This is a genomic window from Alphaproteobacteria bacterium (assembly GCA_039980135.1).
In the GTDB taxonomy this organism is placed as follows: Bacteria; Pseudomonadota; Alphaproteobacteria; order UBA6615; family UBA6615; genus UBA8079.
Genome location: JBDXCV010000010.1, coordinates 1 through 55657 on the forward strand (window position 1 = coordinate 1; position 55657 = coordinate 55657).

59 protein-coding genes and 2 tRNA genes (1 of these 61 cut by a window edge) are annotated in these 55657 nt (G+C 61.5%); 43 read left to right on the plus strand and 18 right to left on the minus strand.

Going from position 1 to position 55657, the window contains the following annotated elements; genetic code table 11:
• Positions 1-41: 41 nt before the first annotated feature.
• Complete coding sequence (locus ABJ363_14305; protein ID MEP4380169.1) at positions 42-935, minus strand: RNA polymerase factor sigma-32; 894 nt, start codon at positions 933-935, stop codon at positions 42-44.
• A gap of 268 nt (positions 936-1203) precedes the next feature.
• Here ABJ363_14305 and ABJ363_14310 point away from each other — a divergent pair, with 268 nt between their 5' ends.
• Positions 1204-1737 carry a MarR family transcriptional regulator gene (locus ABJ363_14310; GenBank protein ID MEP4380170.1) on the plus strand — a complete coding sequence of 178 codons (534 nt, stop codon included), beginning with the start codon at positions 1204-1206 and terminating at the stop codon, positions 1735-1737.
• A gap of 54 nt (positions 1738-1791) precedes the next feature.
• On the opposite strand, the gene ABJ363_14315 is transcribed toward ABJ363_14310, so the two are convergent.
• Together ABJ363_14315 and ABJ363_14320 are read right to left on the minus strand one after the other, a co-directional pair.
• Positions 1792-3018 (minus strand): acyl-CoA dehydrogenase, encoded by a 1227-nt coding sequence (locus ABJ363_14315; protein ID MEP4380171.1) that lies wholly within the window; start codon positions 3016-3018, stop codon positions 1792-1794.
• 95 nt (positions 3019-3113) lie between these two features.
• On the minus strand, positions 3114-3497 hold the full coding sequence (locus ABJ363_14320; protein MEP4380172.1) for a cupin domain-containing protein: 384 nt from the start codon (positions 3495-3497) through the stop codon (positions 3114-3116).
• 87 nt (positions 3498-3584) lie between these two features.
• On the opposite strand from ABJ363_14320, the gene ABJ363_14325 reads away from it, so the two are divergent.
• Positions 3585-3830, plus strand: a complete 246-nt coding sequence (locus ABJ363_14325) for a hypothetical protein (GenBank protein MEP4380173.1) — start codon at positions 3585-3587, stop codon at positions 3828-3830.
• A gap of 25 nt (positions 3831-3855) precedes the next feature.
• On the opposite strand, the gene ABJ363_14330 is transcribed toward ABJ363_14325, so the two are convergent.
• Positions 3856-4272 (minus strand): MucR family transcriptional regulator, encoded by a 417-nt coding sequence (locus ABJ363_14330; protein MEP4380174.1) that lies wholly within the window; start codon positions 4270-4272, stop codon positions 3856-3858.
• Positions 4273-4637: 365 nt separating this feature from the next.
• Here ABJ363_14330 and rpiB point away from each other — a divergent pair, with 365 nt between their 5' ends.
• From rpiB to ABJ363_14395, 13 genes are all read left to right on the plus strand, one after another.
• Positions 4638-5075, plus strand: a complete 438-nt coding sequence (rpiB, locus tag ABJ363_14335; protein MEP4380175.1) for a ribose 5-phosphate isomerase B — start codon at positions 4638-4640, stop codon at positions 5073-5075.
• An 81-nt stretch (positions 5076-5156) separates the two neighbouring features.
• Positions 5157-6464: a serine hydroxymethyltransferase gene (gene glyA / locus ABJ363_14340; protein MEP4380176.1), complete on the plus strand. Its 1308-nt coding sequence runs from the start codon at positions 5157-5159 to the stop codon at positions 6462-6464.
• 42 nt (positions 6465-6506) lie between these two features.
• Positions 6507-6986 carry a transcriptional regulator NrdR gene (gene nrdR, locus ABJ363_14345; protein ID MEP4380177.1) on the plus strand — a complete coding sequence of 160 codons (480 nt, stop codon included), beginning with the start codon at positions 6507-6509 and terminating at the stop codon, positions 6984-6986.
• 31 nt (positions 6987-7017) lie between these two features.
• Positions 7018-8142, plus strand: coding sequence for a bifunctional diaminohydroxyphosphoribosylaminopyrimidine deaminase/5-amino-6-(5-phosphoribosylamino)uracil reductase RibD (ribD, locus tag ABJ363_14350; GenBank protein ID MEP4380178.1), 1125 nt, complete (start codon positions 7018-7020; stop codon positions 8140-8142).
• Between the two features lie 9 nt (positions 8143-8151).
• The gene (locus ABJ363_14355) at positions 8152-8742 is read left to right on the plus strand and encodes a riboflavin synthase (GenBank protein ID MEP4380179.1); all 591 of its coding nucleotides are present in this window, start codon (positions 8152-8154) and stop codon (positions 8740-8742) included.
• Between the two features lie 59 nt (positions 8743-8801).
• Complete coding sequence (gene ribB / locus ABJ363_14360) at positions 8802-9932, plus strand: 3,4-dihydroxy-2-butanone-4-phosphate synthase (GenBank protein ID MEP4380180.1); 1131 nt, start codon at positions 8802-8804, stop codon at positions 9930-9932.
• 11 nt (positions 9933-9943) lie between these two features.
• Complete coding sequence (locus ABJ363_14365; protein MEP4380181.1) at positions 9944-10408, plus strand: 6,7-dimethyl-8-ribityllumazine synthase; 465 nt, start codon at positions 9944-9946, stop codon at positions 10406-10408.
• Complete coding sequence (gene nusB, locus ABJ363_14370; protein MEP4380182.1) at positions 10408-11013, plus strand: transcription antitermination factor NusB; 606 nt, start codon at positions 10408-10410, stop codon at positions 11011-11013. The genes ABJ363_14365 and nusB overlap by 1 nt, the downstream gene beginning before the upstream one ends.
• Positions 10997-12010, plus strand: coding sequence for a thiamine-phosphate kinase (gene thiL / locus ABJ363_14375; GenBank protein MEP4380183.1), 1014 nt, complete (start codon positions 10997-10999; stop codon positions 12008-12010). The genes nusB and thiL overlap by 17 nt, the downstream gene beginning before the upstream one ends.
• Positions 12011-12032: 22 nt before the next feature.
• Positions 12033-12536: a hypothetical protein gene (locus ABJ363_14380; GenBank protein MEP4380184.1), complete on the plus strand. Its 504-nt coding sequence runs from the start codon at positions 12033-12035 to the stop codon at positions 12534-12536.
• A 2-nt stretch (positions 12537-12538) separates the two neighbouring features.
• Positions 12539-12991, plus strand: coding sequence for a hypothetical protein (locus ABJ363_14385; GenBank protein MEP4380185.1), 453 nt, complete (start codon positions 12539-12541; stop codon positions 12989-12991).
• Between the two features lie 62 nt (positions 12992-13053).
• A complete protein-coding gene (locus ABJ363_14390) occupies positions 13054-14247 on the plus strand; it encodes an MFS transporter (protein MEP4380186.1) in 1194 nt (397 codons plus the stop codon).
• A 169-nt stretch (positions 14248-14416) separates the two neighbouring features.
• Entirely contained in the window at positions 14417-16540 is a 2124-nt protein-coding gene (locus ABJ363_14395; protein ID MEP4380187.1) for a sodium-translocating pyrophosphatase, read from the plus strand.
• 93 nt (positions 16541-16633) lie between these two features.
• On the opposite strand, the gene bamE is transcribed toward ABJ363_14395, so the two are convergent.
• A complete protein-coding gene (bamE, locus tag ABJ363_14400) occupies positions 16634-17080 on the minus strand; it encodes an outer membrane protein assembly factor BamE (GenBank protein MEP4380188.1) in 447 nt (148 codons plus the stop codon).
• Between the two features lie 121 nt (positions 17081-17201).
• Here bamE and ABJ363_14405 point away from each other — a divergent pair, with 121 nt between their 5' ends.
• The 11 genes from ABJ363_14405 to ABJ363_14455 all read left to right on the plus strand — a co-directional run bounded on the left by ABJ363_14405 (position 17202) and on the right by ABJ363_14455 (position 26015).
• Positions 17202-17765: a ubiquinol-cytochrome C chaperone family protein gene (locus ABJ363_14405; GenBank protein ID MEP4380189.1), complete on the plus strand. Its 564-nt coding sequence runs from the start codon at positions 17202-17204 to the stop codon at positions 17763-17765.
• Positions 17762-18277, plus strand: a complete 516-nt coding sequence (locus ABJ363_14410; GenBank protein MEP4380190.1) for a YceD family protein — start codon at positions 17762-17764, stop codon at positions 18275-18277. The genes ABJ363_14405 and ABJ363_14410 overlap by 4 nt, the downstream gene beginning before the upstream one ends.
• Positions 18278-18404: 127 nt before the next feature.
• Entirely contained in the window at positions 18405-18590 is a 186-nt protein-coding gene (gene rpmF / locus ABJ363_14415) for a 50S ribosomal protein L32 (GenBank protein ID MEP4380191.1), read from the plus strand.
• A 42-nt stretch (positions 18591-18632) separates the two neighbouring features.
• The gene (plsX, locus tag ABJ363_14420; GenBank protein ID MEP4380192.1) at positions 18633-19679 is read left to right on the plus strand and encodes a phosphate acyltransferase PlsX; all 1047 of its coding nucleotides are present in this window, start codon (positions 18633-18635) and stop codon (positions 19677-19679) included.
• Positions 19679-20656, plus strand: coding sequence for a beta-ketoacyl-ACP synthase III (locus ABJ363_14425; GenBank protein MEP4380193.1), 978 nt, complete (start codon positions 19679-19681; stop codon positions 20654-20656). The genes plsX and ABJ363_14425 overlap by 1 nt, the downstream gene beginning before the upstream one ends.
• 122 nt (positions 20657-20778) lie before the next feature.
• Positions 20779-21156: an integration host factor subunit alpha gene (locus tag ABJ363_14430; protein ID MEP4380194.1), complete on the plus strand. Its 378-nt coding sequence runs from the start codon at positions 20779-20781 to the stop codon at positions 21154-21156.
• Between the two features lie 9 nt (positions 21157-21165).
• The gene (locus ABJ363_14435; GenBank protein MEP4380195.1) at positions 21166-21615 is read left to right on the plus strand and encodes a MerR family transcriptional regulator; all 450 of its coding nucleotides are present in this window, start codon (positions 21166-21168) and stop codon (positions 21613-21615) included.
• Positions 21616-21663: 48 nt separating this feature from the next.
• Positions 21664-21740 (plus strand) — tRNA-Pro (locus tag ABJ363_14440).
• 125 nt (positions 21741-21865) lie between these two features.
• Positions 21866-24457 carry an ATP-binding protein gene (locus ABJ363_14445; protein ID MEP4380196.1) on the plus strand — a complete coding sequence of 864 codons (2592 nt, stop codon included), beginning with the start codon at positions 21866-21868 and terminating at the stop codon, positions 24455-24457.
• On the plus strand, positions 24450-24854 hold the full coding sequence (locus ABJ363_14450) for a response regulator (protein MEP4380197.1): 405 nt from the start codon (positions 24450-24452) through the stop codon (positions 24852-24854). The genes ABJ363_14445 and ABJ363_14450 overlap by 8 nt, the downstream gene beginning before the upstream one ends.
• 162 nt (positions 24855-25016) lie before the next feature.
• Entirely contained in the window at positions 25017-26015 is a 999-nt protein-coding gene (locus tag ABJ363_14455; GenBank protein ID MEP4380198.1) for a hypothetical protein, read from the plus strand.
• Positions 26016-26036: 21 nt separating this feature from the next.
• Here ABJ363_14455 and ABJ363_14460 read toward each other — a convergent pair whose 3' ends face one another.
• Both ABJ363_14460 and ABJ363_14465 read right to left on the minus strand, forming a co-directional pair.
• Positions 26037-26498: a hypothetical protein gene (locus ABJ363_14460; GenBank protein ID MEP4380199.1), complete on the minus strand. Its 462-nt coding sequence runs from the start codon at positions 26496-26498 to the stop codon at positions 26037-26039.
• Positions 26499-26605: 107 nt separating this feature from the next.
• Positions 26606-26821 (minus strand): hypothetical protein, encoded by a 216-nt coding sequence (locus tag ABJ363_14465; protein ID MEP4380200.1) that lies wholly within the window; start codon positions 26819-26821, stop codon positions 26606-26608.
• Between the two features lie 207 nt (positions 26822-27028).
• On the opposite strand from ABJ363_14465, the gene cutA reads away from it, so the two are divergent.
• A complete protein-coding gene (gene cutA, locus ABJ363_14470) occupies positions 27029-27379 on the plus strand; it encodes a divalent-cation tolerance protein CutA (GenBank protein ID MEP4380201.1) in 351 nt (116 codons plus the stop codon).
• Positions 27380-27698: 319 nt separating this feature from the next.
• Entirely contained in the window at positions 27699-28190 is a 492-nt protein-coding gene (locus ABJ363_14475; GenBank protein ID MEP4380202.1) for a YtoQ family protein, read from the plus strand.
• Positions 28191-28249: 59 nt separating this feature from the next.
• Here ABJ363_14475 and ABJ363_14480 read toward each other — a convergent pair whose 3' ends face one another.
• The 5 genes from ABJ363_14480 to ABJ363_14500 form a co-directional block, all read right to left on the minus strand.
• The gene (locus ABJ363_14480) at positions 28250-28834 is read right to left on the minus strand and encodes a hypothetical protein (GenBank protein ID MEP4380203.1); all 585 of its coding nucleotides are present in this window, start codon (positions 28832-28834) and stop codon (positions 28250-28252) included.
• 20 nt (positions 28835-28854) lie between these two features.
• Entirely contained in the window at positions 28855-30171 is a 1317-nt protein-coding gene (locus tag ABJ363_14485; protein ID MEP4380204.1) for an O-acetylhomoserine aminocarboxypropyltransferase, read from the minus strand.
• A gap of 137 nt (positions 30172-30308) precedes the next feature.
• The gene (locus ABJ363_14490) at positions 30309-30797 is read right to left on the minus strand and encodes a CoA-binding protein (GenBank protein MEP4380205.1); all 489 of its coding nucleotides are present in this window, start codon (positions 30795-30797) and stop codon (positions 30309-30311) included.
• Between the two features lie 10 nt (positions 30798-30807).
• A complete protein-coding gene (locus ABJ363_14495) occupies positions 30808-31239 on the minus strand; it encodes a CoA-binding protein (GenBank protein ID MEP4380206.1) in 432 nt (143 codons plus the stop codon).
• Positions 31240-31242: 3 nt separating this feature from the next.
• On the minus strand, positions 31243-32097 hold the full coding sequence (locus tag ABJ363_14500; GenBank protein MEP4380207.1) for an enoyl-CoA hydratase: 855 nt from the start codon (positions 32095-32097) through the stop codon (positions 31243-31245).
• Between the two features lie 291 nt (positions 32098-32388).
• On the opposite strand from ABJ363_14500, the gene rplM reads away from it, so the two are divergent.
• The gene (gene rplM, locus ABJ363_14505; protein MEP4380208.1) at positions 32389-32859 is read left to right on the plus strand and encodes a 50S ribosomal protein L13; all 471 of its coding nucleotides are present in this window, start codon (positions 32389-32391) and stop codon (positions 32857-32859) included.
• A complete protein-coding gene (gene rpsI / locus ABJ363_14510) occupies positions 32856-33362 on the plus strand; it encodes a 30S ribosomal protein S9 (GenBank protein ID MEP4380209.1) in 507 nt (168 codons plus the stop codon). Before rplM ends, rpsI begins: the two co-directional genes overlap by 4 nt.
• Before the next feature lie 78 nt (positions 33363-33440).
• On the opposite strand, the gene ABJ363_14515 is transcribed toward rpsI, so the two are convergent.
• Complete coding sequence (locus ABJ363_14515; protein ID MEP4380210.1) at positions 33441-34826, minus strand: DUF3179 domain-containing (seleno)protein; 1386 nt, start codon at positions 34824-34826, stop codon at positions 33441-33443.
• A 261-nt stretch (positions 34827-35087) separates the two neighbouring features.
• On the opposite strand from ABJ363_14515, the gene ABJ363_14520 reads away from it, so the two are divergent.
• The 3 genes from ABJ363_14520 to ABJ363_14530 all read left to right on the plus strand — a co-directional run bounded on the left by ABJ363_14520 (position 35088) and on the right by ABJ363_14530 (position 37122).
• Entirely contained in the window at positions 35088-35474 is a 387-nt protein-coding gene (locus ABJ363_14520) for an ester cyclase (protein MEP4380211.1), read from the plus strand.
• 53 nt (positions 35475-35527) lie between these two features.
• Positions 35528-36466, plus strand: a complete 939-nt coding sequence (gene argC / locus ABJ363_14525) for an N-acetyl-gamma-glutamyl-phosphate reductase (protein ID MEP4380212.1) — start codon at positions 35528-35530, stop codon at positions 36464-36466.
• A gap of 104 nt (positions 36467-36570) precedes the next feature.
• Positions 36571-37122 (plus strand): gamma carbonic anhydrase family protein, encoded by a 552-nt coding sequence (locus tag ABJ363_14530; GenBank protein ID MEP4380213.1) that lies wholly within the window; start codon positions 36571-36573, stop codon positions 37120-37122.
• Between the two features lie 205 nt (positions 37123-37327).
• On the opposite strand, the gene phaC is transcribed toward ABJ363_14530, so the two are convergent.
• The gene (gene phaC / locus ABJ363_14535; GenBank protein MEP4380214.1) at positions 37328-39142 is read right to left on the minus strand and encodes a class I poly(R)-hydroxyalkanoic acid synthase; all 1815 of its coding nucleotides are present in this window, start codon (positions 39140-39142) and stop codon (positions 37328-37330) included.
• A 216-nt stretch (positions 39143-39358) separates the two neighbouring features.
• Here phaC and ABJ363_14540 point away from each other — a divergent pair, with 216 nt between their 5' ends.
• The 5 genes from ABJ363_14540 (at position 39359) to recJ (ending at position 45898) form a co-directional block, all read left to right on the plus strand.
• Positions 39359-40381: an OmpA family protein gene (locus tag ABJ363_14540; GenBank protein MEP4380215.1), complete on the plus strand. Its 1023-nt coding sequence runs from the start codon at positions 39359-39361 to the stop codon at positions 40379-40381.
• Positions 40382-40494: 113 nt separating this feature from the next.
• The gene (locus tag ABJ363_14545) at positions 40495-41727 is read left to right on the plus strand and encodes an LL-diaminopimelate aminotransferase (GenBank protein MEP4380216.1); all 1233 of its coding nucleotides are present in this window, start codon (positions 40495-40497) and stop codon (positions 41725-41727) included.
• 21 nt (positions 41728-41748) lie between these two features.
• Positions 41749-43044 (plus strand): homoserine dehydrogenase, encoded by a 1296-nt coding sequence (locus ABJ363_14550; GenBank protein ID MEP4380217.1) that lies wholly within the window; start codon positions 41749-41751, stop codon positions 43042-43044.
• A 49-nt stretch (positions 43045-43093) separates the two neighbouring features.
• Positions 43094-44077: a class II fructose-bisphosphatase gene (glpX, locus tag ABJ363_14555; GenBank protein MEP4380218.1), complete on the plus strand. Its 984-nt coding sequence runs from the start codon at positions 43094-43096 to the stop codon at positions 44075-44077.
• A 24-nt stretch (positions 44078-44101) separates the two neighbouring features.
• Positions 44102-45898 carry a single-stranded-DNA-specific exonuclease RecJ gene (gene recJ, locus ABJ363_14560; protein MEP4380219.1) on the plus strand — a complete coding sequence of 599 codons (1797 nt, stop codon included), beginning with the start codon at positions 44102-44104 and terminating at the stop codon, positions 45896-45898.
• Between the two features lie 6 nt (positions 45899-45904).
• Here recJ and ABJ363_14565 read toward each other — a convergent pair whose 3' ends face one another.
• On the minus strand, positions 45905-46579 hold the full coding sequence (locus ABJ363_14565; GenBank protein ID MEP4380220.1) for a TenA family protein: 675 nt from the start codon (positions 46577-46579) through the stop codon (positions 45905-45907).
• Positions 46580-46728: 149 nt separating this feature from the next.
• Between ABJ363_14565 and ABJ363_14570 the strand changes: the two genes are divergently transcribed.
• Positions 46729-46804, plus strand: a tRNA-Glu gene (locus ABJ363_14570).
• Positions 46805-46852: 48 nt separating this feature from the next.
• On the opposite strand, the gene ABJ363_14575 is transcribed toward ABJ363_14570, so the two are convergent.
• Positions 46853-47233 carry a hydroxyisourate hydrolase gene (locus ABJ363_14575; GenBank protein MEP4380221.1) on the minus strand — a complete coding sequence of 127 codons (381 nt, stop codon included), beginning with the start codon at positions 47231-47233 and terminating at the stop codon, positions 46853-46855.
• 426 nt (positions 47234-47659) lie between these two features.
• On the opposite strand from ABJ363_14575, the gene ABJ363_14580 reads away from it, so the two are divergent.
• The 3 genes from ABJ363_14580 to ABJ363_14590 are packed head-to-tail and all read left to right on the plus strand — an operon-like array spanning position 47660 to position 51173.
• Complete coding sequence (locus ABJ363_14580) at positions 47660-48658, plus strand: 2-oxo-4-hydroxy-4-carboxy-5-ureidoimidazoline decarboxylase (protein MEP4380222.1); 999 nt, start codon at positions 47660-47662, stop codon at positions 48656-48658.
• A gap of 2 nt (positions 48659-48660) precedes the next feature.
• The gene (locus ABJ363_14585; protein ID MEP4380223.1) at positions 48661-50199 is read left to right on the plus strand and encodes a tripartite tricarboxylate transporter permease; all 1539 of its coding nucleotides are present in this window, start codon (positions 48661-48663) and stop codon (positions 50197-50199) included.
• Positions 50196-51173 carry a tripartite tricarboxylate transporter substrate binding protein gene (locus ABJ363_14590; GenBank protein MEP4380224.1) on the plus strand — a complete coding sequence of 326 codons (978 nt, stop codon included), beginning with the start codon at positions 50196-50198 and terminating at the stop codon, positions 51171-51173. Before ABJ363_14585 ends, ABJ363_14590 begins: the two co-directional genes overlap by 4 nt.
• A gap of 968 nt (positions 51174-52141) precedes the next feature.
• Here the strand turns inward: ABJ363_14590 and ABJ363_14595 are convergent.
• Positions 52142-52795, minus strand: coding sequence for a hypothetical protein (locus ABJ363_14595; GenBank protein ID MEP4380225.1), 654 nt, complete (start codon positions 52793-52795; stop codon positions 52142-52144).
• Between the two features lie 33 nt (positions 52796-52828).
• Positions 52829-54781, minus strand: coding sequence for a caspase family protein (locus ABJ363_14600; protein MEP4380226.1), 1953 nt, complete (start codon positions 54779-54781; stop codon positions 52829-52831).
• A 447-nt stretch (positions 54782-55228) separates the two neighbouring features.
• Here ABJ363_14600 and ABJ363_14605 point away from each other — a divergent pair, with 447 nt between their 5' ends.
• Positions 55229-55657 carry the start of an aromatic ring-hydroxylating dioxygenase subunit alpha gene (locus tag ABJ363_14605; protein ID MEP4380227.1) on the plus strand. Its footprint extends 807 nt past the window's final position, so 429 of the gene's 1236 nt are visible here — the first part of the coding sequence; its start codon is at positions 55229-55231; its stop codon lies beyond the right edge, outside the window.

Genomic DNA, 55657 nt, shown 5'->3' on the forward strand with positions numbered 1-55657 from the left:
ATTCGCAGCCGCCCTTTTTGTATTGAGATTGAGCGTCCGCGTCAGGCGTGCAGATCATTCGACAGGAGTGCTGTCGCATCCTCGCCATGCTCGCTGAGTACGTGCTTCAGCTTGCCGAGCGCCTTGGCCTCGATCTGGCGAATGCGTTCCTTGCTGACCCCGAAACTCTCTCCGATCTCGGACAGGGTGTTCTTGTTCTCCGACAGGAACCGGCGGACGATGATTTGTCGTTCGCGATCTCCAAGAGTGTCGAGGGCATCCTCCAGCCAGCCGGTACGGACCTCGCCGTCATGGTGCCAGGCCGTGATGTCCTCCGGGTTGGGGCCGTCGTCTTCCAGCATGTCCTGGAACTCAAAATCGTCCTCGTCGCCGAAGCTGGCATTCAGCGAATTGTCGGGGCCGCCCAGATGTGCCTCCATACGCACCACGTCTTTCGTCTTGACCTGGAGCCGCTCGGCCACGCGTTCACGGTCCTCGTCGGTCAGGGTGCCGTCGGGACCGGTCGCCAGTTGGGCGCGTACCTTGCGGAGGTTGAAGAACAGGCGGCGTTGCGCCGGTGTTGTCGCCACGCGGACGATCGACGTGTTGCGCAGGATGTGGTCCTGGATGGCCGCCATGATCCACCAGGACGCATAGGTGGAGAAACGCGCGTTGTGGCTCGGGTCAAAGCGCTGCGCGGCTTCCATCAGGCCAATATTGCCTTCCTGAACGAGATCTCCGACTGGCAGGCCGTAGCCGCGGAATTTCCACGCGATGCGCAGCACAAAACGTGCGTATGCCTCGATCAGTTCATGAAGCGCGGCTTCGTCCTTGTCTTCGCGCCAGCGGCGGGCCAGATCAAACTCATGCTCCCGCTCGAGGATGGGGGCCTGCATGACGGCGTTGGCGTAGCGACGGTTCCCACGTTCGATTGCCTGTGATGCAAATGCAGCCATAATATTTCAGTCCTTTGACAATTCGGGGCGGGGGGTTATATCCCGCAGGGATCGACACGATTTATGGTTTCGACTCGATACGAAAAGAATATACGCACTGACCGGGACGGTTGCAAGATGATATCGAGTCGATATTATCTTGTTGATATAAGATCACACTGGTTATGTGTGGATTAGATGTTTTTGAGAACAGATCAGAATGTGTGCGCAAATCACTGATAATATTGACAAAGAGGAACTTTCACGCCTCCTGGACCGCCTTGGCAGGATGTCACGTGGGTTGCAATATTGTCATGGCTTGAACCCGGCCCAGTGGGACTGCCTTCGATTTATCGGGCAGGCGAATCGTTTCTCGCGGACCCCCGGCGCGTTGGCGTCATTTCTTGGAACGACGAAGGGAACGGCGAGCCAGACGCTGAATGCGTTGGAGAAAAAAGGCTATCTCAGCCGCGTTCCCGACCCCGACGACCGTCGCGTCCGGCATATCGAACTCACCGATCTCGGTGCGCGGTTGCTGGACGAAGACCCGCTGAACTGCCTCGACAAGGCAATTTCCAACCTCCCGCCAGAGACGGTGGACACGATGGCCGCCGGATTGACGCGGCTGTGCGCGGACATGCAGTCGCGGTGCGGCGGACAGGATCTGGGGATATGCCAGACCTGCGGCCATCTTGAAGGCACGACGGCGACCGGCAACATGATGTGCGGGTTCAAGCAGGCGGAACTGAGCTGCGAGGATGCCACGCGGTTCTGTGTGAATTTCATGCCGGAATCCGATACGCCGGACACCGACGACTGCTAACGGACACCGACGACTGCTAATAAGAATACGGGGTAGCCTGCCGATGCGAATGGGTCAGGCGCCGGTGAACGCTTGCAGACCGGTTTGTGCCCGGCCGAGGATCAGGGCGTGAATGTCGTGTGTACCCTCATAGGTGTTCACGGATTCCAGATTCATCACATGCCGGATGACGTGATACTCGTCGGAAATGCCGTTGCCGCCATGCATGTCGCGTGCGACCCGCGCGATGTCCAGTGCCTTGCCGGCATTGTTGCGCTTCATCAGTGAAATCATCTCCGGCGTGGATTTTTCCTCGTCGATGAGCCGCCCGAGCCGCAGGCTGCCGTGCAGTCCCAGCGTGATCTCGGTCTGCATGTCCGCGAGCTTCTTCTGGATGAGTTGGTTCGCGGCGAGCGGGCGCCCGAATTGCTTGCGCTCCAGCGTGTAGTCGCGTGCCGCGTGCCAGCAGGCCTCCGCAGCACCCATCGCACCCCAGGAGATGCCGTAGCGCGCCTTGTTCAGGCAGCCGAACGGGCCGCCGAGGCCGCGGGCATCGGGCAGCTTGTTTTCTTCCGGCACGAAGACCTCGTCCATGACGACCTCGCCGGTCGCCGACGCGCGCAGGGAGAATTTGCCTTCGATCTTCGGTGTCGCGAGGCCTTTCATGCCGCGCTCCAGTATAAAGCCGCGAATCTCGCCTTCGTCATCCTTCGCCCAGACGACAAACACATCGGCGATCGGTGCATTCGAGATCCACATCTTCGCGCCCGACACCGAAAAGCCGCCATCGACAGATTTCGCCCGCGTCACCATGCCGCCCGGATCGGAGCCGTGATCGGGCTCGGTCAGGCCGAAGGCGCCCACCCATTCGCCGCTGGCGAGCTTCGGCAGGTATTTCATCCGTTGCTCTTCGGAGCCATAGGCGTAAATCGGCCACATCACCAGGGATGACTGCACCGAAAGCGCGGACCGGTATCCGGAATCCACCCGCTCGACCTCGCGCGCGATCAGCCCGTAACAGACATGGTTCACGCCTGCGCAGCCATAGGCTTCGGGCAGGGTTGAGCCGAGCATGCCCAGTTCGCCCAATTCGTTCATGATCTCGCGGTCGAAGGTTTCGTGGCGATTGGCCTCGAGTATGCGCGGGAGCAGCTTTTCCTGGCTATAGGCCCTGGCCATGTCGCGCACCATCCGCTCGTCTTCGGAGAGCATGTCGTCGAGCAGCAACGCATCGTCCCACTGGAAACGCGGCTTGTCGCCGCCGGTGCGTGTCGGTTTTGCGTTGTCGGACGCGAGGCTCATGCTTTCGACTCCTGGTGTTTCAGCAGATCATGGTCGGGAGGTACAGATTCCCATGTGCAGACGTTTCATTGTCCCGGAATATGAGACCCGGCGCGTCAGTCCCTGACGGTTTCGAATTCGCCCGGCGACGTGATTTCGAGCAGTTCACAGTCTTCCGACATCCACAGGGCGTCGTGCATGATGCCGTCGGGCTGATAGAAGCAATCACCCTTGGAGACGGAGACTTCGCCTTCGCCGTCGAACCAGAAGCGGGCCTCACCCTGCAACACGTAGATCATCTGGAAGTCGGTCATATGGGCATGCTTGCCCGTGTGATGGTCGGCCGATGGGTCGGCGATGCGAATGACATGGGCGCTGAACTGACCCTGCGTCGCGTCCCGGATGCCCAGATCGCTGTATTCGAAGTCTTCGCGCAGCCCCTTTGTCCACTCGGCATCGCGCGCGTGCTTAACGGTAAATTTTTCTTTTCCCGCTTTCATGAATTCATTCCTCCCCGGAGTTCTGTCCTGGGATCGGACTATAAGCCGGTGTGTTTGCACTGACCATCACCGCGGAGAGCAAGTGATATGGTGGGACTTCCACGCGCCAAACCCCGACGCATGGCGGGGGGCAACGTGATCTTCGAGTTCTCCGCCGTGGGGAACGCGGTCAAGGTTTGCGCGGTCGATGCCGACACCGGGTTCGAGGTCTCGATCGTCGGCCCCGTCGGCGCGGGCGAGGAAGCGCTTCGACGGACGGCCCTGTCCAAGCTTCGCTATATGCTGGAAAAGCGCCGGCCCACGCCGCTGAAACGCGGGGGCATATTCGCCTGACGTATCCTGTTTGGCGGTTGCGCGGCTAGCGTGCGCGCTTCCCGAGTCCGATCTGTTTGGCGAAGGCCGAACGTTGTTTTGCGTAGTTCGGTGCCACCATCGGATAGTCCGCCGCGAGACCCCATTTGGCCCGGTACTCTTCCGGCGTCAGATTGTATGCGGTGCGAAGATAGCGCTTGAGCATCTTCAGTTTCTTGCCGTCTTCCAGACAAATAATGTGGTCGGGGGTGATCGAGCGTTTCACGGGGACGGCAGGTTTCTGCTTTGTCTGGGTGCTTGTCGCACCGCCGCCGAGGCCCTCAAGGCTGCCGTAGACGGATTGGATGACTTCGGAAATCTGGGTTTCCGGAACCGGATTGTTGCCCACATAGGCGGACACAACTTGCGTGGTCATCCGGAGCAGTTCGTCGCGCGACAAGTTGTCTGGATTATTCTCTGTCATGTTTTTCCTGCCCCCACAGGCCGCGTTTGCTTCAGCACACGGTCGGCAATCGTGATCGCACGCAGGTGGAAGGCAGTCAATACGCCTTTCGAATAATCATCAGTACTTTTCGGCCATAGCGAAATGAATAGATGGAACTGGACTAAGGCCCGACTTTGCGGATGATCGCGAAGACCCGCCTTTTTTGTCAGAGACTATGCCTGCATTACGATAGAAATGGTGCAATGCGCAAAACCCGCCACCGGCATTGTCCACACCATTTCACCGCGACAGCTTGTGTATCGCTGGCGGCGAATGACGAGATGTGGTAATTCGGGCGCGATCTGAATATCCCGACTTCAGCGACGTTTGAACGGATTTGATGCATGAGCGAAGGCACGATCGCAATCGCGGCCGATCACGCAGGATACGCCCTCAAGGAAGACCTCAAGGCAGACCTTCTGGAGCGCGGTGTAACCATCCTTGATCTCGGCACCGATAGTGATGCCTCGGTCGACTATCCCGATTTCGGCAAAGCGGTTGGCGAGGCGATTGTGTCGGGGGCGGCGGACCAGGGCGTTATCATCTGCGGCACCGGCATCGGTATATCCATCGCGGCCAACCGCATCGCCGGTGTGCGCGCGGCTCTATGCCATGACGCCACCACCGCGCGTCTGGCGCGCGAGCATAATGATGCGAATGTCCTGGCGCTGGGGGCTCGGGTGCTCGGCCAGGAAGTCGCGCGTGACTGCCTGCGCGCATTTCTGGATGGGCAGTATCCGGGCGGTGAACGCCATGATCGTCGGGTCGGGAAACTGGGGTAGCCGTTACAGGTTCGTGCCGCCCGTCCGGGCGCGGCGCACCGAACAAACAGACAAATGAGCGACAAAGGAACGCGTATGTCGATGACGAGTGAAGCCCCGGGAACGGGCAATGTGAGCGAAGGGTTTTTCGACCGCGGACTGGCCGAGGCTGATCCCGACGTTTTCGGCGCGATGCAGCGCGAACTCGGCCGGCAGCAATCCCAGGTGGAACTGATTGCGTCGGAGAATATCGTGTCGCGCGCCGTCATCGAGGCCATGGGTTCGGTGCTGACCAACAAATACGCCGAGGGCTACCCCGGGCGGCGCTACTATGGCGGTTGCGAGTTCGTCGATGTGGCCGAGGAACTGGCGATAGAGCGCGCGACGCGGTTGTTCGGCTGTTCGTTTGCGAATGTGCAGCCCCATTCGGGTGCGCAGGCCAACCAGGCGGTCTTCCTGGCCTTGTGCAAGCCCGGCGATACCGTGATGGGGATGTCGCTCGCGGCCGGTGGTCATCTGACCCATGGTGCCGCACCCAACCTGTCGGGCAAATGGTTTAACGCCGTTCAGTATGGTGTGCGCCGCGATGATGCGTTGATCGATATGGAAGAGGTCGAAGCGCTGGCACATGAACACAAGCCGGCGCTGATCGTGGCGGGTGGTTCGGCCTATCCGCGGGTGATCGATTTCGCGAAATTCCGTGAAATCGCCGATGCGGTCGGCGCCTATCTCATGGTGGACATGGCGCATTTCGCCGGGTTGGTTGCCGGTGGCGCCCATCCGAGCCCGTTCCCCCATGCGCATATCGTCACGACCACGACCCATAAAACGCTTCGCGGCCCGCGTGGCGGGATGATCCTGGCCGATGACGCGGACCTCGGTAAGAAGATCAATTCGGCTGTCTTTCCCGGATTGCAGGGCGGACCGCTGATGCATGTGATCGCTGCCAAGGCGGTGGCGTTCGGCGAGGCCTTGCAGCCGTCGTTCAAAACCTACGCACGCCGCGTCGTCGAGAATGCGCAAGCGCTGGCGGCGACCCTGGTCGAGGGCGGGCTCGATATCGTTTCGGGCGGCACGGATACCCATCTCATGCTCGTGGACCTGCGGCCGAAATCCCTGACCGGGAATGTCACCGAAATCGCGCTCGAGCGCGCCAGCCTGACCTGCAACAAGAACGGCATCCCGTTTGACCCCGAAAAGCCGATGGTGACGTCGGGTATCCGTCTCGGCACACCCGCCGGCACCACGCGGGGCTTCGGCCCGGGCGAGTTCCGCCTCGTCGGCGAACTGATTGTCGAGGTGCTCGACAGTTTGGGCGGCAACCCGGATGGTGACGCACAGGTCGAGGAATCGGTGCGCCGGCGGGTAGAAGAGTTATGCGGTCGGTTCCCGATCTATCCCGCCCGCTGATCTGCGAGACACAACAAGAATAGCGACGCGAGAGGAAACGTAATGCGCTGCCCGTTTTGTGCACACTCCGACACACATGTGAAGGATTCGCGTCCGACCGAGGACAACACCGCGATCCGCCGCCGGCGTGCATGCCCTGATTGCGGTGCGCGCTGGACAACATTCGAGCGGGTTCATCTGCGTGATCTGACCGTGGTCAAGAAGAATGGTCAGCGGGTGCCCTTCGATCGCGACAAGCTGGAAAGTTCCATGCGCATTTCGCTGCGCAAGCGGCCGGTGGATGCCGAGCGCGTGGATCGGGTTATTAGCGGGATTGTCCGGCGGCTCGAATCCTCAGGCGAGACCGATATTCCCTCCGATGCCATCGGAGAGGCGGTGATGGATGCGCTGGCAAATCTCGATTCCATCGCCTATGTGCGGTTTGCCTCGGTATACAAGAATTTCCGTGAAGTCCGGGATTTCGAGGATTTTATCGGGAACGAACATCTGGCGGCTGACGGCGAACCGATGGAAAACGATTGATCGCGGGCGGCTTTCGCTCAACCTTGGTCTGATGCAAACCGACCCCGATTTCATGGCAACGGCGTTGCGGCTCGCGCGGCGTGGGTTGGGTAACGCCTGGCCCAATCCGGCGGTCGGGTGCGTCATCGTGTCCGGCGGTCCCGAAAAGCGCATTCTGGGGCGCGGCTGGACCCAGCCGGGTGGCCGTCCCCATTCCGAGACCGTGGCGCTCGACCAGGCGCGGGCGCGTTTCGGCGCCCAGGCGCTTGTCGGTGCATCGGCCTATGTCACGCTCGAACCCTGCAGTCATCTGGGGCGCACCCCACCCTGTGCGGACGCATTGATTTCGGCACGCGTGGCGCGGGTGGTCGTCGCATGTGGAGACCCGGACGCGCGCGTGGCCGGGCGTGGCATCGCGCGGCTGGAGGCGGCGGGTATCGATGTCGAACTCGGGGTCGGCCAGGCGCAAGCCGAGGAAATCAACCTTGGGTTTCTGACGCGTGTCGGTGCGGGCCGGCCGATGGTCGCGCTGAAAACCGCGACAACCTCCGACGGACGGATCGCGACCCGTACCGGTGCGTCTCAGTGGATCACCGGCGCGGCCGCCCGGCGTTATGCCCATCTGCTGCGCGCGCAGCATGATGCCATCGCGGTGGGCATCGGCACGGCGGAAGCAGACGATCCGAGCCTGACCTGCAGGCTGCCCGGGCTGGAGGGACGTTCGCCGGTGCGTGTGGTGTTCGATTCACAATTGCGGATTTCGCTGGAATCCGAACTGGTGCGTACGGCCCCCGAAGTCCAGACATGGGTGTTGTCCGCGGCGAAGACGGACAAGGAGCGACGGAAGGCCCTGGAGGGGGTGGGGGTGATGGTGATACCTGTCGAAGATGTCGTTGACGGACAGCCCGAGCCGGGTGCCGCGTTGCGTGCACTTGGCGCGTTGGGGGTGACGCGTCTGATGGTCGAGGGTGGCGCGCGATTGTCGACCGGATTGCTGCGTGGGGACCTGGTGGATCGTCTCCTGTGGTTCCGCGCGCCGTCTCTCATTGGGGGCGATGGATTGCCGCCATTCGGCGACCTCGGGGTGGGCGATGTGTCCGAGATGCCGAGCTTCAAATCCATGTCGCTGACGCCGGTCGGTGACGATACGCTGGAAATTTTTGCCCGCGTGCCGTAACCAAGCGCCATGTTTACAGGAATTGTCACAGATGTGGGGCTGATCGCCGGGATCGAATCCCGTGAGATTGGCCGTCGGCTGACCATCGAGACCGTGTATGACACGTCGGGCATCGAAATCGGCGCTTCGATCGCGTGCAACGGTGCTTGCCTGACCGTGGTCGAAAAGACCGCATCGAGTTTCTCGGCCGATGTCTCGGGTGAAACGGATGACAAGACCACGAGCGGTGGTTGGGCCGTCGGCACACGGATCAACCTTGAGCGGGCCTTGCGCGCCGCCGACGAACTGGGCGGGCACCTCGTGCTCGGGCATGTTGATGGTGTGGGGCAGGTGGTCGCGCTGGAACGTGAAGGTGACAATCATCGGGTGAGCATCAGGTTGCCCCAGGAGCTCAAGCATTATGTGGCTTCAAAGGGGTCGATCACCATCGATGGTGTCTCATTGACCGTGAACGAAGTGGACGACGCGGTGTTCGGGGTGAACATTATCCCGCATACGTGGGACAACACGTCTTTGGACGAAATTGCGGTCGGCACAGATGTGAATATCGAAGTGGACGTCATTGCGCGCTATGTCGCGCGTCTTTTGGAACGGGATTGAACGTGACAGATAAAACCGAAGGCCTGCGCAGCGTCTCGAAACAGGACGTCCAGCGCGCCGTGGACGACGAACAGATCTTGTCGCCGATCGAGGACATCATCGAGGATGCCCGCAACGGCAAGATGTTCATTCTCATCGATGACGAGGACCGGGAGAATGAGGGTGACCTGGTGATCCCGGCGCAGATGGCGACGCCGGATGCGATCAATTTCATGGCCACCCACGGACGGGGCCTGATCTGCCTGTCCCTGACACGCGAGCGGACCCAGCAACTCGGCTTGCCGATGATGCCGCAAACCCATGGCCAGCGCCTGGCGACAAACTTCACCGTGTCGATCGAGGCGGCGGAAGGGGTGACCACGGGCATCTCCGCGCCCGATCGGGCGCGTACGATTACGGTGGCAATCGACCCGCGTTCGACGGAAGCGGATATTGTCACACCGGGTCACGTGTTTCCGCTGGCGGCGCGCGATGGCGGGGTGCTGGTGCGCGCCGGACATACGGAAGCGGGGGTTGATATTGCGCGCCTCGCCGGGCTCAACCCGTCGGCCGTGATCTGCGAAATCATGAATGACGACGGCACGATGTCGCGCCTGCCGGACCTGATCGGCTTTGCCCAGTTCCATGGCCTCAAGATTGGCGCGATCGCCGACCTGATTGCCTATCGCCGGCGCAATGACCGCATCGTCGAGCAGCTGATGGAGCATGACTTCCATTCGCGTTTCGGCGGCCAGTTCAAGTGGCGTATTTATCGCAACACGGTGGAGTATGCCGAGCATCTGGCGATCGTGAAGGGGGAGATTGACCCGGAAAAGCCGGTGCTTGTGCGTATGCACTCCTTCTCCATCGGGGCGGATGCGATGGGCAGCCTGGACGCGCCGGACTCGGGTATTCTCCAGCGTTCCATGGAACTGATTGGTGAGGCCGGTGCGGGCGTGATCGTGCTAATCCGCGACACCTCGCCGACATCGCTGTCCGACCGCATACGTCAGTTCAGTAGTGCGCCGAGCACGCCCGTCAACGAACTGCGAAACTATGGTGTCGGTGCGCAGATCCTGGTCGATCTGGGCGTCCGGGATATTATCCTGTTGTCGAATTCACAACGTTCGATCGTGGGGCTTGAAGGCTTTGGCCTGAGATTAATCGAGACCCGTGCGGTGCCGGTGACCAACTCCACATCCGGCGATTGAGAGAGAAGGCAATGTCCGACCAACCTCACATCATGATTGCGGTCTCGAAATATTATGAGGAGATCGCCGACCAGTTGCTGACCGGCGCTCTTGCCGTGCTCGATGAAGCCGGGGCCTCCCACGAGGTCTACGAGATACCGGGTGCATTCGAAATCCCTGCGGCCATCGCGACGGCCATGCGGTCGCCCGAATTCTCGGGCGGGCGTCGCCGGTTCGATGGGTATGTGGCGCTCGGCTGCGTGATTCGCGGCGAGACGACCCACTATGACTATGTCTGCGGAGAAACGGCGCGGGGCTTGCAGGATCTGGCGGTTCGCCATTGCCTGGCGCTGGGGTTCGGTATCCTGACGACGGAGAACAAGGAGCAGGCGATGGCCCGTGCCGACGTCGCTCGGGGCAACAAGGGCGCCGATGCGGCAACTGCCTGCCTGCGGATGATTGGTTTCAAGAGCTCCTTTCGAATGTTCCCCCGCTGATGGCCGGGGATCGCGAGGGAACCAATCCCGCTGCGCGCAAATCAGGCGCATCGTCGCGCGGTGCGGCGCGGCTTCTGGCAGTGCAGGCGCTCTACCAGATGGAAATCCGCGGCGGCACCGCCGAGGCCACGGTCCTGGAATTCATCCAGCACCGGACCGAGCCACCCGTGTCGGCGGATGATGACGAAGACGCGGCCGGGCCGCGCGACGCGGACAAGGCGCTGTTTGCCGATATCGTACAGGGCGTGACGCGGGACCGCGTCGACCTGAACGCAGCGCTCGATGGTTGTCTCGATGGTGCCAACACCATGGCCCGGCTGGAGCCGCTGTTGCGCGCTATCCTGGGCGCGGGGGCCTATGAACTGCGCTCGCGCGACGATATTCCGGCGCGGGTGGCGATCAGCGAGTATGTCCGGCTGACGGATGCCTTCTTCGAGGGCAAGGAGCCGGGCCTCGTGAACGCGGTGCTTGACCGGTTGGCCCGCGTGGTGCGCGACGGCGAGACTTCGGCGCGCGCACCGCGGGAAATCGCCGCGACGGAGCCGTCAGAAGACGTTGGGGCGAACGCCGTCGAGGGCGGGACCGACCATGGCGCGCGGGATTGACGAGTTCGATCTGATTCGGCGTTATTTCGCCCCGCTCAGCGACGGCGAGCCCGGCGCACTCGGCTTGCGCGATGATGCCGCCTGGTTGCGCCCGGACCCCGGAATGGAACTCGTGATTTCGGCCGATTCGATCGTGGCGGGGATTCACTTTCCGGTTTCGACATTGCCCGCGGATGTGGCGCGACGTGCGCTGCGCGTGAACCTGTCAGATATTGCCGCGAAAGGCGCGTGTGCGCGCTGCTATACGATGGCCCTGCAACTACCCGATTCCACCGACGAAGACTGGATCAAGGCCTTCGCGTCCGGTCTCGCTGCGGACCACGAATCCTATGCACTGTCTCTGCTCGGGGGTGACACGACCCGCACCACGGGACCGCTTGCATTAAACATTAATATTTTTGGTCAAGTACCTGTAAATAATATGATAAAGAGGTCTGACGCTCGCGTGGAAAATGATGTCTACGTCTCCGGGACCATCGGCGATGCGTCCCTTGGCCTAAGGTCGATCATGGGCAGCATTGCCCTTGAAAATGCCGACGAACGCAGCTTTCTGGAAGGCCGGTTCCTGCGGCCCGATCCTCGCGTCTCGCTGGGCCCGGCATTGGCAGGTATCGCCACCGCCTCGGCCGACATTTCCGACGGGCTGGTTGCCGATCTGGGACACATCGGCATCGCATCGAACCTGTCCGCCGAGATCCACGAACATCTGGTGCCGGTATCGGATGCGGCCGGGCGGCTGGTAACGGACAATCAACCATTGCGAACTAACCTGCTGACCGGCGGTGATGACTACGAGATTGTTTTCACGGCCCCGGCTACGGCGCGTGACACGATTGTCGAGATCGCGGCGCAGACCGGTGTTCCAATCACGCGGATCGGGCGCATGATCCCGCTGACTTCCGATACGCCGGTCGTCAGTGTGCGCAACGAGACCGGCAAAATTGTCGAGGTGGGCAGTGGCGGATACCGGCACTTCGGGGAAGGCCTCACGCGCTGAGAGCGAAGCGGCGATCCGTGCCATGCGTGCGGGCGGTGGTAGCGACGCGGCCGAGAAGCCCAAAAAAAGCAAGAAAAAGCTGCTCCTGATCGGTCTGCTGGCGGTTCTGCTCGGCGGTGGTGGTGCGGCATACAAGTTCGTCCTGGCCAAGCCGCCTTCCGAACATGCCGCGGTGCCGGTGCCCGAGCCGGAAGACACCGGTCCCGGTGAGCTCTATTACATCGATCTGGATCCGCTGTTCATTCCCTTCCAGACCCAAACGGGCGCGCGCCACAAGATCGTGGTGGTGCTTTCGCTCGAGGTCGGAAGAAAGCGCCAGGAAGACAAGCTTGTGCGTTCATTGCTCCCGCGTCTGCGCGAGGCCTATGTGCGGACCCTGACGTCACGGCCATTTCCCGGAACCGAGGACGGGTCGATCGAAACGGTCTATCTGAAAAACAGGATCCGATCGGAAAATATTCGCGTCCTCGGCATCGGTATCGTCAATGACGTTCTGGTGCGCGACATTCGCGTCCTGCCGGGCTGATCATGAAAAAGATTCTCATCATCGTGGTGGTTCTGTTGCTCGCAGGTGGCGGTGCGGTCTTCTTTCTCGGCCAGAAAAAGCCGGAGCCGACGGCAGCGAAACCGAAAGTACAACCACTCGAGATTCAGGAACGTCACTATGTGCGCCTCGACACCATCACCGTGACCCTGTTCCAGGATGACGCGGTGGCAGGCCTGTACACGGCAGCCCTGACCATTGAGATCGCCAATGCCGATCAGCGGTCCGTCGTATCGGCTGCGAGTTCCCGGCTTCGCGACGCGATGCTGCGGGACCTCCATGCGCTGGTGGAACGCCGCAAGGGAATCGATATCTCGTTGGATTCCGTAAAGCGTCGGATGCGAAGCACGGCGACTCGCGAATTGGGCGCCGAAGTCGTGGTCGATGTGTTTGTCGAAAACGTGCTGCGCAAGGACCTTGAATTGAAAGACGGCTGACGCAGGGCTGCTATTCACAGCAAAGCCTTGTGTTTTTATTTGGCATGCCGGATGTTCGCGCCATGATGCTCAAAACCGGTTCCCGCAACGTTGCCATTCTGTCGATGTGTCAGGCCTTCGGTCAGACGCAGATGATTCTCATCTTCTCCGTCTCTTCCATCATCGGTGCGACCATCGCGCCGAATGCGGGCTGGGCGACGGTGCCGATCACCTTCCAGTTTATCGCCATGACCATGTCCACCGTCCCGGCGGCGCTGCTGATGAAGAGGATCGGCCGTGCCCGCGGCTTCATTGTCTTCCTGGCGATCGGGTCGGTCGGTGCGGCGCTGATGATCTACGCGTTGCTGGATCAGAGCTTCCTGTTGTTTTGCCTTGGTTCGGCGCTGTTCGGCATATCCGCCGGCGCCAACCAACAGTTTCGCTTCGCGGCCGTGGATGCAGCGGACGAGAGTTTCAAGGCTCGCGCCGTGAGCCTCGTGCTCGCAGGCGGCGTGTTTGCCGGGCTGGTCGGTCCCAGCCTGTCGTCGCTGGGCTACGACATGATCCGGCCGATCCTGTATGGCGGTGTCTTCGCCATCATCCTGGTTCTGCAGGGCCTGATGGTCCTGTTGTTGTTGATCACGGACATTCCGCCGCCCTCCGAACAGGAACGCAGCGGTCCCACCCGGCCGCTTCGTGAAATTGCCTCCCAGCCCGCCTTCATCGTGGCACTGATGAGCGCGATGATCGGCTACGGCGTGATGAATTTCGTGATGCTGTCGACACCGATTTTCATGCATCTCCATCCGACCCACCCATTCGGGCAGCTCGACATCAACAACGTCATCATGTGGCACGTGCTGGGCATGTTCGCGCCGGGGTTCATCACCGGTTGGTTGATCAAGAAATATGGCGACCTGAACATCATCCTTGCGGGTGCAGTCATCTCGGTGGTGTGCCTGGCCGTAAACTTCAGCGGAGATTCGATCATTCATCTGCGCGTCGGGATGGCACTGGTCGGGGTTGGCTGGAACTTCATGTTCACCGCCGGCACGACCTTGCTCCTCAGCACTTATACGCCGGCGGAAAAGGCAAAAGTCCAGGGCATCAACGACCTGTTCGTGTTCGGGACCGTCGCCGTGTGTTCGCTGGCGGCGGGCGTGGTCTACCAGACCCTCGGCTTCTTCGCCGTGAACATGGCATCGGCGCCGCTTCTGGTCATGGTCGTCATCGCGGTGTTCTGGCTGCGCGGGCACCGCAGGGCAGTCACCGCCTGATCAGCGGGGCAATTGCCAGATTCACAGTCTTTTGTCGCGGTTGCCATGCAGCCGCCTTTTTGGCATGTTCCCGCCGCTTTTACGGGCCCGGGTGATTCGGCTCCGCAGTGCGGCATTCGCCGTCTTCGCTCACGTGGCCCAATAACTTAGAAACCAAAGGATATTCACAATGGCTCCCATCGTCTGGTTCGCCATCGCATGTGGCGGTTTGGCCGTCCTCTACGGCATCTGGGCTTCCCGCTCGGTTCTTGCGGCAAGCGCGGGTACCGAACGGATGCAGGAAATCTCAGCTGCCATTCAGGAAGGTGCGTCGGCATATCTCAACCGGCAGTACCGTGCCATCGGCTTGGTCGGCATCGTGATTGCGGTGATCCTGTTTTTCCTTCTCGGCTGGACCGTCGCGCTCGGCTTTTTGATCGGTGCGGTTCTTTCGGGAATCACCGGCTACATCGGCATGAATATCTCGGTGCGCGCGAATGTTCGCACCACCGAGGCGGCGCGCAGCAGTATGGCGGAAGGCCTTTCGGTGGCGTTCCGTTCCGGTGCTGTGACCGGCATGCTGGTCGCGGGGCTCGCGCTCCTGGCCGTCGCCGGCTATTTCGGCTTCATGATTTGGCTTGAGCAGCAGGGCAAGGCCGGCGGTCGTGATTTGATCGATGCGCTGGTTGCGCTTGGCTTCGGTGCCTCACTGATCTCGATCTTCGCGCGTCTCGGCGGCGGTATCTTCACCAAGGGTGCGGATGTCGGTGCCGATCTCGTCGGCAAGGTCGAGGCGGGTATCCCCGAGGATGACCCCCGCAACCCGGCAGTAATCGCGGACAATGTCGGCGATAATGTTGGTGACTGCGCGGGCATGGCAGCCGATCTGTTCGAGACCTATGCGGTCACGATCGTGGCGACCATGGTGCTGATCTCGATCTTCCTGGCCGGCAATCCGTTGCTGAACTCGATGATGGTCTATCCGCTCGCAATTGGCGGCGTTTGCATCATTGCGTCGATCATTGGCTCGTTCTTCACGCGCCTCGGCAAAAGCCAGAACATCATGGGCGCGCTCTACAAGGGTTTCGTGGCGTCGGCGGTTCTCTCGCTCATCGGCGTGGCGATCGTTACCGATTGGGTCATCGGTTTCGATGCCCAGGTTGATGTTGCCAAGGCATCCTTCTCTGGAATGGACATCTTCCTGTGCGCCGTCGTCGGACTGGTTGTGACCGGACTTCTGATCTGGGTGACCGAGTACTACACGAGCACCGAGTATCGTCCTGTGCGTTCGATTGCGCAGGCGTCGACCACGGGTCACGGTACGAACGTGATTCAGGGTCTCGCGATCTCGATGGAGGCCACGGCGGTCCCGGCGCTGATCATCTGCGCTGCGATCATTGTCTCGTTCTCGCTGGCGGGCCTTCTGGGCATCGCCATCGCGGTGACGGCAATGCTGGCGCTGGCCGGCATGGTTGTCGCACTCGATGCCTACGGTCCGGTGACGGACAACGCTGGCGGCATCGCAGAGATGGCGGAGCTTGACGAGAATGTCCGCAAGACGACGGATGCCCTCGACGCGGTCGGCAACACCACCAAGGCGGTGACCAAGGGCTATGCCATTGGTTCGGCCGGTCTGGGTGCGTTGGTTCTGTTCGCGGCCTACACGTCTGATCTGGAGTTCTTCATCTCCACATCGACGGCGCATCCGTATTTTGAGGGTGTCGTGCTCAACTTCTCGCTGACCAATCCCTACGTTGTTGTTGGCCTGTTCGTGGGCGGCATGTTGCCGTTCCTGTTCGGCGCCATGGGCATGACGGCCGTTGGCCGTGCGGCGGGTTCGGTCGTGGTTGAGGTCCGGCGTCAGTTCAAGGAAATCCCGGGCATCATGGAAGGCACGGGCAAGCCGGAATATGGCAAGTGTGTCGACATGCTGACGCGCGCGGCGATCAAGGAGATGATTATCCCCTCGATGCTGCCGGTTCTGTCACCGATCGTTCTGTTTGTGATCATCCTGTTGATCGCGGGCAAGTCGGCGGCCTTCTCGTCGCTGGGTGCGATGCTTCTGGGCGTGATCGTGACCGGTCTGTTTGTCGCGATTTCCATGACTGCTGGTGGTGGTGCCTGGGACAACGCCAAGAAGTACATCGAGGACGGCAATCATGGCGGCAAGGGATCCGACGCGCACCACGCGGCGGTTACCGGCGACACGGTTGGTGATCCCTACAAGGATACCGCCGGTCCGGCTGTGAACCCGATGATCAAGATCACGAACATCGTGGCGCTCCTGGTGTTGGCCGTGCTGGCAAACCTCTAGGCGCAAACAAATTTGACGAAAAACCCCCGGGGCATATGCCGCGGGGGTTTTTTGTTGGGTGGGTTTCTCCGGCGCGGCCGTAGCTGCGGGTCTCTACGGGCCGCCGCCCGTGCCCGCGAAGCGGCCGATATTGCCGAACAATTGCTGGATCAACGACAACTCGTTGCCGGCGGTCGGCGTCACCCGGCTGACGAGTTCGACCTCGCGGCGGTCATTCTCGGTGTAGGTGAAAACATCTTCCACGACATCACGATCGTTGAAGACAATGGCGACGATCTTTCGCTCGAGAAGCTCGGGTGCGAAGAACGCGACGGTTTCCGTCCGCTCGGACATGTAGTACCAGATATTCGTGCGAAAGACGCCTTCGGTCGACGGGCTGCCCAGCGTTTGCTGGACGTCACGGCGGCTGGTTTCGCCGGGTTCGATCGCGGCAAGCGCGTCGGGGTCCGGTTCCTGGCCGCGCACATTGACGATGGGCGCGCAGGCGCTGAGCGCCGCGAGCAAGACAAGGATACGACCGTGTCGGACAAACAATTTCATCGGGCAGACAGTTCCGCAGTTCGCGTTGCAATGGATCAGATCGGGCAAGACGATGGCACCCGCCGTTTCGCCGTGTCAACCGGTCCGGAGATTAGCAAAATCCGATGCTCAAACTGACATGATGAACTGGATTCGAGAACGCAAACAGCGGCGGGAATTGGCCGCACGCCTGCTCGCGGTCGTTATCGACCAAGCGCGGCGTCCGGCGTTTTATGCGACCTATGGCGTACCCGACACCATGCTCGGTCGATACGAGATGGTTTGTCTGCATGCGTACATATTGCTGCGCCGCCTGAAACGGGCCGGGGGCCAGGGGCCGCGCATTGCCCAGACCCTGCACGATCAGATTTTCGACGATTTCGATGTTGCGTTGCGCGAAGTGGGGCTCGGCGACATGGGGATCGGCAAGCGGATGAAGAAACTCGCGCGCAATCTGCACGGACGTATCTCTGCCTATGAGCGCGGCCTGGCCGCCGGCGATGCCGAGATGGCCGCCGCCCTGCGCCGCAACCTATACGCCAGCACCGAACCCACGGATGGCGAGGTGGCGGCGATGATCGCGTATGTGCGCTGCGCCCGCGATGCCGTCGACGGCTGCGCACCCGACGCGTTGTGGGAAGCCCGCCCGGTGTTTCCTGAGCCCGAGACAGGCGCCGGTGTCGCGCCGGGGGTCGGTGCAGCATGACCGAGACCGTCACACCAGAACTTTTGCGATCCATCTCGATTGTGGAATTGTCCGCCGCCGAGCGTCAGGTCGAGAAAATCCACGTGGATGCGGTCGAATGCGCCGCGATCGCCGAACGCCTCGACATCCTGTCCATCGAGAGCCTGTCGGCGGAACTGGAATTGTTTCGTGATCTCACGGGTGACGTGAACCTGGTCGGGCGCATTCTGGCGGACATTGTTCAGGCTTGCGTCGTCACGCTCGAGCCGGTTGCACAGCATATCGATGTGCGTGTTTATCAGCGGTTTTCCGCCCGACTCGAGGAAGATGAGGGTGACGACGAAGACCCCGTTGAGCCCATTGTGGACGACGAGATCGAGGTCGGCGACCTGATTGTGCAGAACCTTTCCCTGGCGCTCGACCCCTATCCGCGCGCGCCGGACGCCGAGTTCGAGGAGGTCGATGACGAGGCGGGTAAACCTTCCGGACCCTTCGCCGCACTGGCCGCATTGCGTGATGACGACAAAAAATAATTCGCATTCACCAATGTTTTCGTTCAGAAAACTTGCGATTCGCTTGCCCAGCGGTGCATTTTTGGATAATTAGCAGCCGCCCCCCGGCATGCTCAGATAATTTATACTTCCCGCGAAAGGGAATCAGATGGCTGTACCCAAGAAGAAAGTTTCGAAATCGCGACGGAACATGCGCCGCGCGCACGACTCGTTGAAGCAGCAGGCTTATGTCGAAGATGAGACGACGGGCGAGTTCCATCGCCCCCATCATGTCGACATGAAGACCGGCTACTACAAGGGCCGTCAGGTCATCGAGGTCAAGGAGAAGATCTAGAGGCCAACCCCGGACTCCGCGTCCGGCTGGAGAGCGGACCCGTTGAGCGATCAGATCACCATCGCCCTGGACGCCATGGGCGGCGACGACGCGCCGCACATCGTGGTTGCGGGCGCGAATATCGCCAGGCGCCGGCATCCCGACGCGCGTTTCCTGCTGTTCGGCGATGAGAAGGATCTCGCTGCGCGGGTTGCGAAGCAGCGCGGCCTCGATGAATTCGTTGAAATACGCCATGCCCCCGAAGGGGTCGCTGCGGACGCCAAGCCGTCGCAGGTTGTGCGCAATGGCCACGAGACATCGATGTGGCGCGCGATCGAGGCCGTCAAGCAGGGCGAGGCCAACGGCGTTGTGTCCGCCGGGAACACCGGTGCGCTGCTGGCCATGGCGATGTTCGTGCTCAAGCGTCTCGATGGCATCGACCGCCCGGCGATCGCGTCATTCTTTCCGACCCTGCGGGGCGAAACCGTGATGCTCGATCTGGGCGCGAATATTCGCTTCAGCGAGCGCAACCTCGTCGAATTCGCGATCATGGGTGAGGTCTTCGCGCGGACCATTCTCGGCATCGAGAATCCGACAGTCGGCCTGCTGAATGTCGGGGAAGAGGAAACCAAGGGGAATGACGCCCTCAAGGTTGCCGCGGAATTACTGCGCGAACTCGACCTGCCCGGCGAGTTTGTCGGTTTCGTCGAGGGTGACGATATCCCGGCCGGTGCCGTCGATGTGGTTGTGACGGATGGGTTCACCGGCAATGTCGCGCTCAAAACAGCCGAGGGGACGGCCAAGCTCATCAACGCCTTTGTGCGTGAGACCTTTCGTAATTCGTTTTGGGCTAAGATCGGTTATATCTTTGCCAAGCGTTCATTCGACAAGCTGCGCAACCGCAGCGACCCCCGCCGATATAACGGGGCCATGTTCCTGGGTCTCGACGGTGTCTGCGTCAAAAGTCACGGCGGCACGGATGCCGTCGGTTTTGCAACCGCCATCGGAGTAGCGATCGATATGGTGAAGTATGGCGGTAACGCCTCTCTGAAGACGACGGTGGACCGGCTGGAGCTGGATTCCCTGCGTCCGCAGGCTGCGGCCTCGTGATGGTGCGGCGATCGATAGTTGCCGGTATCGGCGCTTACCTGCCGGACCGGGTGGTGACCAATGCCGAACTCGCCGAGCGCATTGAAACGTCGGACGAGTGGATCCAGGAACGCAGCGGCATCCGGCAACGTCACATCGTGGCGGATGGCGAGATGACGTCGGACCTTGCAACCGCAGCAGCACAACGTGCGCTCGCCGCTGCGGGCATGGGGCCGGACGATATCGATATCATCTTGGTCGCGACCTCGACACCCGATGAGACCTTTCCCGCAACCGCCACGGTGGTCCAATCGAAGCTGGGCTGCGCCAATGGCAGCATGGGGTTCGATGTTCAGGCGGTGTGCTCGGGCTTTGTATTCGCGCTGGCGACGGCCGACAATTTCATCAAGGTCGGGCAGGCCGAAAGCGCCCTGGTGATCGGCGCCGAGACATTCTCGAATATTCTCGACTGGGAAGACCGTTCCACATGCGTACTGTTTGGTGACGGCGCGGGGGCCGTGGTGCTGAAAGCGGCCGAGGGCGACGGGACGAGCGCGGATCGTGGCATTCTTTCAACCCATCTGCATTCCGATGGCCGGCTGCATGATTTGCTTTATGTGGACGGCGGCCCGTCCTCCACCGGACAGGTCGGGCATTTGCGCATGGAGGGCCGCGAGGTTTTCAAGCACGCGGTCACGAAGATGGCTGCCGTAACCGTCGAGGCGCTGGAGGCTACGGGGCTGAAAGCCGAAGAAATCGACTGGTTTGTCCCCCATCAGGCCAATCGGCGGATTATCGATGGTACGGCGCGCAAGCTCGGCATAACCGGAGAGCGCGTCGTGGTAACGATCGATCAGCACGCCAACACATCGGCGGCATCGATTCCGCTGGCGCTTTCCGTCGCGGTCGAGGACAAGCGCATTCAGGAGGGGAACCTGGTCCTGCTTGAGGCCATGGGTGGCGGTCTGACCTGGGGGTCGGGAATCGTGCGCTGGTAGCGGCGTCAACCGCGCAGAATCAATTTTTTAGATTAACCAATCAAAGCAATCCTTTGATATTGACGCATTTCTGCTGTCGCTGTACCGTCTTCAAAACCGAAAAACGGGTGGGAGAGTAGGCGGTGAATGACACGATTACGCGCGCGCAGTTGACGGAGGCCGTCTACCAGGAAGTGGGGCTGTCGCGGAACGAATCCGCTGATCTCGTGGAATCGGTGCTGGCTGAAATGTCGGACGCGCTGATCCGGGGTGAGATGGTCAAACTCTCGTCTTTCGGCAGTTTTCAGGTCCGCCAGAAGGGCCAGCGGATGGGGCGTAACCCGAAGACGGGTGAGGAAGTGCCGATCCTGCCACGCCGGGTCTTGGTGTTTCGGCCCAGCCATGTCCTGAAGAAGCGGATCAACGACGATAACGACGATCCGGGGACAACCACGGAACCGGTATCCGCCCCGAGCTTCGCGCCGGGTGGCGGGATTCCGGAACCCGACACCTCTTACTAAGCGGGACGGATGACCGACACCGGAAATCTGTCAGTGCGCCGCGGCGGCAAGTCTGCCGCGGCATTTCGTACGATTAGTGAAGTCGCGACCGAGCTTGATGTGCCGCAGCATGTCCTGCGGTTCTGGGAAACCAAATTCACCCAGGTCCGGCCGATGAAACGAGGCGGTGGCCGCCGTTACTATCGCCCCGAAGATGTCGATCTGCTGCGTTCGATCCGCGCGCTTCTCTACGATGATGGCTACACGATCAAGGGTGTGCAGAAGCTGCTGCGGGAAGGCGGCCTGAAACCGGCGGCGTCCGACGCGACGCCGGCGCCCGTACACCCGCCATCCGTCACACCGCCCGCGGCACCGCGGGCACCCGCTGCGGCCGGCATTTCCGACGACCAACGCGCGGAATTGAAATCGGTTCTCGGTGAACTCGAGGCGGTTCGCAAACTTCTCGATTCAGCACGCTAGACGGGCTTCAATCCCGAAACGTAAGTCTCTATAGTCCCGCCGATCGGTCGGGACGTAGCGCAGTCTGGTAGCGCATCACACTGGGGGTGTGGGGGTCGCAGGTTCGAATCCTGCCGTCCCGACCAATTGTCTCACATCGCTGGTTTGGCAATGATCGGCTGGTCGCATTCCCGCTTGTCAGTTGAACCGCCTTGGAATCTGTGGCGCCGACAAATTGACGAGACGGCGTCGCGCGAACGGAATCGGAAGTATGACGACGACGTCCCTTGGCATCGATCCCGAAGACCCCGTCGGCGGCGTTGAAACCGAAGTCGATCGTCAACGGATGCACGGCGAACTCGTGCACGAGTTTTCCCGTCGTCAGGGGATTGGCGCGGCGGCAACCATCGGTGTGACATTGGTGGTGTCGGCTGTCCTCTGGAGACATCTCTCCGTCGATATTCTGCTTGGTTGGACGATCGCACAGATCATTCTGGCCACCGCGAACTGGATGCGCTGGCGCCCGTTTACCGACCGCGCGGTTCTCGACCGTAAAACGCCCCCGACGAACATCGAGGCGATCGTCTGGCGATTTACCTCGGGTCTCCTGTGGGGCGCGCTGGCGTTCGTGGTGTACATAACCCTTCCGGCGCCTTTTGAGACCTTTGTTTTCTTAGTCATTGCCGGTATGGCGGCGGGAGGAACGGCAACGCTTTCCGCCCTGCGCCCGGCAGGAACGGCTTATGTTCTAGGCGTCCTGCTGCCCAACACGGCGGCGTTTGCGTCGCTGGGGACGACCACGGATTTGGCACTGGCGTCGGTCTCACTGCTGTACATGGTCGCGATGATTGGTGCCGTTGGAATCAACAACAAGGCCATTCGCGCGGTGATCACCGAACGATTCCGGAACGCGAAGATGCGCCGGGATTTCCAGTCGGAACGTGATACCTGGCTCGAGATTTCCAATACGACGGAAGCATTCTCGATGTTTGACAAGGACGACCGGCTTTTGGCCTGGAACACACAATATGCCGACCTGATGCGGATACCCGCGACCTTGCTGAAGCGCGGCACCGCGCGCACCGAATTGATCAAGGCGGGACGGCAACCCAGGTCGGTCGAAACCGGCGAACGAAAAATCGATGATTGGATCACCCAGAACACCCGCCTCGCGGCGGACTGGAACGTGGACGAATATGAGGGTGATGTCTGGATTCGCCGTCGGGTGACAATCACGCGGGGTGGTCAGTCGGCGGTGAGTTTCGTTGATGTCAGCGAGTTGAAGCGCGCCGAACAGGCCCGAATCGAGAGCGAGGGTCGTTTTCGCGCGATCGTCGAGAACCTACCTGGCGGCATCGTCCTGAAGGACCGCGACATGCGGATTCGGCTGGCGGTGGGACCGGTATACGACCAAGTGCATGGCCTGACGGGGGACGAACGTGTCGGGAAAAGTATCTTCGATCTTGTCGATCCGGAAAACGCCGCGCAGGTGGATCGGCTCGACAGGCATGTCCTGGCCACCGGGGAAATGACCGAGGGCCTTCAGAGGTTTCCCGGTGCCGACGGGACTGAACTCGAGCTGTGGAATATCCGATTTCCGATCAAGGATGAGCATGGCGATATTTCGGGTGTTGGCTGCCTGACCCAGGACGTGACCGAACAGCGGCGTGTGGAATCCCAGCTGCAACAATCGCAGAAGATGGAGATGGTCGGGCAGCTTACCGGTGGCATTGCACATGATTTCAACAATCTTCTGACGGTCGTTTTCGGGAACGCCTCGCTGCTTGCGGATCATGTTGCGGACGATCCGGTCGCCGGGACACTGCTGCGCAATCTTCTGCGCGCTGCCGAGCGGGGCGGGGATCTCACCCAACGGCTGCTCGCATTCTCGCGGCGCCAGAACCTGCAACCTGTTGTCGTCGATGTCCGGGAAACCATCGCCGACGTGTTTGCTCTTCTTGAGCGCACGATAGAGGCCAGAGTCACGCTGGATTTGAAAGTTGCGGCGGATTTGCCCCCGGTGCTGATTGATCCGGTCCAGCTCGAAAGCGCGCTTGTGAATCTGGCGCTCAATTCACGCGATGCCATGCCGGATGGTGGCACCATCACCTTCGAGGCAAGCGAGACGGTTATCCGCGAGGGGCAGGGGGCGGGCGACACGCCATTGCCACCGGGGAGATATGTCGAGCTGTCGGTGCGCGACAATGGGCTGGGTATATCGTCAGAGAATACCGCGCATATCTTCGAGCCGTTCTTCACAACCAAGGAGACGGGCAAAGGCACCGGGCTCGGTCTGAGCATGGTTTATGGTTTCGCGCGCCAGTCCGGTGGTGATGTAACGGTTTCGAGCGTCGAGTGGGGCGGGACCACGATCACCCTGTATCTGCCCGTCGCCGTGCCGGACGACGCGATCGAGGATGATTTGTCCCGGACGGAAGAGATGTCGAACAGAGGGGGCGACGAGAGGATCTTCGTCATTGAAGATGACGAGGACGTTCTCGCATTTCTCGAGGCGAGCCTTGAATCCAAGGGCTATACCGTCGTGACGGCACGCCACGGGGTGGCGGCGTTTAACCAGTTGAACGCGGGTTTGGAGTTCGATCTTTTGTTGTCGGATGTCGTTTTGCCGAGAGGCGTGACGGGCCCGGAGGTGGCACGGCATGTCCGGGGCAGTCATCCGGACATGCCCGTGCTGTTTATGTCCGGTTATACGGGTGACGCGCTGGCGGGTTCCGGATGGCCGGAAATCGGCTACGATCTCATCCAGAAACCGTTTACCCGTGAGACGCTATTCGCCCGCGTTCGTGAATCACTCGATCGGGCGGGAGCGACCCGCAAACTGGAGGCCGAAACAGATGATTGATGCGGGGACCGCCAGGACGCGGGTGCTGGTTATCGATGATGATGATCTGGTGCGCGATACCGTGCAGGCAATTTTATTGAAGGATGGCTACGACGTGGAGGTCGCGAGCGATGGTCGCGAGCTTGAGAAACGGCTCGACGCGTCCGCTCCCGATGTCCTGATCACCGATATTTTCATGCCGCATATGGACGGCATCGAAGTCATTCGCAACGTTCGCGACCGATTTCCCGACATTCTGATATTGGCCATGTCGGGTCTCGGGCATGTCGAGAATGCGGAAGGCAAGCCCATGATGCTTGAAATGGCCAAGGGGCTGGGCGCGTCCGAGATCATCCGAAAGCCGTTCCGGCCGGATGAACTCCTGGGTGTCCTGAACGATCTGCTCCCGACCTCGTAGATTCGGGTCCGCCGTCCCGGCGCCCGGGTTCGATTCCTGCCTGCAGGCGCAATTTTCACCCGCGTTCTCAAGGTTTCGGCCGCGCCGGTTCGTTCGCCGCGACGGTTCGTTAACGTTTATGTGCGACCGTTCTGCCATGTGCGAAATGCGGAAAACTGCGCGATGAGTGAAAACCCGGTCGAGCTCCCGAAAACCGTGTCGTTCGAGCATGCGTTTTTCCGGACGTTCGAGAACACGCATTTCCGCCTGTCCGACCCGCCGGAGGAACGCCCGGTGCTGGTTGGCGACATGGGTGACCAGGATGTGACCCTGACGCTGACGGGTGTCGCGCGGGAATTCCACATCGACAAGAACAGCGCCGACGGCATCATGCTGGATGTAGTGGCGCGGAGCCTGGAGTTCGTCTCGGCGATAAAGCCGGGCGATGCCGTGCCCGTCGAGGTTCTCACCGGCGACGCCTCATGGGACCCGGAAGCGGTCCATGAGGAACGCGCGCGCCGGCGGATCAATCTGGCGATCGTGACATGGCATGAAGGCGGCGCGCCGGCCATTCTCGACGTCAAGGAGATCGACGCGGCCTACGAGGCCGCGAATGCGGAGTCCAAACGCGACGGCGCGATCGCGGCATTGAATGAGAAAATCGAGATCGAAGGCGATCCGACCGAACTGGTGGATGGCCTGATCGCCGAGTTTGCGTTCATCGAATCCATGCGCGACAAGCATCTGGCCATCTGCCGGGTGAAAGCCGTGGTCACCGCGATCCGGAAGATGCACGCCAAGGAAATGAGCGTATCGGGCGAGTTTGAGCCGGTAATGCGGCTACTGCCCATCCCGGTGAAGACGCTCCACGAAATTCTGGGCGACGTGGATGCGCGCTTGACCGACCTGGAGGCCCTGTTCGCGGATTTCGACGGTGCCTGCGCGTTCATCCGCAGTTCACGCAATGATCTGTACCGCCGCATGTCGGCCTGGGACGAACCCATCGAGTTCTGGGGCGGCATCGACCCGCGTCAGCCGGAGACATTCAACCTCGTCGAGCGGGTACGTGATCTGTATCGCTTCCTGGCGGCGCGCTACATGCCGGTCGATGAGTGGGTGCTGATGTTCTCGGAAGAAGACGATGCGCCCGACCTCAAATACGGCGGCGTGATGACCTGGTAGCGCCGGCGCGAACGGCACCGATCAGGATTTTGCTGTTTTGTTGATCTTCGCCGGTCGGGTCACCGACCTGTTCATCTCGCCCTTGATCAACTGTCGGAAAAACGGCTCCACACGGCGCAGCCGCGTCAGATACTCGTCTTTCTCGAACAACCGCTTTCGAACCAGTATGACAACTTCATCGCGGCGCGCCTGGCCGACTTCCGCGACGGCCTTTTCGAGGCGACGGTTCTGCAACTGCCGATCGGCGATCGCCTCGCACATCAACAATACCTGCGCCTCGAGGACGATTTCGTCGACGTTGGTCCAGGCGCGTTCTTCCTCGGGTATCTGGTCTTTCCATTCGGCCAATGCGGCCGCACACAGCTTGCGCAGTTCGGGGTCCGCAAGGTTCTCCGAGGGCGAGAAATCCTGTTCCTCCGGATCCGTTTCCGGGTCCATTTCCAGGTCCGGGGACGGATCGGGTGTCGTGTCTTGCGATGACATGCGCTGCAACCGTTTCAGCCTCTGCCCGCGTATTGACGCATGGGCATACTCACAGGCCGCAGGTTAACGGTTCGCGGTTTCCGAAAGGTTAGCGCCGCGATAGTCCGTCAACCGGCCAGCGCGATGCGCCCCTTGTCGGTGAGGCGGCAAACCAGCCAGTCGGGCTTGATCGGGTTGTCGAACCAGGGTTCGGCAAAGCCGTGACGGATGCAACTGCGGACCGTGCGGTCGCTTATTCTCTGACCGTCCCGGTCGAACAGGGGCAGTTTGCCGCCAGGTTGTTCGAGGCCGCGTGTCAGCCAGGCGCGCTGGGCGCCGCTCAGATTGCCGCGCGGTGCGGTCTTCCGGTCGCCGCGGGGACGATGGGGCTGTAGCGCGACGACATTGGTCTGCGCCGCGTTCCGGGCCGTGAAATTCTTGCTGACCGCCATAATCTTCCCCATCGGTGCAGCGCGTTCGCGTGGCTGCCGATGTGGCGGATCGTAGTGTACAATGTCGCCCACGCCAAGCATCCGTCCGGAAAGGCCCAAATGTCCGGAGAATCCCGGCCAAGTTCAGCCGCCAGCATGGTCTACGTGACTTGCGGTTCGGTTAACGAGGCGCGACAGATCGGTGAGACGGTCGTGCGCGCGCGGCTGGCGGCCTGTGCCAACATCATCGACGGCATGCACTCGATCTACTGGTGGGAAGGTGCGGTGGAGGACGGGTCGGAGACCGTCCTGATTTTGAAGACCGCCGCGGTGAACGTCCCGGCGCTGACCGCGCGCGTAAAGGCCCTGCACAGCTATGACGTGCCTTGCGTGGTCGAGATTCCGCTGGCGGGTGGCAATAGCGAATATTTCGACTGGATTGTGGCGGAAAGCACTGCGAACAGATCCTGAGATGCGCGGATCAAGTCCGCGCATGACGGTCTCTGGAAAACGCCGATGCCCGACACACATTCGTTATGGCCGGACTTGTTCCGGCCATCCACGTCGTTGTTTCATGTGAAGGTTTTCCGCAGGGCAGGGGGCCGTGGATGCCCGCAACAAGTGCGGGCATGACGGTCTTTGGGGGAAATCAATAACTCGAACGATTCAGGTCATACCCGGGCTTGACCCGGGTATTTCATCACGGACAATGCGGGATTCGCGAGACGGCAGCGTGTTTGCTATAACCGGGCCAAGCCATCACATTCACTGGATATGCGGGGGAAGACCCATGAACGACAAGGTTTGGAAGATATATCTGTCGGGGGAAATTCATTCCGACTGGCGCGAGCAGATCGAGAATGGTTGCGCCGAGGCGGGCCTGCCGGTCACCTTCGCCGCCCCGATCACCGAGCATGACGATTCCGACGATTGCGGCGTCGCGGTCTTCGGTCCCGAGCCGGACAAGTTCTGGCACGACCACAAGGGTGCGATGCTCAACTCCATCCGCACCGGCACGCTGATCGAGCAGGCCGACGTGGTCGTCGTGCGGTTCGGCGAGAAATACAAACAGTGGAACGCGGCCTTCGACGCCGGCTACGCGTCGGCGATGGGCAAGCCGATCATCACCCTGCACCCGCCCGAGCATGATCATGCGCTGAAGGAAGTGGATGCCGCAGCCAAGGGCGTGGCCCGCGAGCCGTTCCAGGTGGTCCAGGCGCTGGCCTACGCCATCAACGGCGGCATGCCCGGCCAGTGGTACAAGGCCGAGGCTGCGGAGTAGGTATTACGCTTCAGTAGATTGAGTTTAGGAAGCCGCGTCACCTCAGGGTGGCGCGGTCTTTAGTTTTTGATGGTGTTCCATCTGAACTGGGCGGGTTCGGATGTTGCGTGTCCAAAAGCATCGCATTTCTCCAAGCCTTCCCCGACTGTGAACCGATAGAACGTCCAGCCGTCCTCGAGGTTCTCGAAGCCGGCGAGCAGATATCGGTCGCCTGCGCTCTCTTCGAAAAGCTTTGCGCTTAGCCAAAGTCTTTCTGCGGTGGTGTCGTTCTTGAGGTTGCGGTCACCAAAGACCATGACTCTCAAACTTGCTCGGGAAACGATTAACTTCTGAAAATCATCGTCGATCTCCGAGTCAGTTCCCCACTCGCATTCCATCGCCAAAGGGATCGATACCAGATTCTCGCCGATGTATTTCAACCACACAGCGTCGAAGAGCCATTCGTTTCGGATACTGTTCATGCGTTGATACTTGGGCTTAAACCGCAATGCAGCAGCCCAGTAACCAGCTTCTTCGCCGTGCCGACAAATGTCGTGTGCGATTCTGGTTGTCCACGTAGGGTTGCCTTCGGCACCATGGCGATAATTCAACGCGCAGGTGCGTAAATCCTTGAATATCCTGCTTTCTATCTCGGGCGGCAGCATCGGTGTTGTCCTGTTGAAGCCTACTCCGCCGCCTTTTCTTGCGCGTAACTCAGCGCCTGATCCAGATCGGCGATGATGTCGTCGACCGTCTCCAGCCCGATCGACAGGCGGACCACGTCCGGGCCCGCGCCCGAGGCGATCTGCTGTTCCTCGGTGAGCTGGCGGTGGGTGGTCGAGGCCGGGTGGATGATCAGGGATCGCGTGTCGCCGAGATTGGCCAGATGGGACAGCAGCTCGACGCTCTCCACCGCGCGCACGCCCGCTTCATAGCCGCCCTTCAATCCAAACGTGAAGACCGAGCCGGGGCCCTTGGGCAGGTATTTCTTCGCCAACGCGTGATACGGGCTCGATTTGAGGCCCGCATAGGACACCCACGCCACGGCCGGGTGGCCTTCGAGAAACTCCGCGACCGCCTGGGCGTTCTGCAGGTGCCGGTCCATGCGCACGGGCAGGCTTTCGATGCCGGTCAGGATGTTGAACGCGTTCTGGGGGGCCAGGGTCGGGCCAAGATCGCGTAGCGCGACCGCCTTGGCCTTGGTCGAGAAACCGAAGTCGCCGAAGGTCTCGTAGAAGGTGAGGCCGTGATAGGCCGGGTCGGGCTCGGTCATCGACGGGAACTTGTCGTTCTGGGCCCAGTCGAAATGCCCGCTCTCGACCACCACGCCGCCCATGGACGTGCCGTGGCCGCCGAGGAACTTGGTCATCGAGTGGATTGAAATATCCGCGCCCCATTCGAACGGGCGGCAGAGATAGGGCGTCGCCATCGTGTTGTCGACGATCAGCGGGATGCCGGCCTCCCTGGCGATCTCGGCGATCGGCTCCAGGTCGACGATGATGCCGCCCGGGTTGGCCAGCACCTCGAGGAAGATCGCCTTGGTCTTCTCGTCGATGGCGTTGCGGAAATTTTCCGGATCGGCCGGGTCGACGAAATTCACATGCCAGTCGAACTTCTTGAAGGTGTGCGAGAACTGCGTAACCGAGCCGCCGTAGAGATTGCGCGAGGCGACGAAATTGTCGCCCGGGTTCATCAGCACGAACATCGCCAGCATCTGGGCCGCATGCCCGCTGGCACACGCGACGGCACCGCGCCCGTCTTCCAGCGCCGCGACCTTTTCCTCAAGGGCCGACACCGTCGGGTTGGTCAGTCGCGAATAGATGTAGCCGAAGGTCTGCAGGTTGAAGAGCGAAGCCGCGTGGTCGGCATCGTCGAACACATAGGCCGTCGTCTGATAGATCGGCACATTGCGCGCGCCGGTCTTCTCGTCGGGTGAGGCCCCGGCGTGGATGGCCAGGGTCTCGAAGCCGGGCGGGCGCATGTCGTTGCGGTTGTCGGTCATTTTGATGTCCTTCGCCTTTTCGGTTCGTCGTTCCCGCGAAGGCGGGAACCCATAAACTCAGGCATCTGCCCTGGCTTGCGTCCGCGTTTATGGATGCCCGCCTGCGCGGGCATGACGCATGTGTGAGTAATCCTCGTTCAGGCCCTGATCTGGCGCGAACGCCGCGAGGTGATCACCTTGGTGTTGATGCCGCTCCAGCCGAGTTCGCCGGTCAGGCGGCCGAACTCGATCTTCGGGCAGCGGTCCATGATCACGGTCATGCCCGCATCCTCGGCCTTCTTCGCCGCTTCGTCGTGACGCACGGTCAGCTGCATCCAGATGACCTTCGCGCCCACCTCGATCGCCTCATCGACCACCGGCGGCACCCGGTCGGAGCGCTGGAAGATATCGACCATGTCGATCGGCACCGGGATGTCCTTGAGGCTCGCATAGACCTCCTCGCCGAGCAGGGTCTCGCCCGCGGCGCGCGGGTTCACGGGGATCACCCGGTAGCCCTTTTCCTGGAGATATTTCATCGCGAAGTAGCTGGGACGGTTCCAGTTGGTGCTGGCGCCGACCATGGCGATGACGTCCGTATCGCGCAGCACACGGCGGATCTGCCAGTCGGGATAGTACAAATCGCTCATGTGTCTTTTCCTAGGCCGCCGCCTGCAGGCGGGGCAATTCGATGGCGGGGCAGCGGTCCATGATCACGGTGGCACCGGCCGCCTCGGCCTTGGCCGCGGCCTCCTCGTTGATGACTTTCAGCTGCATCCAGATGTAGGGCACGCCCAGTTCGATCGCCTCGTCGACGACGGGGACGACCTTCCATGGCAGGCGGAAGATATCGACCATATCGACCTTCTCCGGCAGGTCGAGGATCGAGCCATAGACCTTCTCGCCGTGGATTTCCTGGCCCAGCGCGTCCGGGTTCACCGGGTAGACCTTGTAACCTTCGTTCTGCAGGTAGCGCATGACGCGCCAGCTGGCCCGGGTTTCGCCGCGCGGGCTTGCGCCGACCATGCCGATGGTCTTTACCTCATCGAACAGGTTTCGCAGCACATCGTCGGAATAGGAAAAGTCGCTCATCTCTTAGTCATCCTCTGAACCTGGATCGTGGCGCGGGCCCTGGTCCCATTCGGGATCGCGCTTCTCGATGAACGCATCGATGCCCTCGGCGGCGTCCCGGTCCATCATGTTGCGCGCCATTTCCTCGCCCGCAAACGCATAGGCATCCGTAATGCCCATCTCGAGCTGGCGATAGAACGCCTGTTTGCCGAGTGCCAGCGCATGGGCGCTCTTGCGCGCGAGCTTGGCGGCCAGTTCGGCCACCTCTTCGTCGAGCGTTTCTTCGGGCACCGCTCGGTTGATCAGGCCGATCTCGGCCGCGCGCGGGGCTTCGAGGAAATCGCCGGTCAGCAGCAGATCCATCGCGTGCTTGCGGGGCAGGGCGCGGCCGACTGCCACGCCGGGGGTGGAGCAGAACAGGCCGACATTGATGCCCGACGTCGCGAGCCTGGACGTATCGGCCGCGACCGCCAGGTCGCAGGTCGCGACCAGCTGGCAGCCCGCCGCCGTCGCCAGCCCGCGCACCTTGGCGATGACCGGCTGGGGCAGGCGCAAGACCGACTGCATCATCGTCGAACAGGTCGCAAACAACGCCTGCTGATATTCGAGGCTGTAATTCGCACGCATCTGTTTGAGATTGTGCCCGGCGCAGAACGCACGGCCGTTGCCGGTAAGCACGACCACGCGCACGCTTCGGTTCGCGGCGATATTATCCAGTTCGGCCTGCAGGGCCGCGAGCATGCCTTCCGACAAGGCGTTGAGTTTGTCAGGCCGGTTCAGGGTCAGGCAGGTCACGCCGTCTGCACCATCATTGTCGGTGCGTTGGACGAAGGGACCGGCGTCTGCGGGTCTTTTTTCGATCGTTTGCGTGTCGCTCATGGCGGGTCCGTTGCGGGTTGTGTGCGGAACATGGGCCGGTTCGCAATCGAAGGCAATGTGCCTCCCGGACCGGGTTTGTTCAAGAGTCTGTCAGGTGTTAGGTATTATAATACCGCTCTCGTAAGCCTATGCAGTAAAACACATAATTTGGTTTGACATCCCCAATCCGGTGCCATAGAACCCTGACGCCGCTGCCCGAACCATTGTGGTTCCGGTGGCGGCATCTCGTTCGCGGCAAATGACACGCCGAAGCGCACGAGACAGAGATATCAGGAGAAGGTGGCCAGCGCCATGAAGACATATTCAGCGAAACCCAGCGAGGTTGAAGCCAAGTGGTGGATCATCGATGCCGAAGGCGTCGTGCTCGGCCGTATGGCATCGATCATCGCGATGCGCCTGCGCGGCAAGCATAAGCCGATGTACACGCCGAACATCGATTGTGGCGACCATGTCGTCGTGATCAATGCCGACAAGGTCCGGCTGACCGGCAACAAGCGCGAAGACAAGACCTATTACTGGCACACCGGCTATCCGGGCGGCATCAAGGCGCGCACGGCCGAGAAGTATCTCGACAGCCCGCAATCCGATGTGGTCGTCCGCAAGGCGATCGAGCGGATGCTGCCGAAGACCAAGATGGGTCGCGAGCAATATCGCAAGCTCAAAGTTTACGCCGGGGCCGAACACCCCCATGAGGCCCAGCAGCCTCAGGTGCTCGATCTCGCTTCCATGAACGACAAAAACAAGAGGGGTGGCGCGGCATGACCGACGAAACCCAGAACACCAAAGAAACCGCCGCGGGCGATACCGCTATTGCAGCTGCCGCCGCAGCACTCGCCGAGGCCACGGGCCAGGTTCAGGTCGAGCCCAAGATCGACGAGCAGGGCCGCACCTATGCGACCGGCAAGCGTAAGGATGCGGTTGCCCGCGTCTGGATCAAGCCGGGCTCGGGTCAGCTCACGGTCAATGGCCGTTCGGGCGAAGTGTATTTCGCCCGCCCGGTGCTGCGGATGGTTCTGTCCCAGCCGTTCCAGGTTACCGACCGGCTCGGCCAGTACGACATCGTTTGCACGGTGACCGGCGGCGGGCTTTCGGGCCAGGCCGGCGCCGTACGCCACGGTATCTCCAAGGCGCTGATGCTGCGCGAACCTGAACTGCGGCCGATCCTCAAGAAGGTCGGCATGCTCACCCGTGACAGCCGCGTCGTCGAGCGTAAGAAATACGGTCGCGCCAAAGCCCGACGCAGCTTCCAGTTCTCGAAGCGCTAGGCGCAACGTTCTCGGAAAAGTTTACGGCGTCCCCGTTCCCGGGGGCGCCGTTTTCTTTGGTGGGTGGTGTGGCCGCTTTCAGTCTTCCCAAAGCACGGTCTGAGGATGGAACTGCGACCAGGCGAACCAGAATGCTTCGTGACTTCCCAGATCATCGCCGTTCGCATCGACGGCCTTGATGCCGCCCGCCTCCAGATGCAGGCGGACATTCTCGAAGGCGATCTCGTCACCGCTTTTCAATGCCACGAGTGCCCGGCTGCGCTGGAACGCCACTGGTTTTCCCGAAGCCGTCAGCACGCCGATGATGTCCTCATGCACCGGCAAACGGGGATCGACATTGCCGATCGGGAAGATGGGGCCGTCGGCATCCCGGCCATTGCGGAAGTCGGGGTCGCGACCGAGCGCGTATTTTTCAAGCAGAACGGTCGTCTCGGGGTGTCGTTTCTTCCACCTGCCCCAGTCGGTGGTCACGACGCTGGCCTGCGGGAGTTTGACACCCTTCTCGGCAAGCGGCCCGGTCACCGCGGTGCCGAGAAACGTGTCGAACACGGAGAATGTATTGACGTCGTACATCACCTTGTTGGACCGGATGAGCAGGCCGGACGTGCGCAGGACCGGGCGTTCGATGCCGCCGGGCAGCCGGTCGGTGAAATAGGCCTGCGCCGATCCGCACAAGGTGCAGTACGGAATTCCCAGATCGCGCCCTCCCAAGGTGTCGTTGACCATTTCGCGTACTTCCATGATTCGCCGCGGGTAGGCCCGAAACGCGCCGTTCACCCCGATACCGAAAACGATATCCTCGTCCTTGAGCCACGTGGCGTCTTCAGCACTGCTCGTTTCGGGGTTGTCTGCTGCGGGAATGCAATTGCACGATTTGAGGGTCTCGTTGTAGGCGCGATCGTCGATCAGCACGCCGCCCCATGAGACGTGCCGCCAGTCGATATCGCCGGGCACGAAGATTTTATCCCAGCCCGGGACAAGGGTCGTGAATATGGCGCGCTTGAAGCGCAAATAGTCCGGGGGTGCCGGGATATCCCAGGCAATGAGATGGTCGGTGACGACGCCCCAATGGTTGCTGGTTGGCGGCGCGATGCCCAGTAACCGCGAGGCCGCTTCGGCAAGATCAGAATTCAACTGGCGACTGGGTGCAAACCGCATCAGGTCCGCGATGAGCCATGCGATCCGTGGGTCATTGGCCTCGATGATTTCGTCCAGGGCGTTGATCTGCGCTTCCTGCCAGCTTGTTCGTTCCATGCTTTCGACAAAGGCGACCGTCACGGCCGATTGAAGCGCTTCGGACAGCGCACCTTCCGGTACCGCGGGAGGCGTGCCGAAATCCTCGATTACATAGTCCGGTAATGATGGCTTTTCCTGTGCGCGCAAAGCGTTGACCGGGAGCAGTGCAAGCGTGGCGAGGGTTATAATCAGGAAAATGCGGGATGGGACGTTACGAGCCGACGCCATGGCTGAACCTTTCACGGGCTTGTTCGTGTCGCGGACGTGCGAGCCTTAACCGAGGAACCTAACGAACTCTATTGTGATGTTTTGGGTGACGAAAGCCCGCGTTGCCAGTCACGACTGCATGAGAATCCGGTGACAAATTGTGACGGAATATTCTCGGACATGGCGCGGTGTTACGCTTCGCATGACGGTCCCGAAGGTGTGGAGCTTCCGATTTTGACGATATGATATCGCTATACCCGGGTGCAGACAGGAAACGAACAGATGACCGATGCCACCGATCAGAACAAAAAGGCTGCGATGGACTTCTATGACCTGATGTTCAACCAGGGCAAGCCGCGCGAGGCGGTCGAGATTTATGTCGGCGACGACTACATCCAGCACAATACGGAGGTCGGAGACGGCAAGGAGGCCTTCATCGACTATTTCGAGCGGATGCGCGAGGAATATCCGGGCAAACAGGTGCACTTCAAGCGCGCGCTGGCCGAGGGCGACTTGGTCGTCCTTCACTGTCATCAGGTATGGCCCGGCGACCAGGAATATGCCGGGATCGATATCTTCCGGTTCGATGAAGCCGGAAAGGTCGTCGAGCATTGGGACGTGTTGCAGATTATTCCCGCAACCTCCGCCAACCCGAACGGCATGTTCTAGTTCGCATTTGCGCGTATTTCGGTATAAGTCCGACACGCTTAATCAGGTGCAACATGACCACGCAAGTTTTCATCGATGGCGAGGTCGGGACGACCGGCCTGCAGATCAACGAACGGCTCTCGCCGCGCGACGACATTTCGCTCATCCATCTGGGCGAGGATGCGCGCAAGGATGCTGCGGCCCGTCGGGACGCGCTCAATGCGGCCGACGTGGCGATCCTGTGCCTGCCCGACGATGCCGCGCGCGAGGCCGTGGCCATGGTCGAGGGCGACACGGTGGTGATCGACGCCTCGACCGCACACCGGGCGATTGACGGCTGGGCCTATGGGTTCCCCGAGTATGACAAGAACCATCGCGACGTGATGCGCGCGTCCACACGGATCAGCAACCCCGGCTGTTACGCGATTACGTCTGTGGCCATGCTGCATCCGCTGGTCGCGGCGGGACTGGTGCCGGCGGACTATCCCGTCTCGATCAATGCCGTGTCGGGCTATTCCGGCGGCGGCAAGTCGCTGATCGCCGCGTTCGAGGACCCGGGCGCGGACAACCATACGGATTCGGTCGTCTACAGCTATGCGCTGGGGCTGCAGCACAAGCATGTGCCGGAGATCCAGCGCTGGTCGGGCCTGGGCCACGCGCCGCTGTTTGTACCGAGTGTGGCCCGATACCGGCAGGGGATGCTGGTCCAGGTGCCCCTGGCGCTCTGGCATCTTCCGGCTACGCCGACGGCGGGTGACCTGCACGCGGTGCTGTCGGATCACTATGCGGGCGAGCGGTTTGTCACGGTGGCCCCTCTGGATGAAGATGTGACCACGCTTGATCCCGAAGCGTTGAACCACACCAACGAATTGTGCCTCCATGTGCTCCATAACGACCGGACGGGGCAGGCCGTGGTTGCAGGGGTGATCGATAATCTGGGAAAAGGGGCATCCGGACAGGCCGTCCAGACGCTGAACCTGCTGATTGGCGCCGGAGAAGGCAAAGGGCTTTAAAACCAACAAGACCTCATGCTGAGCTTGTCGAAGCATGAGACGGCACCCGCACCCTTTGGCAGGCTAAGGGTGCCTGAAACGAGCGAATGCAAAGGAATGCAAGCATGACCAACCCCGTGAAACCCTATCTCGGCGTTACGCCGACCATCGCCGACGACGTGTTCATCGCCGACAACGCCGCCGTCATCGGGGACGTACATATCGGCGCCGGGTCGGGCGTCTGGTACTCATGCGTCCTGCGTGGCGATGGCGCGCCGATCCGCATTGGCGAACGGGTCAACATCCAGGACGGCACCGTGATCCATGTGAACGGACCGCGCGCGGACGGCACGGCCGAGATGCCGACCCATATCGGCGACGACATCACCATTGGTCATTCGGCGTTGATCCACGCCTGCACGCTCCAGTCGGGCTGCTTCATCGGCATGCGCTCGGTGATCCTCGACGGCGCGGTCGTCGAGACAGGTGCGATGGTTGCGGCCGGCGCGGTGGTCTCGCCGGGCAAGGTCGTGAAGGCGGGTGAGCTGTGGGCGGGCATCCCGGCCAAACCCTTGCGCGAGCTGCGCCAGGCGGAGCTCGATTTCTGGCCGGAATCCGTCGCGACTTACTGCGAACTGGCCCAGAACCACATCAAGTCCGGCAACGGCGCGAAGTAGGTCACACCTGCACGGGCGGGTCGCAGACCCGCCCCTACGTTCTTATTCGCTCGCTGTCGGGACGGGTTTCTAACCCGCCAGGCAAAACCAAGCCCGCGCCTACGTTCTTATTCGCTCGCTGTAGGGGCGGGTTTCTAACCAGCCCGAACCGATCCAAGAACCGTCATGCCCGGACTTGATCCGGGCATCTCAGCGGCGTGTGGTGCTATTTCTCTTCCGTGTCGAGACGCAGGCTCGCGTAGCTGCCCGGCGCGGCCTCGATCACCTTGAGCTTCTGATCGCCCGGGGCGCGGGCGTCGACCTGGCCGCCGGCATTCTTGGCCAGCCATTTGCGCCATTCGGGCCACCATGAGCCGGGATTTTCCTTGGCGCTCTCGAACCATTTGTCCGGGTCGGCCGGGTTCTTGGCCGCCGTCCAGTAGCCGTATTTCTCGACCGTCGGCGGGTTGACCACGCCGGCGATATGGCCCGAGCCCGCGAGGCAGAACTTCACCGGGCCCTTGTAGATCTGCGTGGCCGCATAGGTCGATTTCCACGGTGCGATATGGTCTTCCTTGGTCGACAGCATGAAGACCGGCAGGTCGATTTTTGACAAATCGATCGGCACCCCGTTGAGCTCGACACCGCCAGGCTCGATCAGCTTGTTCTCCTGATACATTTTGCGCAGGTAGAAGCTGTGCATCTCGGCCGGCATACGCGTCGAGTCCGAGTTCCAATAGAGCAAATCGAACGGGAAGGGCTCCTTGCCGAGGAGATAATTGTTCACCACGAAGGACCAGATCAGGTCGTTCGCACGCAGCATGTTGAAGGTGCTCGCCATGGACGCGCCTTCGAGCACGCCGCCTTCTTCCTCCATCTTGTCCTCGAGGGAATCGAGCTGTTCCTCGTCGATGAATACGCCCAGCTCGCCGGGTTCGGTGAAGTCGGTCAGCGCGGTAAAGAAGGTGGCCGTGGTAAAGCGCTTGTCCTTCTTTGCCGCCATGTAGGCGAGCGTGCTGGCGATCAGGGTGCCGCCAAGGCAATAGCCGATGACGTTGGTCTCTTTCTCGCCGGTGGCGGCCTCGATGGCGTCGAGGGCCGCGAGCGGGCCTTCGAGCATGTAGTCCTCGAAGGATTTCTTCGCAAGCTTGCTGTCGGGGTTGACCCAGGAAACGACGAACACGGTCAGCCCCTGATGGATACACCAGCTGATGAACGAGTTCTTCGGCTGCAAATCGAGAATGTAATATTTGTTGATCCAGGGCGGGATGATCAGCAGCGGTCGTTTGTCCACCTTCTCGGTTGTCGGCTCATACTGGATAAGCTGCATCAGGTCGTTCTGATAGACGACCTTGCCCGGTGTGACCGCGATGTTCTCGCCCAGGGTGAAGGCCGTCTCGTCGGTCTGGCGGATGCGCAGCTGCCCGTCGCCGCGCTCCATGTCCTCAAGCAGATTCTCGAGGCCCTTGACCAGGTTTTCACCGCCGGAATCCACCGTGGCGCGGATGACTTCCGGGTTGGTCATCAGAAAATTGGTCGGCGCCAGGGCATCGACGAACTGGCGGGTATAGAAATCGACCTTCTTGGCGGTCTTGTCGTCGAGGCCCTCGACGTCGCGTACGGTGTTGGTCAGCCAGCGCGACGACAGCAGGTAGGACTGCTTGATGTAGTCGAAAACGACGCTTTCATCCCATTCGGAATCGCGGAACCTGCGATCTTCGCGTTCCGGCGTATGTTCGGGATCGACCTCCGCGCCCATCATCTTCTGGGTCGTGCTCTGCCACAGGCTCATATAGTCCTGCCAGAGTTGGAACTGGGCCTGCATCAGATGCGCGGGATTGGCCATCATGCGCTGGGTCAGCTCGATGAAGGCGGATCCCACATTCATCGGATCTGCCATCCCCATGTTGCTGGATTGGTTCGACATGAAGGCCTTCACGAGCGTTTGGCTGCGCTCCGCGATCTTGGCCATCGAGTCGGCAAGGGCTTCGGGATCCGACGGTTGTTTGCCGGCATTGTCTGCATTCTGTTGATCCGCCATCCGCCAATCCTCTATAACTTCAAAGCTTTTTGCGTTTCGCAGTCATTGTGAAACGCTTGATCCAACGCAGTTGGACGGGGTAAATGATTCTCGTGCAAGTATATTTTGCGTCGTGCAGGCTGAAACTATGTTGCACTGCACAAAATATCAAGCGAGTAGACGCGGCAACAGCGATTCGATCAATGCCGTGAAGAGTGCCATGAGGGGTGCAAGCAGATGAAGTCCGGACCTTACAAATATATGCGTCAGGCGTTGCCGCTCGTTTTTGTGTTCACGCTGGCGAGTTGTTCCTTCTTCGATGACGTGGTCGGCATTTTCGACGACGACGAGCCCGCGACACAAACGGCCTCCGATCAGAGCGTGCGCGATCGCAGCCAGGCTGACCGTGCGGACGCCGAAGATTCGGATACCCCATCGCTGACCACTGTTCCCGCCCGGCCCCAGGCACCCGCATCGACCAACCGCGAGCGTGTCGTGGAGGGCCTGATCTCCGACCGCGAGAATGCACGCTACACGGACGAGGCGATCCGTCTTCAGGGTTCGACGCGAGCGCCGGCGGCGACCCAGAGCGCGTCCCGCCCGGCGACTGTGCCGGACGTGGTCGCGGCACCCGCACCGGCCACGCCGGCCGCCAGTCCGCCGCCGCAGCCTCCGGTCATTCCGGCCCCCCAGGAGACCGTGCCGGCTGTGCCGCCGGCCCCGACCGTGACCGCACGGCCTTCGCTTCCGCCGGCTCCGCCGGCTCCGGCAGCCCAGCCGGTCATTCAGCCGCGACCGGTCGCACCCAGCCCGCAGCTGGCCTCGGCACAGCGTCCCTCGGTCGTGGTCGATACCAGCGCGATCGGCGGCGGCGGATACGTGCCGGCATCGGCGCGGGTCGGCCGCGAGACCCAGGTCGCGACGATCCAGTTCAATCACAGTTCCGCCAGGCTCAGCCCCCGCGATCAGCAAATTATCGCAACGGTCGCATCGGCGCAGCGCAGCGACGATTCAGACGTTCTGATCGTTGGTCATGCGAGCAGCCGCACCCGGCAACTGCCGAAGGCGCGGCACGAGGTGGCGAATTTCCAGGTCTCCTTCAAGCGTGCGAATGCCGTTGCCCAGGCGCTCATCCGTTCGGGTGTGCCTTCGAACCGGGTGACGGTTGAAGCCGTGGCGGACGACCAGCCGGTCTATTCGGAGTCCATGCCGAACGGCGAGGCCGGCAATCGCCGCACCGAGATTTTCTTCCTCCGTTAGGTCGGAAGAAAAGGGCCTCGCACGCCCGCCCCGAGGACTGTAAAAGAACGCGCGGCGTTGCCTTTGGCGGCGTCGATATCTCGTTATCCGTAACTCGAACCCGGACTGGACCCATGCAAACGGAATTCCACCGCATCAAGCGGTTGCCGCCCTACGTATTTGCCGAAGTGAATGCGATGAAGGCGGCTGCCCGTGCGGCTGGGGCCGACATTATCGATTTCGGCATGGGCAACCCCGACTTGCCGACACCGCCTCATATCGTCGAGAAACTGGTTGAGGCGGTGCAGGATCCGCGCACCCATCGATATTCCAACTCGCGGGGTATCCCGGGTCTTCGCAAGGCGCTGTCGGGCTACTATGCGCGGCGCTTCGGGGTCGAAATAGATCCCGAGCGTGAGGCCATCGTCACCATCGGGTCCAAGGAGGGCCTCGCCAATCTCGCGCAGGCCATTACCGGGCCGGGCGATGTCATGCTGGTGCCGAACCCGTCCTATCCGATCCATCAGTTCGGTTTCATTATCGCCGACGGTACCGTGCGCTATCTGCCGGTCACGCCGGATGATGAATTTCTCGTCGCGCTCGAACGCGCCGTGCTGCACTCACAGCCCAAGCCGGTGGCGCTGGTCCTGTGTTACCCCGCCAACCCGACCTCGGTGACGGCGGATCTGGACTTCTATGCCCGGGTCGTCAATTTCTGCCGCACCCATGAAATCATCGTGCTGTCCGACCTCGCCTATGCCGAGATCTATTTCGACGACAATCCGCCGCCGTCGATCCTGCAGGTGCCGGGCGCCAAGGATGTCGCGGTGGAATTCACGTCTCTCAGCAAGACCTATTCGATGCCGGGCTGGCGGATCGGTTTTGCCGCCGGCAATCCGGAACTCATCGCCGCGCTCGCGCGGGTGAAGAGTTATCTCGATTACGGCGCGTTCACGCCGATTCAGGTGGCCGCGACGACGGCGCTGAACGGCCCGCAGGATTGCGTCGAGGAAACCCGCGCCATCTACCGCGAACGCCGCGATGTTTTGGTTGAGGGCCTTACCCGGGCGGGGTGGGACGTGCCGACGCCGACCGCCAGCATGTATATCTGGGCACCGATCCCCGAACCCTTCACGTCGCTCGGCAGCATCGCGTTTTCGAAACTTCTGTTGAAACACGCCCATGTCGCGGTCTCGCCGGGGCTCGGGTTCGGCGAATATGGTGACGGCCATGTCCGGATTGCGCTGGTCGAGAACACCCAGCGGATACGCCAGGCCACCCGCAGCATTCGCCAGCTTTTTGCCGACCCGGACAAGGCGCTGGACGAGGCGGGCGATGCCGCACAAATGTCGGTCGCCGCGAAGTAGCAAAAGGTGCAAGGGTCAATCATGTCGAATTCATTGCGTATCGCCATCGCGGGACTGGGAACCGTCGGCGCGGGAACCGTTCAGGTCCTGACCGAACACCGCGACCTGATTGCCCGGCGCGGCGGACGGCCCATCGATATCGTCGCGGTAGCGGCAAAGAACCGGGCCAAGGACCGCGGTGTCAGCCTTGATGCCTATGAATGGTATGACGACCCGGTCGCGATGGCGCGCGAGGCGGATGTCGATCTGGTTCTGGAGCTCATCGGTGGCGAAGACGGACCCGCCAAGGCCGTGTGTGAAGCTGCGATCGCGGCGGGGCGCCATGTCGTGACGGCGAATAAGGCCCTGCTGGCCATGCACGGCAACGCGCTGGCAACGGCGGCCGAGGCGGCGGGTGTATCCCTCAATTACGAGGCGGCGATTGCCGGCGGTATTCCCATCGTCAAGGCGCTGCGCGAGGGGCTTGCGGGCAACGCGGTGACGCGGGTCTACGGCATCCTCAACGGAACCTGCAACTACATCCTGACGGAGATGCGGGAGGAACGCCTGTCCTACGAGACCGTCCTCGCCGATGCGCAGAAGCTCGGTTATGCCGAAGCGGAGCCGAGCGTGGACGTCGACGGCATCGATGCGGCACACAAGCTGGCCCTGCTTGCGAGCCTGGCTTTCGGGACGAAAGTGAATTTCGCCGGCGTGTACACCGAGGGCATCCGCAAAGTCGCGCTCGAGGACATCGACTACGCGGAGGAGTTCGGCTATCGGATCAAGCTGCTGGGCAGCGCGCGCATGACCGCGCACGGGCTCGAGCAGCGGGTTTATCCCTGCATGGTCAACAAGGATGCGCCGATCGCCCATGTCGAAGGGGCCTACAACGCCGTGGTCGCCCATGGCGATTTCGTCGATGACACGCTCTATCAGGGCCGCGGCGCGGGTGCGGGGCCGACGGCGTCTGCCGTGGTGGCCGATATCATCGATGTGGCGCGCGGCTTCGCGGTGGCGACATTCGGGGTGCCGGTCGGGCAGTTGTCGGATGCCGAGGCGGCCCCGATCGAGCGTCATCGCGGCGCCTATTACATCCGTCTGATGGTCTCCGATCAGCCCGGCGTGATTGCCGAAGTCACCGCGGTGTTCCGCGACGAGGGGGTCTCGATCGAATCGATGCTACAACGCGCGCGCTCGCAGACCGAGGCGGTGCCGGTCGTGCTCAACACACATGAATGCGAGGAGGCGGCCATGCGACGCACGCTTGCGCGCATCGAGGCATTGGATTCCGTTGTCGAAGAGCCGACAATGATCAGAATCGAATCATTGATTTAAACAGAGCCGGCCGACCGGCCAACTGAACGAACACATAGAGGGGGGTTTCATGACCAGCCAATCCGAGGCGGTGATGGACCGCAACATGGCAATCGAAGCGGTGCGCGTTACCGAGGCAGCGGCCATCGCGGCGGAACGATGGGTGGGGCGTGGCGACGAGCGTGAGGCGGATGCCGCGGCGGTCGATGCCATGCGTACCGCGCTCAACCGGCTCAACATCGACGGCACCGTGGTGATCGGCGAGGGGGAGCGCGACGAGGCGCCGATGCTTTATATCGGCGAGAAGGTCGGCGCGGGCGGGCCGAAGATCGACATCGCGCTCGATCCGCTCGAGGGTACGACGATTACGGCCAAGGCCAACGAGAACGCCTTGGCCGTCCTGGCGCTGGCGCCGGACGGCGATTTCCTGAATGCACCGGATGTCTACATGGAAAAGATAGCGGTCGGCGGTGGCTACGAGGACGGCATCATCGATATCACCGCGCCGCCGGTGGAAAACCTCACCCGGCTGGCCAAGGCGCGCGACTGCGATATCGGCGATCTGACGGTTTGCATCCTGGACCGCCCCCGCCATGAAGAACTGATCGGAGCCGTTCGCGAAGCAGGCGCCCGGATTTTCCTGATTTCCGATGGCGACATATTCGGCGTCATGGCGACGTCCGATCCCGACAGCGGGATCGACATGTATCTGGGGAGCGGCGGCGCACCCGAGGGCGTACTCGCGGCAGCGGCGCTGCAGAGCATCGGCGGTCAGATTCAGGGCCAGCTCCTGTTCCGCAACGACGACGAGATCGGCCGCGCCCGCAAGCTCGGTATCGAGGACCTCGATCGCGTCTACAACCGCGACGATCTCGCCTCGGGCGACGTGATCTTCGCGGCCACGGGCGTGACTGACGGTGCGATGGTGAAGGGGGTGCGCAAGTTCCCTGGCGGTTGCGAGACCCACTCCATCGTCATGCGTTCGGTTACCGGCACCGTGCGCGAGGTGATCACCAAGCATAATTTCACCCGCAAGCCCGGCTTCAACGACTGATCGGGATATGAACCAGTCATGACCATGGCGGCGGAACCGGTTTCGAGCGCGACGTCCGACGCGGACGTCATTGTCGCGAAGTCGGTCACCGGCCGCCGCTGGGTAATGCGCGGCGCGGATGATCGCGCCGGTCTCGCCCTGTCCCAGCGCCTCGGCCTGCCCGACGTGGTGGGGCGTGTGATGGCGGCTCGCGGGATCGGTCTCGACGCCGCGGAAGCCTTCCTCGATCCGACATTGCGCGACGCGCTGCCCGATCCGTCGAGCCTGATCGGCATGGAAGAGGCCGCCGCGCGTCTGGTCAGGGCGATCGCGGACGGTGAGAGCATCGGCATCTTCGGCGACTATGACGTGGATGGGGCCACGTCGTCGGCACTGCTCGCGCGGTTCCTGTCCGCCGTCGGTGTTCCCGCGCGGGTGTATATCCCCGACCGCATGAAGGAGGGCTACGGCCCCTCGACCCCGGCCTTGCTGCGCCTGCGCGCGGAAGGCATCGGCCTCGTTGTCACCGTCGATTGCGGGACCACCGCGTTCGAGCCGCTGGAGGCCGCGGGGGATGCCGGGCTCGACGTGGTGGTGGTCGATCATCACGTGGCCGAGCCGGCGCTGCCCCGCGCGGTCTCGGTGATCAATCCCAACCGGCTCGATGACACCAGCGGGCAGGGCGCGCTCGCCGCCGTCGGCGTGTCGTTTCTGTTCGCGATCGCCACCAACCGCATGCTGCGCGACACGGGCTGGTATGCGGCCAACGACCGCAAGGAGCCGGATCTGTTGGGGCTGCTCGATCTGGTGGCGCTCGGCACCGTGTGCGACGTGGTGCCGTTGGTTGGCCTCAACCGTGCCTTCGTCAGCCAGGGGCTCAAGGTCATGGCCAAACGCCGGAACCCCGGTCTGGTGGCGCTGGCCGACGTGGCGAGAGTGGACTCGCGGCTGACCGAATATCACGCCGGTTTCCTGCTCGGCCCCCGGGTCAATGCGGGCGGCCGCGTCGGCGAGGCACCCATGGGCGCGCGCCTGTTGATGACGCAAGATCCCGACGAGGCCGCCGAACTCGCACGGCGGCTCGATGAATGGAACACGGAGCGGCGGGAGATCGAGGCACATGTTCTGGAAGTCGCGATGTCCCAGGCCGAGGAAATCGGCACCGACGCCGCGCTGATCGTCGCGTCGGGGGACGGCTGGCATGCCGGGGTGATCGGCATCGTCGCCGGCCGCCTGAAAGAACGTTTCAACCGCCCGGCCTTCGTGATCGGTTTCGAGGGGGATACGGGCAAGGGTTCGGGCCGTTCAGTCGAGGGTGTGGATCTGGGCAGCGCGGTCATCGCCGCGCGCCAGGCCGGGCTGCTGGTGAATGGCGGCGGACACAAGATGGCGGCGGGGCTGACGGTCGAGCGTGACAAACTCCCGGAGCTCCAGCGCTTCCTCGACGAACGCGTCGGCAACGATCTGGCGAGGAACGCCGTGGTGCCGACCCTGCGCATCGACGGATCGATAGCGGTGAAAGGCGTACAGCCGGAATTTGTCGAGTCGCTCCAACGACTTGCGCCGTTCGGCGCAGGCAATGCCGAGCCGCGGTTCATGCTGCCGTCGGTCCGCGTGGCCAAGGCCGACGTGGTCGGCGCGGGGCATGTGCGCTGTTTCCTGTCCGGACCTGACGGCGGGCGGCTCAAGGCGATCGCGTTTCGCGCGGCCGGCGAGCCGCTTGGGGACGCCCTGCTGAAGTCGGACGGGCTCGCGTTGCAGCTGGCGGGCAAGCTGCGGCCGGACAATTGGCAGGGCCGCAACGACGTGCAGATGATCATCGACGACGCGGCGACTGCCTAGGCCGGGTCAGGCCTCGAACGCCGCCTCGAAGAACCGCGCCTCAAGAACCAACGCATCCCTGAACGCCGCCTCCGCCCGTGCGCGTGACGCAGCGTCAGCCTGTGCGGCTTCCCGGTCGAACTCCGACCGCATCCATTCGACGAAGTCCCGAAACGCCGGGAGCGCGTGCAAGGTGATCCATTCCGCCAGGTAGAAGCGTTCGGGCATCACCCCGCCGCGCGCGACCGCGTCGGACGCCGCCGTTGCCCATGTCAGATAGACCCATTCCACGGGCACCAGAACTGCCAGGATATCGAGATAGGTCCCGGCCTTGCGTTGACGCTCCATGAGCGAGGCAAAGTCGTCCAGCACCGGGTGCTGCAGCGGGTTGTCGAAGGTCGGCGCAGGCTGGCCGAAGGCAGCGAAGCTGCGCAGGAAATAGTCGTTCTCCTCGTCGGTCAGCACGCCGAGGAACTGGGCGAAGCGCGTCTTCTCGGGCATCCCCGGCGCGGTCGCCACAGCGTGTCCGACGGACGATGTCAGGTCGTTGATGAAGCCGTAGTCCAGGGTGAGGTAGCGGGCATAGACCGTATCGTCGATCGTATCGGCGACGAGTTCACGCACGAAGCGATGAGCCACCGCCGCGTTCCAGTCCGTTCGATGGGTGTCGCGGAGCGCTTCGCTGAGGCGGTGCTGAGACATGCGTTTGTGACCGTGTATTCGTGTGAATGGTCGTCGTGGAAATTCGATACCATCCGCAAAGGGCAAACGCATCCGTCGAATTGTGCAGTGCGGGCTTGATTTCAACGCGCCCAGTCGTTATCTCGACTGCGCCGGACATCGGCCCCGGCGTCCCCATCGTCTAGAGGCCTAGGACACCACCCTTTCAAGGTGGAGACACGGGTTCGAACCCCGTTGGGGACGCCAACTTTTCAGCCAAGCCGCGTTGCCCGCGAGCGCTCTTCCTCACCGGACCTATGCGCCGCCTCGGAACAACGAAAAGCCCCAAGGCGTAAATTTGAACGGCAGGTGAAAATGTTCGGTCACCTTGTCGATGCCGAAACGGAATATCGCCACTTCGAGAAACGACGGATCGGGTATGCCGACGCCGTTGTCCCGATAATAGGTACCGACGTCGAACTCGACTTCGTACATGCCGCGTTCTACCCCGGTGCCGTCAGCCACCGTGTGTGCCAGTAGACCGCTTTCGGAGCAGGTCCCGCTGGCGATCTCAGTGCGAGCTTCATCTGTCCGCCACAGGCGTACTTGTAGACCGCCGGCCGGCACGCCACGCGCGATGTCGACCGCGTGAATGGATATGCCTCCCGCGCCGTAATTGCCGTTACTGGGTTTCATATTCGCAATCTCTTCTTTCGTTGTAACGACCCATCGGCGCGCTCGCGAACGGGCCGTTGAGGGTGTGGTTTCGCAGTCTCGCACCCAATCTGTCATGGCCGTTCGCTTGATCCAAGACAATCCACGGCCGCGACAACGGAAATTCCATGCCGGTTCGAATTGGGCGCATCGCCGCCTAATTTTCAGTCAGAACTCCATGATCTGGTGAATATTCGTACACGCTGAAACGGCGTGGGGGGCAGTATTGCGCGAAATTTGGCCGCCCGGCTTCTGGCACAACGTTTGCAATATCTATGGCGACGTCAATGGCAACGAACCAAAGGGCCGGCCGTCAAGTGACGACAGCGAATGCGGCACGGTGATCTGGTCAGGGGACTCCCTCAGCCACCGACGAACCAACTCCCCTGACGGACAGCGACCCATTTAATGCCAACCGACAAGCTCGAAGAACTCAACAGCGCGGATGACGAGCGGGCAGTCGCGCTTGTCGGGCCATTGATCGAACGGGCACCCGAGATCGCAGCTGCCGTCGCGCGCCTTCGTCCATTCGATAGCAAGGATGATTTGGTTCAGGGCATCAGAGATGAGCTGCGCAAGCTGAATGCAACGGCGCGGGTCGAACTTTTCAATGCCCACCCTGAGCTTGCCCCGGAAAACCCTCTCGCGATGACGGATATGTCCCAGGCGGAACAGGGACGTATGGATCTTACGGGAGACGACAACGCTTATCGCGCCCGGATTACTGACCTGAACACGCGCTACCGAGCCAAATTCGCCTTCCCCTTCATCACCGCGCTGGTGCGCCATTCGGATATGGAAAGCGTCCTGACTGAATTCGAGGGTCGTCTCGCCAACGATCATCAGGAAGAACTCGAAAACGCGCTTGAACAGGTGATCATGGTGAGCGCGTCGCGCGCTCGCGCCCTGTTCGGTGGCGGCGCTGGGCCTGAAGCGTCGGGGACAGCGGAGGTCCATGACCATCGGGTCCGGGCCTGGGGCGGCGAGATCGGCGGGGCAATACTTTTTGCCATCAGCATCATTTTCATAATCGGTGGCTTGCAACTGGGACTCGGCTCGCCGCTGCGCCTGGGCACCGGTGCATTTCCGTTCCTGACCGGCCTGATCTTGGCCGGCCTCTCGGTTGTCGTCTGCATCTACGAAATGCGGGGCCGGGAAGGGCTCGCTGAGAAGCCGGACTGGATGGGGTTCCTGGCCATCATCGGGGCGCTGGCCGTCTTTGCCGCAACGGCCGATCGTTTCGGGCTCATGCCCGCCGCGTTTCTGGCGGTCGTCGTGGCGAGCCTGCCTGATCGAAACCTGCCGCTCGCGGGCAAAGCCGTGCTCGGCGGTGTCGTCGCCACGGCGTCCTGGGTTCTGTTCATCGAAATGCTGAACCTGCCCTTCAAAGCGTTTGCGGTGATGTAGCCATGGATATCGTCGCGAGTTTCTACGTCGGTCTGCTGGTCGTCCTGGAACCCCAGAACCTGATGTACTGCTTCATTGGTGTGTTTCTCGGCACCTTCATCGGCGTGTTGCCCGGTATCGGTTCGATGGCGGCGATCTCTATGATCCTGCCGGTCACCTTTGCTCTCGAGCCGACCTCGGCGCTGGTGATGATCGCCGGCGTTTACTACGGCGCGGAATATGGGGGGTCGATCGCCTCGATATTGCTGAACATTCCCGGTACGCCGGCGGCGTCGATTACAGCGATCGAAGGCTACCCGATGGCCCGCAAGGGCCGGGCCGGGGTTGCCCTGTTCTCCACCGCGACGGCCTCGTTCGGCGGCGGCATAATCGGCATGATCGTGATCGCTGTCTTGTCGCCCTCCCTTGCCAAGCTCGCCTTGTCGTTTGGCCCGGCCGACTACTTCGCGGTGATTCTGCTGGGGTTGATGGCGGCCTCCGCCGTCAGCAACGGCGGTGCGCTGAAGGGCATCGCTATGGTGATCACCGGCCTGATGCTGGGCACGATCGGCATCGATCTGACCACCGGCGATCTACGCTACACCATGGGCATCCCCGAGCTTCGCGACGGGGTGCATATCGTCATCGTGGCCATGGGCCTGTTCGGGGTGAGCGAGGTGATTGCGTCGATCCGCGCGAATAAGCCCGGCAGCGAGGCCCAGACGATCGACTACAACGATTTCTACCCCTCCTGGACGGACTGGAAATCCATGTTCGCGCCGATTCTGCGGGGCGGCGCGATCGGGTCGTTCTTCGGCGCGCTTCCCGGAACCGGCCAGACGATTGCGGCAGCGATTGCCTATGCGGTGGAAAAACGCATCAATCCGCTGCGCGCAAAATTCGGGACCGGCGTCGTGCCCGGCGTTGCCGTGCCCGAGGCCGCCAACAATTCGGCGACCCAAACCGCGTTCATCCCGACCCTGACTCTCGGCGTGCCCGGAAGCCCGCCGATGGCAATCGTCATCGGCGCGCTGATGATCTATGGCATCACGCCGGGACCGCGCCTGCTGACGGAAGAGCCGGATCTCTTCTGGGGGCTCGTCGCCAGTTTCCTGGTGGGCAACATCATGCTCATCATACTGAATATTCCGCTCATCGGAATCTGGGTACGCCTCCTGAAAATTCCCTACAAATACATGTACCCGACGATCATCGTTCTGATCTGCATGGGCGTCTACAGCCTCAATAACAACGTGTTCGACATCTGGCTTACGCTGATCATCGGCGCCATCGGCTACCTGATGAAGCTGTTCAGGTTCGAGCCTGCTCCACTTCTTCTCGGTTTCGTCCTGGGTCCGCTGATGGAGGAGCAGTTGCGTCGGGCCATGTTGCTTTCGCGTGGCGACCCCATGGTGTTCCTCGAGCGCCCGATCAGCGCCACGCTCATTGCCATCACCGCAGGAATCCTCGTCTTCGCGACCTACGCGACGATCCGCAAGCGGCGCGCAATTACACGAACAACCAGAATTCAACAACCTCAACAGGAAGGACCAAACACATGAAACTCAACCTGAAAGCATTGCTCGGAACGGGTATTGCGGCACTCGCAATTGCGACGGCCCCAGCGGCCATAGCGGCCCCCGATGCCTGGACCAGCGAACCGGTTCGTATTGTCGTGACATTCCCGCCGGGTGGCACGAGCGACCTTGTCGCACGTCTTCTGGCACAGCATCTGGATGCCGACTTCGGTCAAAAGGCGGTGGTCGATAACCGACCGGGTGCTGCGGGCACGGTCGCGGCCGACTACGTCTCACAGCAGGCACCGGATGGCACGACATTGATTCTGGCGAACAACGCCCCCTACACAATCGCGCCAACCCGGTTCAAATCCATCCCCTACGACCCGGTCAAGGGCGCGACTCACGTCGCCTATATCGGCGCGTCCGCGCCGGGTTTGTTCGTGCAGCCCAAGGTCGGTATCAACACCCTCGACGAGTACATTGCGCATGTGAAGAAATCGCCGATGACCTATGGATCGAGCGGGGTCGGTTCGATCTCGCACATCCTGGGTGAAGCGGTCGATGCCGCACTGGGGGTCAAGTCGATCCACGTGCCTTACAAGGGCAGCGCACCCGCGATCCAGGATTTCCGGGCCGGAGTCCTCGATACTTTCTACGATATGGTTGTGCAGAACAGCGACATGATCGAAGACAAGGAAGCGGTGGCTATTGCTATCGCGTCGCCGGAGCGTAACCCCGAGTTGCCAAGCGTGCCGACCTTCCGCGAACAGGGCTACGACATCGTCATCGAAAACTGGGTGGGCCTCTCGGCGCCGGCTGGTATGGACCCGGCAATGACGGAGGCGATCAACGAGACCGTCCTCGCTGTCTTTGCCAATCCGGATGTCAAAAAACGCCTGATCGAACTCGGCATCACCCACCGTGCGATGTCGAGCGCGGATTACACGGCTTTCGTCACCAAGCAGATTGAAGTGTGGGCGCCCTTGATCGTTTCGTCGGGTATCGTCGAAAAATAGCGGAATCGCGGATGGCGGTCCCGCGAGTTTGCGGGGCTGCTATCCGCGCTCTACCGATACAACATCACCGATATCTTGCAGCTGCGGACCATCTCCATCGTGGTCGCGCCGATGATCAGTTTGCATATCTGTGAAAAGCCGCAGACGCTCATAACTTGAAGGCCGATGCCCTCGCGCTCACGCCCTCAACTGATAATTGCTGCGCAGGTTGTTGGCTCTGAAAAGGTGCAATACAGTTTTAATTTCGAGTGTGAACACTGTGGGTTTCACCGAGTGTGAATTCATACTTAGAGATTAAAACCCCTTGGAATTCTGCGAATTCACCCTCTCTTTCAAGGTGGAGACACGGGTTCGAACCCCGTTGGGGACGCCAATTCCCTGAAGCCAGCTACTTCACGGGCACGGGGGCCACGCGCCGTCCGCTTCGCACAACTCGGTAAATGGTATTTTCCGTCTTCATGGTCTTGACGCATTGCTCCCCAACACTGGTGTGCGTGCAGAGCTGTGAATCGGCTGTCACCCGCCATTTCCATGTCCGGAAGAATAAGTTTACGCCGTTGTCTACTTCCTTATCGAGCACACCATCCGACTTGAAATGGAGTGTGATTTTGTCACCGCTACGGGGCGACCTGTATGTGTGCGAGGTACCCGTATAGGAGGATTGAATTTCATCGACGGTGGGAATGGATTCCGTATCGGCATGAGCTGCACCCAGAAATGCAACGCTCACCATGACGACAGCGGCAGCGCGTTGAAAAAAGCCATAGTTGTCCCCCCGAGTTGATTACTGGCCTTGCTCGTTTTTCAGTCGGCCAATCCGCATTGTTGCGTCAGCGATAACATCGCCAAGTTGCAAATCTGAACCGGACGACAACCGATACTCACAACAAATATCTGCCCGGCATTGCGTGATGCGGGAGCGCAGCTCGTCCCTTCGAGGGGGCTCAACGTTCCGCAAATGTCGGATTCTAGAATCGCACCAGGCGACTGATGACGGGTACCTGACTGGCGCGGGCCGCCGGGTCGACCCGTATCGTGATCGATTTCTCGCCGGAACTTGCCTTGTAAATGCCGTTGGGGAACAAGCTGATGTCGGTCTCGGCCAGATCGAAAATCCGACTGTCAGGGGCAATCGTGAAGTTTGCGACCTTCCTGTCCCGCCGTTCGATGACTATCTCGGACGGGATCTCGTCAAACACAAAAACCGGGCGCGTACCGTAGATGGTGACCACGGGGTCCCCGCCGGCCGCGGCACGGAAGGCGACAACACCGGATTCGTTCGACTGGCTGGAGGTCAATATCAGTTGATCGGTATCGCAGTTGACCTTCTCGCGCACGACCAAGCCACCGGAAATGCTGCTCTGCCTTTCTCCGACCGTAATCTTCCCGCCGGTTACGGTCTCGCGCACGCAGGAAGCGAGATAACTAAGAATGACCTCGCCGTCCGTTCCGAGTTCGACCGTGTCACCAGTGTCGAGAAACTGCATGACGGCGACGCCCGGCAATCCGGAGAGAACGTCTTCCACCAGAGCCGCGGGTTCTGCGGCCGCTGCAGTTACCGGGGCCGTCAGAAACATGGCGCCGGCGATCATGGCGTACACGAGATGTCGTATGGCGTTCATGTCAGTTCGGTTCCAAACTCTGATTTATGGTTGTTACTCAACGAGCATGGCCAACGGTGTTGCGGTCTGTCCGGTCCATTCGAACAGGAAATTCTCGACCTTCCTTGGGCCATTGCTGCAACCGTAGTTACCAACGCCGGAAACGAATGGTTGGCTCGATGTAAGCTCCAGCACGATGCCGTCATGGCGGCGCCCGAGGACCCTGAACGCTTCGATATCGAGATCGCAGCCTGCTTTCGTCGAATCGAAAATCGTTCTCTTCCTTGTCTGTTCGATAAGCTTCTCCAGAGCTTTTCTGATTTCTCGCTCGTTGTCGTCGATGTAGGCGAGGATGCCTGACACATCGTCGGCATTGGCTGTTGAAAGCTCTGGTTCGCCGGGGGTCGGCACGGAAACGTTGGGTGCGCTTAACCGTGCAATCTGTGGTGGCTCCGGTCGTGCGTCGCGCGTTTCCGCCCGGCTGCGCGCGAGCGCGGCATATGCGCCGTCGGGATAGGTCGATAGGTACGACCGGTAATCTTCCGGGCGCGTGCTGTTCTCGATGGATTTCCAGAAAGTCTGTTCGACGGCCAATTTCTGTGCCGCACGTTCAGCTGCCACACGTTCAGCCGTCGCGCGCTCGGATGCCTCCGCTGCTGCCTGCTGTTGCTGGGCGTTATTTCGCTCGCGTGCCAACTGCTCTGCATTCCTTCGTGCGACGAGGGAATCCGCTCGGCTCCGTGCCAGTGCCGCATATCTGCCATTGGGGTAGGCGGACAGGTACGATTGGTGGTCTTCGGGACGTGCGCTGTTCTTTATCGAGTTCCAGAACTCCTGCTCGACGGCTATTTCCTGGGCGGCGCGTGAACTGGCGGCTGCGCGCCTGGCGGCCTCCGCCGCCTCTTCCTCCTGCCGCGACAGGGCATCGATTCGTGCCCGCGCCAGCAGCATGAATTGTCCTTCCGGATAGGTCCCGAGATAGGCCTCGAAGTCACCCGTATTCTCGCTTTCCTTGATCGAGTTCCAGAAGGCCAGTTCAACCGCCGCCGGCGTCACCGGCGATGCCCCATGCGGGTTCGCGGGATTCGGCGCGGTCGCGGGAACCGGTATCGATGCCAGGTGTGCGGATGATTGTTGCTGGGGCAGCAGGAAGACGAAGTCCCCCCGGTCGTATTTCAGGTCCCGCAGCTTGCCGCTGCGTGGTGTTTGCGCACCCTGTGTGAAGTTTGTGAGGCGATTGGTGATGTGGAACCCGATCTCCGTCGCGGTCACATAGCCATCGCCGTTGACATCCGCGGCCTCATCGCCGTCCAACGCGGCGAGGAACAGCTTCCGGAATGTCCCGTCGTCCGACACGGTCTGGTCGGCGTCGCCCGAGGTCAGGAACTGGCGCACAGGCTTGGTCGAGGCATGGGTGATCGCCGCCGGCGGCGCGGAACGCTGTTGCGAGAACACTGTCCCGGCAAAGCAGCTGTCAAAAATAGAAAACACGTGCTTCGCCTGGGCGATGCGTTGCAGTGAGGCGAGGTCGCCCATATGCAGGGCCGAGAAACGGAACTCCGCCGATCCCGGCGGCGGTGCGTCGGCGGGCACGATATAGCCTTCGCCGTCTTCCGTGTGTCCATGCCCTGCGAACCAGACGAACAGCCGTGCTTCCGGATCTCCGCCCTGGAGGGCATAGAATTTGCGTAGTTCGCGGCGTAGCGCATCCCCGCCGAGGTTCTTCAGGAGGGTCACCTCGAAGCCCCGCGCTTCCAGCGCCGTGGCAACTTCCTCGGCGTCCTTCACGGCCATGGAAAGCCGCGGCCAGCCGTTCTGGTAGTCGTCGATGCCGATCACCAGCGCCTTGCTGGCACCGTACAGCTTCCAGCGTTCGACGACCTTCGAATCCGCATCTTCCGTCTCGCGCACGTCCACATACAGCGCCGAACTTGCCGGTGCGGCCTGAGCGGCGGCGGCCATGAACAGACCCAAACTCGCGCCTACGAATGTTCGAAATAGCTGCATGAGTCGTTCCCCATGAACGTCGACATAGGGATAGTAAGGGCAACTGGAAGTGACGCAAGTCACACTTCGATTAGAATAATTGCGCTCGTACCGTACGGGTTGGACCAGTCGGACTGCCGCTTTGTTGTCACCGCTCGCAAAGGCCTGCGACACAACGGCCTCCGAGACAACCGTCTCGGTCTGGCAGGACGGCCTAACAGCCTCGAGGGAGAATTTTCGTCTCAAGCATGCGCGCGACCGGAACCGGGCCAGCCCTCAAGCTCCGTTGTCTTCCGCAATTGCCAAAAAAATGTGCCTGTTGGCTTGATCATGAACAGTTCGCCAACGCCGGTGCGGCTCGAACGCCAGTAATTCCACGCACATTGCGCGCCGACACCACTGGTACGATTCTTGCTGATTGTTTGGCATGTCCAAACCCAAACAAACGCGCGCAAGGATCAAATAATTATGACCGTTTCGATCACAGGGGGATCGGCTGTTCAGGCCATCCTGGATAAACTACCCCCACCCGGCGATCATGTGGACGGTGCGCCGATGTTACCAGCCGAATGCTACACGTCGCCCGAATTCTTCGAATTCGAAAAGCATGAGGTGTTTCCACGCGCATGGATGTGCATCGGGCGTGAAGAGCAGATCCCGGAACCGGGAGACTATCTCTTCCATCAGGTCGGCGACGAACCTGTCCTCGTGGTGCGACGCGTGGATGGCTCGATCGGGGCGATGAGCGCCGTGTGCCAGCATCGTGGACAGGTTATTTCGAGCGAGTCCGGCGCGACGGGCCGATTCTTCCGCTGTCCCTTGCACTTCTGGAGCTACGACCTGACCGGGCGCCTTGTCGGCGCTCCCAGGATTGAAGACGATGAAACCATCGCCTGC

Excerpts from the sequence above, each read along its gene's own strand:
- ABJ363_14485 (MEP4380204.1), bottom strand. The coding sequence starts at position 30,171 with ATGACCGACAACCGCAACGACATGCGCCCGCCCGGCTTCGAGACCCTG.
- ABJ363_14445 (MEP4380196.1), top strand. The coding sequence starts at position 21,866 with ATGACGACGACGTCCCTTGGCATCGATCCCGAAGACCCCGTCGGCGGC.
- ABJ363_14390 (MEP4380186.1), top strand. The coding sequence starts at position 13,054 with ATGATGCTCAAAACCGGTTCCCGCAACGTTGCCATTCTGTCGATGTGT.
- glpX (MEP4380218.1), top strand. The coding sequence starts at position 43,094 with ATGACCAGCCAATCCGAGGCGGTGATGGACCGCAACATGGCAATCGAA.
- ABJ363_14385 (MEP4380185.1), top strand. The coding sequence starts at position 12,539 with ATGAAAAAGATTCTCATCATCGTGGTGGTTCTGTTGCTCGCAGGTGGC.
- ABJ363_14595 (MEP4380225.1), bottom strand. The coding sequence starts at position 52,795 with ATGAACGCCATACGACATCTCGTGTACGCCATGATCGCCGGCGCCATG.
- ribD (MEP4380178.1), top strand. The coding sequence starts at position 7,018 with ATGCAAACCGACCCCGATTTCATGGCAACGGCGTTGCGGCTCGCGCGG.
- ABJ363_14325 (MEP4380173.1), top strand. The coding sequence starts at position 3,585 with ATGGTGGGACTTCCACGCGCCAAACCCCGACGCATGGCGGGGGGCAAC.
- cutA (MEP4380201.1), top strand. The coding sequence starts at position 27,029 with ATGTCCGGAGAATCCCGGCCAAGTTCAGCCGCCAGCATGGTCTACGTG.
- rpsI (MEP4380209.1), top strand. The coding sequence starts at position 32,856 with ATGACCGACGAAACCCAGAACACCAAAGAAACCGCCGCGGGCGATACC.
- ABJ363_14575 (MEP4380221.1), bottom strand. The coding sequence starts at position 47,233 with ATGAAACCCAGTAACGGCAATTACGGCGCGGGAGGCATATCCATTCAC.
- ABJ363_14515 (MEP4380210.1), bottom strand. The coding sequence starts at position 34,826 with ATGGCGTCGGCTCGTAACGTCCCATCCCGCATTTTCCTGATTATAACC.
- rpiB (MEP4380175.1), top strand. The coding sequence starts at position 4,638 with ATGAGCGAAGGCACGATCGCAATCGCGGCCGATCACGCAGGATACGCC.
- thiL (MEP4380183.1), top strand. The coding sequence starts at position 10,997 with ATGGCGCGCGGGATTGACGAGTTCGATCTGATTCGGCGTTATTTCGCC.
- phaC (MEP4380214.1), bottom strand. The coding sequence starts at position 39,142 with ATGGCGGATCAACAGAATGCAGACAATGCCGGCAAACAACCGTCGGAT.
- ABJ363_14405 (MEP4380189.1), top strand. The coding sequence starts at position 17,202 with ATGAACTGGATTCGAGAACGCAAACAGCGGCGGGAATTGGCCGCACGC.
- ABJ363_14320 (MEP4380172.1), bottom strand. The coding sequence starts at position 3,497 with ATGAAAGCGGGAAAAGAAAAATTTACCGTTAAGCACGCGCGCGATGCC.
- ABJ363_14330 (MEP4380174.1), bottom strand. The coding sequence starts at position 4,272 with ATGACAGAGAATAATCCAGACAACTTGTCGCGCGACGAACTGCTCCGG.
- ABJ363_14520 (MEP4380211.1), top strand. The coding sequence starts at position 35,088 with ATGACCGATGCCACCGATCAGAACAAAAAGGCTGCGATGGACTTCTAT.
- ABJ363_14490 (MEP4380205.1), bottom strand. The coding sequence starts at position 30,797 with ATGAGCGATTTGTACTATCCCGACTGGCAGATCCGCCGTGTGCTGCGC.
- ABJ363_14565 (MEP4380220.1), bottom strand. The coding sequence starts at position 46,579 with ATGTCTCAGCACCGCCTCAGCGAAGCGCTCCGCGACACCCATCGAACG.
- rplM (MEP4380208.1), top strand. The coding sequence starts at position 32,389 with ATGAAGACATATTCAGCGAAACCCAGCGAGGTTGAAGCCAAGTGGTGG.
- recJ (MEP4380219.1), top strand. The coding sequence starts at position 44,102 with ATGGCGGCGGAACCGGTTTCGAGCGCGACGTCCGACGCGGACGTCATT.
- ABJ363_14305 (MEP4380169.1), bottom strand. The coding sequence starts at position 935 with ATGGCTGCATTTGCATCACAGGCAATCGAACGTGGGAACCGTCGCTAC.
- ABJ363_14550 (MEP4380217.1), top strand. The coding sequence starts at position 41,749 with ATGTCGAATTCATTGCGTATCGCCATCGCGGGACTGGGAACCGTCGGC.
- glyA (MEP4380176.1), top strand. The coding sequence starts at position 5,157 with ATGACGAGTGAAGCCCCGGGAACGGGCAATGTGAGCGAAGGGTTTTTC.
- ABJ363_14585 (MEP4380223.1), top strand. The coding sequence starts at position 48,661 with ATGGATATCGTCGCGAGTTTCTACGTCGGTCTGCTGGTCGTCCTGGAA.
- rpmF (MEP4380191.1), top strand. The coding sequence starts at position 18,405 with ATGGCTGTACCCAAGAAGAAAGTTTCGAAATCGCGACGGAACATGCGC.
- ABJ363_14455 (MEP4380198.1), top strand. The coding sequence starts at position 25,017 with ATGAGTGAAAACCCGGTCGAGCTCCCGAAAACCGTGTCGTTCGAGCAT.
- ABJ363_14480 (MEP4380203.1), bottom strand. The coding sequence starts at position 28,834 with ATGCTGCCGCCCGAGATAGAAAGCAGGATATTCAAGGATTTACGCACC.
- ABJ363_14435 (MEP4380195.1), top strand. The coding sequence starts at position 21,166 with ATGACCGACACCGGAAATCTGTCAGTGCGCCGCGGCGGCAAGTCTGCC.
- ABJ363_14580 (MEP4380222.1), top strand. The coding sequence starts at position 47,660 with ATGCCAACCGACAAGCTCGAAGAACTCAACAGCGCGGATGACGAGCGG.
- ABJ363_14410 (MEP4380190.1), top strand. The coding sequence starts at position 17,762 with ATGACCGAGACCGTCACACCAGAACTTTTGCGATCCATCTCGATTGTG.
- ABJ363_14355 (MEP4380179.1), top strand. The coding sequence starts at position 8,152 with ATGTTTACAGGAATTGTCACAGATGTGGGGCTGATCGCCGGGATCGAA.
- ABJ363_14395 (MEP4380187.1), top strand. The coding sequence starts at position 14,417 with ATGGCTCCCATCGTCTGGTTCGCCATCGCATGTGGCGGTTTGGCCGTC.
- ABJ363_14315 (MEP4380171.1), bottom strand. The coding sequence starts at position 3,018 with ATGAGCCTCGCGTCCGACAACGCAAAACCGACACGCACCGGCGGCGAC.
- ABJ363_14460 (MEP4380199.1), bottom strand. The coding sequence starts at position 26,498 with ATGTCATCGCAAGACACGACACCCGATCCGTCCCCGGACCTGGAAATG.
- ABJ363_14600 (MEP4380226.1), bottom strand. The coding sequence starts at position 54,781 with ATGCAGCTATTTCGAACATTCGTAGGCGCGAGTTTGGGTCTGTTCATG.
- ABJ363_14500 (MEP4380207.1), bottom strand. The coding sequence starts at position 32,097 with ATGAGCGACACGCAAACGATCGAAAAAAGACCCGCAGACGCCGGTCCC.
- ABJ363_14365 (MEP4380181.1), top strand. The coding sequence starts at position 9,944 with ATGTCCGACCAACCTCACATCATGATTGCGGTCTCGAAATATTATGAG.
- ABJ363_14590 (MEP4380224.1), top strand. The coding sequence starts at position 50,196 with ATGAAACTCAACCTGAAAGCATTGCTCGGAACGGGTATTGCGGCACTC.
- ABJ363_14545 (MEP4380216.1), top strand. The coding sequence starts at position 40,495 with ATGCAAACGGAATTCCACCGCATCAAGCGGTTGCCGCCCTACGTATTT.
- ABJ363_14495 (MEP4380206.1), bottom strand. The coding sequence starts at position 31,239 with ATGAGCGACTTTTCCTATTCCGACGATGTGCTGCGAAACCTGTTCGAT.
- ABJ363_14380 (MEP4380184.1), top strand. The coding sequence starts at position 12,033 with ATGCGTGCGGGCGGTGGTAGCGACGCGGCCGAGAAGCCCAAAAAAAGC.
- ABJ363_14450 (MEP4380197.1), top strand. The coding sequence starts at position 24,450 with ATGATTGATGCGGGGACCGCCAGGACGCGGGTGCTGGTTATCGATGAT.
- ABJ363_14425 (MEP4380193.1), top strand. The coding sequence starts at position 19,679 with ATGGTGCGGCGATCGATAGTTGCCGGTATCGGCGCTTACCTGCCGGAC.
- ABJ363_14530 (MEP4380213.1), top strand. The coding sequence starts at position 36,571 with ATGACCAACCCCGTGAAACCCTATCTCGGCGTTACGCCGACCATCGCC.
- nusB (MEP4380182.1), top strand. The coding sequence starts at position 10,408 with ATGGCCGGGGATCGCGAGGGAACCAATCCCGCTGCGCGCAAATCAGGC.
- argC (MEP4380212.1), top strand. The coding sequence starts at position 35,528 with ATGACCACGCAAGTTTTCATCGATGGCGAGGTCGGGACGACCGGCCTG.
- nrdR (MEP4380177.1), top strand. The coding sequence starts at position 6,507 with ATGCGCTGCCCGTTTTGTGCACACTCCGACACACATGTGAAGGATTCG.
- ABJ363_14310 (MEP4380170.1), top strand. The coding sequence starts at position 1,204 with ATGTCACGTGGGTTGCAATATTGTCATGGCTTGAACCCGGCCCAGTGG.
- bamE (MEP4380188.1), bottom strand. The coding sequence starts at position 17,080 with ATGAAATTGTTTGTCCGACACGGTCGTATCCTTGTCTTGCTCGCGGCG.
- ABJ363_14475 (MEP4380202.1), top strand. The coding sequence starts at position 27,699 with ATGAACGACAAGGTTTGGAAGATATATCTGTCGGGGGAAATTCATTCC.
- ABJ363_14540 (MEP4380215.1), top strand. The coding sequence starts at position 39,359 with ATGAAGTCCGGACCTTACAAATATATGCGTCAGGCGTTGCCGCTCGTT.